General features: G+C 41.1%; 51 protein-coding genes and 1 tRNA gene (1 of these 52 cut by a window edge). 30 read left to right on the top strand and 22 right to left on the bottom strand.

The window, feature by feature from the left end; genetic code table 11:
- The 5 genes from B4G94_RS26320 to B4G94_RS26300 all read left to right on the top strand — a co-directional run.
- Positions 1–724, top strand: the 3' portion of a protein-coding gene (locus B4G94_RS26320) for an SDR family NAD(P)-dependent oxidoreductase (protein WP_286863082.1). The gene continues 47 nt to the left of window position 1, outside the view; 724 of the gene's 771 nt are visible here — the last part of the coding sequence; the start codon falls outside the window, past its left edge; the stop codon is at positions 722–724.
- A gap of 3 nt (positions 725–727) precedes the next feature.
- Positions 728–2,119, top strand: a complete 1,392-nt coding sequence (locus tag B4G94_RS26315; protein WP_286863080.1) for a hypothetical protein — start codon at positions 728–730, stop codon at positions 2,117–2,119.
- Entirely contained in the window at positions 2,100–3,665 is a 1,566-nt protein-coding gene (locus B4G94_RS26310) for an SLC5 family protein (protein ID WP_286863078.1), read from the top strand. The genes B4G94_RS26315 and B4G94_RS26310 overlap by 20 nt, the downstream gene beginning before the upstream one ends.
- A 65-nt stretch (positions 3,666–3,730) precedes the next feature.
- Positions 3,731–4,942, top strand: coding sequence for a M20 metallopeptidase family protein (locus B4G94_RS26305; protein WP_286863077.1), 1,212 nt, complete (start codon positions 3,731–3,733; stop codon positions 4,940–4,942).
- On the top strand, positions 4,935–5,927 hold the full coding sequence (locus B4G94_RS26300; protein WP_286863076.1) for a Gfo/Idh/MocA family protein: 993 nt from the start codon (positions 4,935–4,937) through the stop codon (positions 5,925–5,927). The genes B4G94_RS26305 and B4G94_RS26300 overlap by 8 nt, the downstream gene beginning before the upstream one ends.
- Before the next feature lie 28 nt (positions 5,928–5,955).
- Here the strand turns inward: B4G94_RS26300 and B4G94_RS26295 are convergent, their stop codons facing one another.
- From B4G94_RS26295 to B4G94_RS26285, 3 genes are all read right to left on the bottom strand, one after another.
- A complete protein-coding gene (locus tag B4G94_RS26295; protein WP_286863075.1) occupies positions 5,956–6,633 on the bottom strand; it encodes a YiiX family permuted papain-like enzyme in 678 nt (225 codons plus the stop codon).
- Positions 6,634–6,772: 139 nt separating this feature from the next.
- The gene (locus tag B4G94_RS26290) at positions 6,773–7,042 is read right to left on the bottom strand and encodes a hypothetical protein (protein WP_286863074.1); all 270 of its coding nucleotides are present in this window, start codon (positions 7,040–7,042) and stop codon (positions 6,773–6,775) included.
- Positions 7,029–7,523: a hypothetical protein gene (locus B4G94_RS26285; protein WP_286863073.1), complete on the bottom strand. Its 495-nt coding sequence runs from the start codon at positions 7,521–7,523 to the stop codon at positions 7,029–7,031. The genes B4G94_RS26290 and B4G94_RS26285 overlap by 14 nt, the downstream gene beginning before the upstream one ends.
- Before the next feature lie 386 nt (positions 7,524–7,909).
- Between B4G94_RS26285 and B4G94_RS26280 the strand changes: the two genes are divergently transcribed.
- The 5 genes from B4G94_RS26280 (at position 7,910) to B4G94_RS26260 (ending at position 12,717) form a co-directional block, all read left to right on the top strand.
- Positions 7,910–8,719, top strand: a complete 810-nt coding sequence (locus B4G94_RS26280) for a phosphoribosyltransferase family protein (protein ID WP_286863072.1) — start codon at positions 7,910–7,912, stop codon at positions 8,717–8,719.
- Entirely contained in the window at positions 8,712–10,220 is a 1,509-nt protein-coding gene (locus B4G94_RS26275) for a nicotinate phosphoribosyltransferase (protein WP_286863071.1), read from the top strand. Before B4G94_RS26280 ends, B4G94_RS26275 begins: the two co-directional genes overlap by 8 nt.
- A complete protein-coding gene (gene nadE, locus B4G94_RS26270) occupies positions 10,210–10,992 on the top strand; it encodes an NAD(+) synthase (protein WP_108633161.1) in 783 nt (260 codons plus the stop codon). The genes B4G94_RS26275 and nadE overlap by 11 nt, the downstream gene beginning before the upstream one ends.
- A 101-nt stretch (positions 10,993–11,093) precedes the next feature.
- Positions 11,094–12,008 (top strand): hypothetical protein, encoded by a 915-nt coding sequence (locus tag B4G94_RS26265; protein WP_286863070.1) that lies wholly within the window; start codon positions 11,094–11,096, stop codon positions 12,006–12,008.
- 4 nt (positions 12,009–12,012) lie between these two features.
- Positions 12,013–12,717 (top strand): NUDIX hydrolase, encoded by a 705-nt coding sequence (locus tag B4G94_RS26260; protein WP_286863069.1) that lies wholly within the window; start codon positions 12,013–12,015, stop codon positions 12,715–12,717.
- Positions 12,718–12,792: 75 nt separating this feature from the next.
- Here B4G94_RS26260 and B4G94_RS26255 read toward each other — a convergent pair whose 3' ends face one another.
- Positions 12,793–13,368: a hypothetical protein gene (locus tag B4G94_RS26255; RefSeq protein ID WP_286863068.1), complete on the bottom strand. Its 576-nt coding sequence runs from the start codon at positions 13,366–13,368 to the stop codon at positions 12,793–12,795.
- Between the two features lie 205 nt (positions 13,369–13,573).
- Here B4G94_RS26255 and B4G94_RS26250 point away from each other — a divergent pair, with 205 nt between their 5' ends.
- The 3 genes from B4G94_RS26250 (at position 13,574) to B4G94_RS26240 (ending at position 19,617) form a co-directional block, all read left to right on the top strand.
- Positions 13,574–14,353 (top strand): hypothetical protein, encoded by a 780-nt coding sequence (locus B4G94_RS26250; RefSeq protein WP_286863066.1) that lies wholly within the window; start codon positions 13,574–13,576, stop codon positions 14,351–14,353.
- Between the two features lie 203 nt (positions 14,354–14,556).
- Positions 14,557–17,034 carry an SEL1-like repeat protein gene (locus tag B4G94_RS26245; protein WP_286863065.1) on the top strand — a complete coding sequence of 826 codons (2,478 nt, stop codon included), beginning with the start codon at positions 14,557–14,559 and terminating at the stop codon, positions 17,032–17,034.
- A 9-nt stretch (positions 17,035–17,043) separates the two neighbouring features.
- Positions 17,044–19,617, top strand: coding sequence for an SEL1-like repeat protein (locus B4G94_RS26240; protein ID WP_286863064.1), 2,574 nt, complete (start codon positions 17,044–17,046; stop codon positions 19,615–19,617).
- A gap of 249 nt (positions 19,618–19,866) precedes the next feature.
- Here the strand turns inward: B4G94_RS26240 and B4G94_RS26235 are convergent, their stop codons facing one another.
- Positions 19,867–20,403 (bottom strand): YfiT family bacillithiol transferase, encoded by a 537-nt coding sequence (locus tag B4G94_RS26235; RefSeq protein ID WP_286863063.1) that lies wholly within the window; start codon positions 20,401–20,403, stop codon positions 19,867–19,869.
- A 223-nt stretch (positions 20,404–20,626) separates the two neighbouring features.
- Between B4G94_RS26235 and B4G94_RS26230 the strand changes: the two genes are divergently transcribed.
- Entirely contained in the window at positions 20,627–21,292 is a 666-nt protein-coding gene (locus B4G94_RS26230; RefSeq protein ID WP_286863062.1) for a DUF2625 domain-containing protein, read from the top strand.
- A 120-nt stretch (positions 21,293–21,412) separates the two neighbouring features.
- Here B4G94_RS26230 and B4G94_RS26225 read toward each other — a convergent pair whose 3' ends face one another.
- The 3 genes from B4G94_RS26225 to B4G94_RS26215 form a co-directional block, all read right to left on the bottom strand.
- The gene (locus B4G94_RS26225; RefSeq protein WP_286863061.1) at positions 21,413–21,775 is read right to left on the bottom strand and encodes a hypothetical protein; all 363 of its coding nucleotides are present in this window, start codon (positions 21,773–21,775) and stop codon (positions 21,413–21,415) included.
- A gap of 293 nt (positions 21,776–22,068) precedes the next feature.
- Positions 22,069–23,379, bottom strand: coding sequence for an NYN domain-containing protein (locus tag B4G94_RS26220; RefSeq protein WP_286863060.1), 1,311 nt, complete (start codon positions 23,377–23,379; stop codon positions 22,069–22,071).
- Between the two features lie 849 nt (positions 23,380–24,228).
- Entirely contained in the window at positions 24,229–25,008 is a 780-nt protein-coding gene (locus B4G94_RS26215) for a helix-turn-helix domain-containing protein (RefSeq protein ID WP_286863059.1), read from the bottom strand.
- Positions 25,009–25,161: 153 nt separating this feature from the next.
- On the opposite strand from B4G94_RS26215, the gene B4G94_RS26210 reads away from it, so the two are divergent.
- Positions 25,162–26,370, top strand: coding sequence for a CynX/NimT family MFS transporter (locus B4G94_RS26210; RefSeq protein WP_286863058.1), 1,209 nt, complete (start codon positions 25,162–25,164; stop codon positions 26,368–26,370).
- Positions 26,371–26,474: 104 nt separating this feature from the next.
- On the opposite strand, the gene B4G94_RS26205 is transcribed toward B4G94_RS26210, so the two are convergent.
- Entirely contained in the window at positions 26,475–28,334 is a 1,860-nt protein-coding gene (locus B4G94_RS26205; protein ID WP_286863057.1) for a CocE/NonD family hydrolase, read from the bottom strand.
- A gap of 557 nt (positions 28,335–28,891) precedes the next feature.
- Here B4G94_RS26205 and B4G94_RS26200 point away from each other — a divergent pair.
- From B4G94_RS26200 to B4G94_RS26175, 6 genes are all read left to right on the top strand, one after another.
- Complete coding sequence (locus tag B4G94_RS26200) at positions 28,892–30,220, top strand: inositol-3-phosphate synthase (protein ID WP_108633174.1); 1,329 nt, start codon at positions 28,892–28,894, stop codon at positions 30,218–30,220.
- A gap of 227 nt (positions 30,221–30,447) precedes the next feature.
- Complete coding sequence (locus B4G94_RS26195) at positions 30,448–31,158, top strand: nucleotidyltransferase family protein (RefSeq protein WP_108633708.1); 711 nt, start codon at positions 30,448–30,450, stop codon at positions 31,156–31,158.
- Positions 31,159–31,162: 4 nt separating this feature from the next.
- On the top strand, positions 31,163–32,056 hold the full coding sequence (locus B4G94_RS26190) for a hypothetical protein (protein WP_108633176.1): 894 nt from the start codon (positions 31,163–31,165) through the stop codon (positions 32,054–32,056).
- Complete coding sequence (locus B4G94_RS26185; protein WP_108633177.1) at positions 32,037–32,990, top strand: CDP-alcohol phosphatidyltransferase family protein; 954 nt, start codon at positions 32,037–32,039, stop codon at positions 32,988–32,990. The genes B4G94_RS26190 and B4G94_RS26185 overlap by 20 nt, the downstream gene beginning before the upstream one ends.
- Positions 32,980–33,969 carry a lysylphosphatidylglycerol synthase transmembrane domain-containing protein gene (locus B4G94_RS26180; protein WP_108633178.1) on the top strand — a complete coding sequence of 330 codons (990 nt, stop codon included), beginning with the start codon at positions 32,980–32,982 and terminating at the stop codon, positions 33,967–33,969. The genes B4G94_RS26185 and B4G94_RS26180 overlap by 11 nt, the downstream gene beginning before the upstream one ends.
- Positions 33,970–33,971: 2 nt before the next feature.
- Positions 33,972–34,679: an HAD family hydrolase gene (locus B4G94_RS26175; RefSeq protein WP_286863056.1), complete on the top strand. Its 708-nt coding sequence runs from the start codon at positions 33,972–33,974 to the stop codon at positions 34,677–34,679.
- Here the strand turns inward: B4G94_RS26175 and B4G94_RS26170 are convergent, their stop codons facing one another.
- The 7 genes from B4G94_RS26170 to B4G94_RS26140 all read right to left on the bottom strand — a co-directional run bounded on the left by B4G94_RS26170 (position 34,680) and on the right by B4G94_RS26140 (position 41,252).
- Complete coding sequence (locus tag B4G94_RS26170; protein WP_286863055.1) at positions 34,680–35,552, bottom strand: helix-turn-helix domain-containing protein; 873 nt, start codon at positions 35,550–35,552, stop codon at positions 34,680–34,682.
- Between the two features lies 1 nt (position 35,553).
- On the bottom strand, positions 35,554–36,231 hold the full coding sequence (locus B4G94_RS26165; RefSeq protein ID WP_206531781.1) for a M15 family metallopeptidase: 678 nt from the start codon (positions 36,229–36,231) through the stop codon (positions 35,554–35,556).
- Positions 36,232–36,365: 134 nt separating this feature from the next.
- Complete coding sequence (gene ppk1, locus B4G94_RS26160; RefSeq protein WP_286863054.1) at positions 36,366–38,435, bottom strand: polyphosphate kinase 1; 2,070 nt, start codon at positions 38,433–38,435, stop codon at positions 36,366–36,368.
- A gap of 167 nt (positions 38,436–38,602) precedes the next feature.
- Complete coding sequence (locus B4G94_RS26155; RefSeq protein ID WP_165308124.1) at positions 38,603–38,977, bottom strand: hypothetical protein; 375 nt, start codon at positions 38,975–38,977, stop codon at positions 38,603–38,605.
- Between the two features lie 10 nt (positions 38,978–38,987).
- Complete coding sequence (locus tag B4G94_RS26150) at positions 38,988–39,566, bottom strand: DJ-1/PfpI family protein (protein ID WP_286863053.1); 579 nt, start codon at positions 39,564–39,566, stop codon at positions 38,988–38,990.
- A gap of 77 nt (positions 39,567–39,643) precedes the next feature.
- On the bottom strand, positions 39,644–40,207 hold the full coding sequence (locus tag B4G94_RS26145) for an NADPH-dependent FMN reductase (RefSeq protein WP_108633184.1): 564 nt from the start codon (positions 40,205–40,207) through the stop codon (positions 39,644–39,646).
- A 109-nt stretch (positions 40,208–40,316) separates the two neighbouring features.
- Complete coding sequence (locus tag B4G94_RS26140; protein WP_286863052.1) at positions 40,317–41,252, bottom strand: 1-aminocyclopropane-1-carboxylate deaminase/D-cysteine desulfhydrase; 936 nt, start codon at positions 41,250–41,252, stop codon at positions 40,317–40,319.
- A gap of 18 nt (positions 41,253–41,270) precedes the next feature.
- Here B4G94_RS26140 and B4G94_RS26135 point away from each other — a divergent pair, with 18 nt between their 5' ends.
- Together B4G94_RS26135 and B4G94_RS26130 are read left to right on the top strand one after the other, a co-directional pair.
- Positions 41,271–42,317 (top strand): RluA family pseudouridine synthase, encoded by a 1,047-nt coding sequence (locus B4G94_RS26135; protein ID WP_108633185.1) that lies wholly within the window; start codon positions 41,271–41,273, stop codon positions 42,315–42,317.
- Positions 42,318–42,337: 20 nt separating this feature from the next.
- Positions 42,338–43,204 carry an aminotransferase class IV gene (locus B4G94_RS26130; protein ID WP_108633186.1) on the top strand — a complete coding sequence of 289 codons (867 nt, stop codon included), beginning with the start codon at positions 42,338–42,340 and terminating at the stop codon, positions 43,202–43,204.
- A 37-nt stretch (positions 43,205–43,241) separates the two neighbouring features.
- Here the strand turns inward: B4G94_RS26130 and B4G94_RS26125 are convergent, their stop codons facing one another.
- Positions 43,242–43,817, bottom strand: coding sequence for an NADPH-dependent FMN reductase (locus tag B4G94_RS26125; protein WP_286863050.1), 576 nt, complete (start codon positions 43,815–43,817; stop codon positions 43,242–43,244).
- A 216-nt stretch (positions 43,818–44,033) separates the two neighbouring features.
- On the opposite strand from B4G94_RS26125, the gene B4G94_RS26120 reads away from it, so the two are divergent.
- Together B4G94_RS26120 and B4G94_RS26115 are read left to right on the top strand one after the other, a co-directional pair.
- Positions 44,034–44,549, top strand: coding sequence for a hypothetical protein (locus B4G94_RS26120; RefSeq protein ID WP_286863049.1), 516 nt, complete (start codon positions 44,034–44,036; stop codon positions 44,547–44,549).
- 311 nt (positions 44,550–44,860) lie between these two features.
- Positions 44,861–45,787, top strand: a complete 927-nt coding sequence (locus tag B4G94_RS26115) for a polysaccharide deacetylase family protein (RefSeq protein ID WP_286863047.1) — start codon at positions 44,861–44,863, stop codon at positions 45,785–45,787.
- 93 nt (positions 45,788–45,880) lie between these two features.
- On the opposite strand, the gene B4G94_RS26110 is transcribed toward B4G94_RS26115, so the two are convergent.
- Entirely contained in the window at positions 45,881–46,462 is a 582-nt protein-coding gene (locus B4G94_RS26110; RefSeq protein ID WP_108633711.1) for a PhnA domain-containing protein, read from the bottom strand.
- A gap of 170 nt (positions 46,463–46,632) precedes the next feature.
- Between B4G94_RS26110 and ypfJ the strand changes: the two genes are divergently transcribed.
- Positions 46,633–47,502: a KPN_02809 family neutral zinc metallopeptidase gene (gene ypfJ, locus B4G94_RS26105; RefSeq protein WP_108633190.1), complete on the top strand. Its 870-nt coding sequence runs from the start codon at positions 46,633–46,635 to the stop codon at positions 47,500–47,502.
- A 94-nt stretch (positions 47,503–47,596) separates the two neighbouring features.
- On the opposite strand, the gene B4G94_RS26100 is transcribed toward ypfJ, so the two are convergent.
- Both B4G94_RS26100 and fabG read right to left on the bottom strand, forming a co-directional pair.
- Positions 47,597–48,577, bottom strand: coding sequence for an acyl transferase (locus B4G94_RS26100; protein ID WP_286863046.1), 981 nt, complete (start codon positions 48,575–48,577; stop codon positions 47,597–47,599).
- A gap of 132 nt (positions 48,578–48,709) precedes the next feature.
- Positions 48,710–49,453: a 3-oxoacyl-[acyl-carrier-protein] reductase gene (fabG, locus tag B4G94_RS26095; RefSeq protein WP_286863045.1), complete on the bottom strand. Its 744-nt coding sequence runs from the start codon at positions 49,451–49,453 to the stop codon at positions 48,710–48,712.
- A gap of 448 nt (positions 49,454–49,901) precedes the next feature.
- Between fabG and mqo the strand changes: the two genes are divergently transcribed.
- From mqo to B4G94_RS26080, 3 genes are all read left to right on the top strand, one after another.
- Complete coding sequence (gene mqo, locus B4G94_RS26090; RefSeq protein WP_422663715.1) at positions 49,902–51,269, top strand: malate dehydrogenase (quinone); 1,368 nt, start codon at positions 49,902–49,904, stop codon at positions 51,267–51,269.
- Positions 51,270–51,483: 214 nt separating this feature from the next.
- Complete coding sequence (gene pnuC, locus B4G94_RS26085; protein ID WP_286863044.1) at positions 51,484–52,104, top strand: nicotinamide riboside transporter PnuC; 621 nt, start codon at positions 51,484–51,486, stop codon at positions 52,102–52,104.
- Positions 52,079–53,173, top strand: a complete 1,095-nt coding sequence (locus tag B4G94_RS26080) for an acyl-CoA dehydrogenase (RefSeq protein ID WP_286863043.1) — start codon at positions 52,079–52,081, stop codon at positions 53,171–53,173. The genes pnuC and B4G94_RS26080 overlap by 26 nt, the downstream gene beginning before the upstream one ends.
- A gap of 127 nt (positions 53,174–53,300) precedes the next feature.
- On the opposite strand, the gene B4G94_RS26075 is transcribed toward B4G94_RS26080, so the two are convergent.
- Both B4G94_RS26075 and xerD read right to left on the bottom strand, forming a co-directional pair.
- Positions 53,301–53,372, bottom strand: a tRNA-Arg gene (locus B4G94_RS26075).
- A gap of 327 nt (positions 53,373–53,699) precedes the next feature.
- Complete coding sequence (gene xerD / locus B4G94_RS26070; RefSeq protein WP_108633218.1) at positions 53,700–54,602, bottom strand: site-specific tyrosine recombinase XerD; 903 nt, start codon at positions 54,600–54,602, stop codon at positions 53,700–53,702.
- A gap of 226 nt (positions 54,603–54,828) precedes the next feature.
- On the opposite strand from xerD, the gene B4G94_RS26065 reads away from it, so the two are divergent.
- A partial coding sequence (locus B4G94_RS26065) for a M16 family metallopeptidase (RefSeq protein WP_286863042.1) occupies positions 54,829–57,671 on the top strand: 2,843 nt, incomplete at its 3' end.

Raw genomic sequence — 57,671 nt, 5'->3', positions numbered from 1 at the left:
TGGTGATATTGGCAGGGCAATAGCCGGGGCTTTCCTGACGTCGGGGGCAATTGTCTGTATTGCGGATCGTTTTGTGCCAGCGCTCGCGAAAGAGCGCTGGCCCTTGCTCGATGAATCTCAGACCAACTTATTTTACGATCAGGTTGATGTCTCAGATGCTGATCAGGTAGAGGCTTGGGTTGATCGTATACAGCGGGAGCTCGGAACAATAGCGATCTGTATTGCCAATGCGGCCTGTGTCACGATTCAAAATTTTCGGGAGCTCAGCAATGCGGCATGGAAAAATGAAATGGCAGTCAATCTGGATGGTGCTTTTTTTCTGGCCAACGCCTGTGCGAAATCATTTGTTGCTACTGGTGTTCGCGGGAATATTGTCTTTTTGGGTAGTTGGGCAGGGCATGCCGTGCATCAGAACCTGCCCGCATACAGTGTTTCCAAAGCTGGCTTACGGATGCTTTGTCAAGCCATGGCGCTCGAATATGCTGTTGATGGAATCCGTGTCAACGAAATTGCACCCGGTTATGTCAACGCGGGGTTGAGTAAAATGGTTTGGTCCAAGGATGCCGCGCTTCAAAAAAAGGCTGCCGCGGTAGTGCCGCTGGGGGATATCCTCGAAGCGGAGGAAATCGCCAAACAGGTGCTTTGGATATGCTCCCACAATTGCAGACAGATGACGGGGACAAGTATCGTACTGGATGGGGGACTCTCATTAATTAGACCTTAGATCATGGAACAAAAGGATCCAAGAAAAGAAACAACAGGTGGTTTACAGGCCAAAATTGGACTTGCCCAATGCGATATTACACCTACCTTAGGGATCTACTCACGCAATTGGGGGGCTGCTACTGCTGATCGGGCTGTTGGTGTGCACCAGCCCTTGCTGATGCATTGTCTCTATATGGCGCCTATTGATTCTCCACCTGCCATTATATTGACAGCCGATCTGGGCTGGTGGAAAAATGCGGAAGACGAACGGACATTGCGTTTTGCATTGCTTGATCATTTCAATCTGACAGCATCACAGCTGGTCTTTACACTTTCACATACGCATGCTGGCCCCAGTATCTGTTCTACGGATATACATCAACCCGGAGGTGAGTTGATTCTACCGTATCTGGAATTCTTAAAAGCGCAGGCGATCAGCTGTATCCAGCAGGCAAAGGATGAATTGTTCGAAGGAAGTTTACATTGGAGTTATGGAGTATGTGATCTGGCCTGTAATCGGGATCTGGAACTTAATGGCAAATACCTCATTGGGTTTAATCCTGTAAAAGAATCTGATCATACCTTATTGCTCGGACGTGTATACGATAACACCGAAAAATTGAAAGCGTTGATCTGCAATTATGCCTGTCATCCGACGAGCTTTGCCTACGAAAATGAACTGCTTTCTCCGGATTTTGTTGGTGAAATGCGGCATACGGTGGAAGCGGTCGTGAAAGTTCCCTGTTTGTTCCTACAGGGCGCATCAGGTGATCTGGCTCCCAAGCGTCAATATGTCAAAGATCCTGCTTTGGTCGAAGCCAATGGTCGACAGTTGGGCTATGCGGTGCTTGCAACGTTGGCTCAGGAGGATCATGCAGCTCAGCGTTGGGCGTTTGACAAAGCGTTAATTTCGGGAGCACCTTTGGCTTGTTGGAGTTTTCAGAAACAGGTGCTATCGACTGAATTTAAGCAACTTGTGCATACGGTTCAAGTACCCTACAAAAACTTACCGAGCCTTGAGTCTATTTTCGAGGAGTACGAAAGCTGTTCGGATCGGGTTATAAAAGACCGCCTTTGGCGAAAATACAATACCCGCAAAACCATTGCCGATCAGCGCGAAGCAAACATTCCGGTATGGCTCTGGAAAATGGGGGACGCGATTTTGGTGGCTCAGGCCAATGAAGCATACTCTTGTTACCAGTCAATTATACGGGCCGAATTTCCCAATCATACCATTGTCTTTATCAATATCGCCAATGGTTATGTGGGCTACCTCGCGCCAGCGCAGCTCTATGATAAAGATATCTATGCCGTATGGCAGAGTCCTTACGAACGGGGTAGCCTAGAGATACTTATTGAACAAACGAAATTAGGAATTCAAACATTACTGACCGATGAAACTAGATTGGATTGATGTCATTATTTTTGCGGTATACATAGTCGGTATCGTCGTATTGGGATTATATGCTTCGAAAAAAAGTTCTTCGTCCAAACGGGACTATTTTTTGGCTGGTGATAAGTTGCCCTGGTGGATGATCGGAGGGAGTATTATTGCCGCAAATATCAGTAGCCATCATCTTGTCGGCGCCATGGGAGCGGCCTATAGCCGTGGGTTTGTGGCCATCACTTTGGAATGGGGGGCCATATTGATCGGTTTTAATGCGCTGCTTTGGATATTTCTGCCTTTCTACATCCGCAATGGTTTTTATACAATTCCAGAATATCTTGAAAAAAGATATGGAAATGCCACACGGGTACTCTATGCAATCTTGATTTTATTTACCTACGTATTTGTGGAGATCGGTGCGGTGCTCTATCTGGGCGGACTCTCCTTACATGCTTTATTTGGTATTCCCATTTTATATAGTATTTTCGGGATGGCGATTTTGACGGGCTTGTATACCGTATTAGGAGGGCTGAAAGCCGTTATCTGGACCGAAATGGTGCAGCTAGTTATCCTGGTGCTCGGCGGTATCGTCCTGACCTTCGCTACCATTAATGCGGCGGGCGGATTTCAGTCCGTCGTGGAATCATCCAAAGACTGGAAGATGTTCTATCCGGCGTCTGATCCCGATTTTCCCTGGACAATGTATCTGGGAGGTTTGCTTTGTATCAGCGTATTCTATTGTGCGACCAATCAATTTATTGTTCAGCGTGTATTGGCAGCAAAAAATGAATGGCATGGCCGTATGGGGGTTATTTTCGGTGATTACCTTAAATTTCTGGTGCCACTGATCATAACCATCCCCGCTTTGGTAGCACCCAAATTTTTACCGCATTTGGATCAGCCGGATCTGTTATTTGCGACGCTCGTAGAAACACTGTTGCCTAAAGGGCTGATCGGGCTGGTCATGGCTGGTCTCATCTCTGCGATTATGTCCCATATTTCAGGCGCTATAAATTCGTGTACTACCATACTCACGGTGGATATTTACAGTCAATACATCAATAAGAACGCCACTGATGATCAAGCGATTCGTTTTGGTAAACGTGCAGGAGTCGTCATCATTGTACTTGGTATTATGAGTGCTGTCGTATTGATTAGTTATTCCGACAAACCTGTATTTCTCTACCTGATGAATCTGTATGGTTTATTTACACCGGGTATCGCTACCATGTTTCTGATGGGGGTCTTTTGGAAGCGGACTACGGCACAGGGCGCATTAATGGCTGGCTTATTGACCATTCCACTTTCGTTGCTTTTGGAGTATTTACTTCCTGACATGCCATTTTTTAACAGAACCGGCATTGTGTTCTGGACCTGTATGATCGCCTGTGTACTGGTCAGTCTATGTACACCGGCCGTTCCGGAAGCGCGTTTGAAAAATCTGATATTGACACGCGATTCGTTTCAGATGCCCAAAGGGGATCGAGCTTCTTACCGTGGCTTTCGGAATCCAACCCTCTGGTGGATCATTATTACAGTGATGGTGCTGTATTTTTATGTGCGCTATTTTTAACTTAACTTGTTGGACGATTCCTTATGAAAGTATCGTAATTGAAATATCTTTTTACCAATACATCGATGAAGAATGCTATGTTGAAAGAATTAGACGCTGAAATTGAAGCTATTTTCCCGGAGATTGTTGCGATCCGTCGGCATATCCATCAGCACCCTGAACTGTCTTTTCAGGAATATGAGACCAGCGCATATATCCAAGAGAAGTTGACCGGGCTCGATATTCCGTTTAAAGTTGTTGCCAATACAGGTGTGGTTGCCGTGCTTGAGGGCGAAAAGTCCTTAAGTGAGGATATCGTGGTTTTGAGAGCTGATATTGATGCATTACCTATTCACGAGCAGAATGATGTGCTATACAAGTCCACAAATGAAGGTGTTATGCACGCTTGTGGTCACGATTTTCATACGGCAAATCTATTGGGTGTCGCTACTGTTTTAAAGGGATATAAAACCGAGTTTTCAGGAAAAATTGTGCTCTTGTTTCAGCCAGGGGAAGAAAAGATTCCCGGAGGTGCGATCCAGATCTTGCAGTCTGGTATCTTGGAGTCTTTCGGTGGAAAGATCAAAGCTGTTTTGGGTTTGCACGTCAGTCCACGTGTACCTTTAGGGAAAATAGGCTTACGCCCGGGGCGCTTTATGGCTTCAAGCGATGAGTTTTATTTTACCATTAAAGGACGTGGCGGTCATGCGGCCGAGCCACATCGTGCCGTTGACCCAATTATGATTGCCGCTCAGTTGCTGACCACTTTACAGCAGCTGGTTAGTCGTAAGGCAAACCCCGATATTCCATCTGTATTGACTTTTGGCCGTTTTATTGGTGATGGTGCAGCGAATGTCATTCCCGAAGAGGTCAAGTTGGCTGGTACCTTTCGTACCATGGATGAAACCTGGCGCAAGGAGGCGTTGGAGACTGTAGCGACAATTGCCCGGACATTGCCCGAGGCCTTGGGCGCGACAGCGGATGTGGAAGTGCGCCATGGGTATCCTGCATTGAACAATGATCCCCAATTGACTGGGCAAGTAAAAGATATCCTACAAAGAAGCATGGGAAATGAAGTCGTGCAAGATTTGGAAATCTGGATGGCAGCAGAAGATTTTGCTTATTACTCATACCGGTACCCCGCTTTATTTATGTTGGTGGGCACGAATAATGACAGCATCAATACCCAATATGGGCTTCATAATCCACAGTTCAATCTTGATGAAAAGGCGTTTAAGACGGCGATTTCAGCTTTGGTGAATAGTGCTGTTTCCTTATTGAATGAGTCCAATGGATAGAAAACATTTCTTACTTTCTTTATTGCCGTTGGGGCTTTCTTTTCAAACAAAGGCAGATTTTTCTAAAGAAGGATTCAACCTGATATTACCAAAGCCGAAGAAGAAAAAAATCGGCATTATCGGTTTGGACAGTACGCATTCCATTGCTTTTACAAAAGCGATCAATACGGCCAGTGCCGATAGTTTATATGGGCAATTTTCGGTTGTTGCGGCTTATCCTTATGGTAGTAAAACGATCGCGCTTAGCGCGGAGCGTATTCCCAAGATCACGGCCGAAATTCAGCAATATGGCGTCTCGATTGTTTCCAGTATTGCTCAGCTGCTCAAACAAGTGGATTATGTGTTTTTGGAGACGAACGATGGAAACCTGCATTTACAACAGGCTCTTGAGGTTCTCGGGGCTCGAAAACCCTTGTTTATCGATAAACCTATAGCCAATTCGTATACCGATGCCCTAAAAATATTTGAAGCTGCCCGAAAATACGGTTGCCCTGTTTTTTCCTCCAGTTCATTACGTTACATTGTAGGCCTGCAGGAGCTTGATAAAAGTAAAGTTGTTGGAGCTGATGTCTATAGTCCGGCTGTCACGGATCCGTCGCACAAGGATCTGTATTGGTATGGAATTCATGCAGTGGAAATGTTGTTTGCCTTAATGGGGCCGGGTTGTATAACGGTGCGAACGGTACAGGAAAGGGGGACTTCCATGTACATTGGTCAATGGGATGATGGCCGGATTGCCTCGGTTCGCGGTATCCGGGAAGGGAAGGATGATTTTGGTGGTACCGTCTTTCTGAGAGATCAGATTGTTCATCTGGGACAATTTATGGGTTATGGTCCCCTGCTCGATCGTATACTTCCTTTTTTTCAAACAGGGGAAAGTCCTGTGGATGAGTGGGAAACCTTAGCAATTTGTGCTTTTATTGATGCTGCGGAACAGAGTAAATTGAATGGTGGCGCGCCCGTTAAACTGCAAAAGGTAGGCTAATTCGAAGCCGATGTCGTGTAAGGCTTGTTTAGTTGCTTGCTACTGTTGTCAAAAGATCGCTATTAAAAATCGATGCCGGTGAAATTACTGTTTCCTCCAAAGGGATCTGATTGCCGTAACGTTCTTTGAGTTTGCTTTTGACCTCGGCGCTACTGAGATCAAAATCTTTGAGTTTTTCCAGTTTGCCTACTTCAATTCCGGCCCCCCGCTGGTATATTTTCCAGATCAGTTCCGAACAATAAATTCTGTTATCCGACCATTCGAATGTAGCATCATAATTTTTACCCAAAAATCCCTCACCGATCCCTTTCATTTTAGCTAAAACCTCCGCCGATAGTACTTTGTCTGCTTCTTTAAGTCGTTTGATGACATAATGTTCGTTTTTTCCTCGAGCGATCCAATCTGTCAAGCTGGTAACTGTTACGGGCTGAACAGCCTCTAGTACATATGGTTTTCCCTGTTCATGAAAAATTAACCCACAGTGGGAATAAGGCGAGTGAGTCGCTAGTTGTACAGCTTTACATTGGGGGGAGATCGAGGATTGAAAGATCATATCCCCATCTTTTAATTCCGGTAAAATTGAACGGTTTGAAACGTTTTTGCCAGTAGAAGCAGTTTCGGCTCTTGTTTCATTGATCCGGAGATAAGCACGCCCGATCAAGAGGCCGCAAATTAACAATAGGACAAATACAGCTTTTTTTTTCATGGTTATAATGCTTTAAGATAGCATGATTAAATCTCCAATAAGTGTTTATTCCAACAAGACGTAAAACGTACCGGCTTAATTGACGGATTTACTTGTCCGATAATAATTTGATAACGTTATTTAAGCGATTATTAGTATGTTATGACTCCACATTTGTGCGCAGGAACAGGTTGTGCCGATTCAGTGCCATAGCAAGATAGCTGCTATCGTTTACCGGTAGATTATAATGTAAATAAGCGTCGTCAGTGATGGAATAAGAACTGAACGGCTGCTGTCTCCGTTGATCAGGAGAAGTCGCCAAGGCCTCCAGTGGTATTAAAAGTGTACTTAGACTGACGTGTAAACAGGAAATGTACGCTGAGGTTCTCAAGAAAAATGCTCGAACGAAAGACAATTTATTCATCATCATATTGTGCGAAAATTGTGTTGATTTCATCTATAATTTTATAGGCATCTGATTCCAGTAGGTCTATTTCTGCTTGAATGGCAGGTGTAATCGGCAATTGCATCAATTTTTGATACACTTGTATATCCAGTTCAATAACGCTGAGTTTGAGCTGAAGTAAATATTGCCCTTGCTGGGTTTGTAAACTTAATTGGCTGAGTGCCTGTTTCGATCCTTCCAGTTCGGCAATTGTTCTGCTGTGGTCATTTTCTCCCGCGAGACCATAATTGGGATATTTTTCACCTAATTGATTGAACGCATCAAAATACTCCTGTTCCGATAAAGAATGTATATTCATATAAAGCAGGTTATAGGCATATAAAGCTTCCTGATTTTCCTCGCTGATCGGAACGTCCTGATAATCTTTGACCAGCTGCGTGATGTCCTGATATTCAATTTGTAAAATAGCTTCGATATCCTTATTGATTAAATCTGATGTGTTCATGCGAATATTTTATCCTTTTTGACAGTCAACGATTGTGATCAATTCGCTTGACTGTTTGTCTCAAGGACAAAGATCAGCTTTTCAATGAAAGATGCTATCCCCATATTCAGCCAATTTTTTGCGACTTTCTCCATCTTTTTGTTTTCTTACTTTCACGCCGTTCTACGATAATTGAACTATATTGTCATTTTAAGTATAGGATAACCTTATGTTTAAATGAATTAATAGTTTTAGGGTTTTAAATTATTTAGTTGAAAATCAAATAATTATGTTTTAGTGTGGGTTTGTTGAGTATTTTTTACTCAATAAACTTTGGTGAAATAAAAATAATGCGCATCTTTGTTGAGTAAAAAGTACTCAAATAGAGTGGTTGTAAAAAATGAAAAATGATTATATTAAATAAACATCAGCTTATCACCGAACAGTTTCCCAATGGGGAAACGAAGGTGAAGGATTTCGATCAGTTGATCAAAGCGGAAAACCTGCTTGAATTTACCTATCAGGAAGATGGCGATTTGATTCGTTTGTTTTTTGTCAGGAAGCGACTTGAAGAAGCAGGGGCAAGCTGTCAATTATGGATTCGTTATATGCCTTACAGTCGTATGGACCGTAAAATTGAGGGGGACCTATTTACGCTAAAATATGTCGCTGCATTTATCAATAGTTTACATTTTGATAAGGTTTATGTTGTTGAGCCACATTCCGAAACAACCCTCACATTATTGGAAAATAGCATAGCGATCTATCCTGCTTTGGATTGGCTGCCGAAACTGATGGAAAAACTGAAATTCTCGGACAATGACCGCATAGTATTTCCGGATAAAGGGGCGGCGGCACGCTATCTAAATAGCGGTTACGACGATGCCTGTGTCTTTGAAAAACAACGCAATCCGCAAACGGGGCGTATCGAAGCGATGGAATTGAAAATAGGAAACATTGAAAAGGGGGCGAAATGCATTATTGTCGATGACTTATGTTCTGCGGGAGGAACGTTTCTTTGGGCGGGAAAAATTCTAAAGGAGATGGGAGCAAGTGAAATCTATCTGTTGGTGACACACTGTGAGCCAAGGGTTTTCAAGGGGGCTTTACTGGATGAAGATTCACCAATCGACCTTGTTTTCACGACAGATTCGATGATGAACACCATGCATCCAAAATTAAATTATATCAACTTAACAACTGAAAGCTATGTTTAGATCGATGAGCAAAAATCCGATTCTCTGGACGGACGGTTACAAATTGTGTCACAAAGATCAGTATCCGGCACATACAGCGTGGGTTTACGAAACCTGGACTCCCCGGATGTCACGGATCCCAGGAGTAAGCCATGTTGTCTTCTTCGGCTTGCAGGGTGCCCTGGCCGAGATCAGCAATTCTTTCGATGAATATTTCTTCGCTCAGCCGGAGGATGCTGTTGTCGCACAATACGAAGAAGCCATCCGCGAAGTGTTCGCGATGACCAACCGTAATTTTGCGGACACACATCAGTCACAACATATACGCGATTTACACCGCTTGGGTTACCTTCCGATCAAGGTGAAAGCTTTGAAGGAAGGGAGTCTCGTGCCTATAGGGGTGCCTATGTTTACGATCGAGAATACCCACCCGGATTTCTTCTGGTTACCGGGTTACCTCGAAACGCAACTCTCTGCCTATATCTGGTCCCCGATGACTGCTGCAACTATTGCCGATCAATACAAAAGATTGTTGATGGGCTTTGCAGAAAAAACAGGCGATGTCAATAAGGTATTTACACAGGCCGGAGACTTCTCCATGCGCGGTATGGGATCACCGGAAACAGCTTATCGCACTGCGGGCGGCCATTTACTGAGTTTTGGTGTTTCGGCAACACTCTCGGTTCGGGAATACCTCAAAACCTATTATGGTGCAACAGACGACGTCATGATGTATACACCATCCACAGAACATAGTGTAATGTGTTCTTACGGTGAACACGAAGTAGAGGCCTTCCGCCATTTGATTACGGAGGTCTATCCGAGTGGTAACATTTCGATTGTGTCCGATACCTATGACCTATGGCATGTTGTGGATCATGTATTGCCACAATTGAAAGATTTGATCATGGGGCGGGAAGGTAAAGTTATCATTCGGCCGGATAGTGGCGACCCTGTTAAGATTATCTGTGGTGATCCGCTGGCAGACCATGAAACAGTTCAAAAGGGGATTGTCGAGCGATTATTTGAACTCTTTGGCGGGACAGTTAATGCGAAAGGTTTCAAAGAACTTGATCCGCATATCGGTGTTGTGTATGGCGATTCCATCACCGTGGAACGGGCAGCTAAGATCTGCGAAGGTTTGATGGCTAAAGGTTTTGCCTCGACCAATACGGCGCTTGGAATAGGATCTTATACCTATCAGTATTTGACAAGAGATACCTTTGGATTTGCCTTAAAGGGAACGGCCGAAATTGTTGACGGTCAGTTTAAAGCTATTCAGAAAAGACCGGCCACAGATACCGGAAATTTTAAGAAATCCCAAAAGGGCATCGTTGCTGTCGTATTCGAAGACAATGATTTTCGCTTGATAGATAATCTCAATCCAACGACCGTCGAACAATTGAACGATAGCAACTTGCTTAAAGAGTGCTTTTTGGACGGAGCATTTGTCAGGCCCGTTAGTTTTAAGGAAATAAGAAACAGATTACAAACAGAATCAATAAGAGTATATGGAAAATAACCTAAGAAAACCGTTTTTCATCAATGATGAAAACGTCGAACAGTATGCACAACAAATGGCATCATGGATTGCGGGACAGGTGAATGCGGCAAACCGTCAAGGTTTGGTGCTTGGCATGAGTGGCGGTATTGACTGTAGTGTGGTTGCTTGCCTATGTCATTTGGCCAACGTGGATGTCCATTTGATCATGATGCCCTATGGTAGTGACATGAATAATAGCAAGAGCCATGCACATGGCATGGAGCTTATCGAAAAATTTAATTTCCCTTACCATATCTTTGATATCAAGCCTGCGGTCGATGCGCTGACCATCAATAATGAAGCTTATATTGCAGCTTCTAGTGAATCCAACCGTGTCTTGAGTTTGGCCAATATCCGGCCGCGGGTCCGCATGACTTATCTCTATCAATTTGCACAATTGGGAAGCCGTTTTGTGATCGGTACCGGTAATATGGCCGAAGCGACTGTGGGTTACTTTACCAAATGGGGAGATGGTGCTTATGATCTTAACCCCCTGGCCATGGTGACCAAACAAGAAGTATATACACTAGCAAAATATCTGGGTGTCCCCGAATCCATTCAAGATAAGAGTCCTTCAGCAGGGCTATGGGAAGGACAGACGGATGAAGAGGAGCTGGGAATGAGCTATGCACAGATTGACGCATTTATTCTGACCGGAACATCCGGAGAACCAGCGATAGATGAACTGATCCATAGACGTCAACAACAGTCTGCCCATAAGTTTGCTGCAATTCCAACATTTAAGGGCTGATAAAAAAATTAAAGCTGGAAATCAGTTAGGTTTAAAATTTTATCACCTAAAAGAATGTGAAATTGAACACATACAATACATAAATATTGAATTACTGACAGATGAAAACAAGATACGAACAGATCGTTGATGTAAGACATATAGCATCCGAAAAAAGGGATCATATTCCGTCCATATTGTCATTGGTAGGGCAGGAGCAAATCCTGCCCGCTTCTACCGATAAAAAACGGACACTGCTTTTGGCTATTGACATACAAAACGATTTTATGGAATCCATTGGCAGTCTACCAGTAGCTGGTTCGCGTGCTGATGTACACCGGCTGACCCAATGGATGTACAACAATATGGCTTCTCTGACCCAGGTTATGTGCAGCCTCGACTGTCATTCGCTACTACAGATCTTTCATGCAGACTGGTGGGTGGATAAGAAAGGAAATCAGCCTAAACCATTTACAGTCATCCGTTATCGGGATCTTGTGGGTGGGACCTGGACTGTTTCCAATGCGGATACACTGGAACGTTCATTGGCTTATCTTAAAAATTTGGAAACCGAAGGGAAAAAAGAACTGTGCATCTGGCCATATCATTGCCTGGAGGGTAGCTACGGAGGGCAACTGGAAAGCCAGTTTGCCAATATGCTCTATTTTCACAGTGCCCTGCGCCAGTCCAAACCTCTCTTAGTCTATAAAGGACAGGATCCCTATACTGAAATGTATGGCATTATCAAGGCTGAATATGATAACAATAAATTTGTCAATCACGCTGTACTTGAAGCTATTCGGGCTTATGATGCAATTTATATTGCTGGGCAGGCATCAAGTCACTGTGTATTGGCCTCTGCAATGCAGATATTGGAATATTTTGCGAAGGACAAAGCGATTACCTCCCGCATTACCTTACTGATTGACTGTATGTCACCTATTGCGGGTTTCGAAGAGTCTACGCGACAAGCCTTTGAGTCACTACATGAAAAGTATGGTATACAAATTAAAAAGTCCACTGACATAATTTTATAAGACGATGGCTACCGCTCAAAAAAAATACACCTACGATTATCCAAGGCCTGCAGTTACAGTCGATTGTGTGATCTTTGGTTTTGAGAAAAATCAGCTTAAACTGTTATTGACCAAACGGGCGATAGAACCTTATTTAGGGAAATGGGCATTTCCCGGTGGTTTTATCCGGGAAGATGAAACTGCGGATGAATGTGCGCTGCGTAAACTGTCCGAAGAAGCCGGGCTAAGTAATATCTTTCTTGAGCAACTTTATACTTTCTCAGAGCTGAACCGCGACCCACGGGGACGGGTCATCAGTGTAGCTTATTTTGCCTTGGTCAAGCCGACCGAATATACGCTAGAGGCGGGACTTGACATCGATGCGGTGCAATGGTTTAGTTTAGAAGAGGTGGCTGACCTGGCATTTGATCATCAGCAGATCTTGTCTGTTGCGGTCGAACGGCTGAAAGGTAAAATCCGTTACCAACCGATCGGATTTGAACTGCTGCCAGCGCAATTTACGTTACCTGAGCTACACAACTTGTATGAAACAATCCTCCAGCGTTCAATAGATCGAGGCAATTTTCGTAAAAAGATGCTAAGCATGGGCTTGCTAATTGACCATAGCGACATGCAGAAGGATAGACATGCTAGAGCAGCAAAAATCTATAGTTTTGACAAAGTAAAATACGAGGAACTGAAGGAAAGCGGATTTTACTTTGAAATCTGATCGCAGTTAACGATCCACCATGCTCATATGCGTGTCAATATGATGCTTGGTGGATATATCCATTGAAGGGCACAGTTACCCTTGAAAGTCGCCACAGTCATGTACTTCAAATTGGCTAATTAATCCATCCTGTGTGTAGAATTTGGCGATTCTCTTGTTTTTCAGAAGAAATGGTTCGCCAATAATCTTTAGTTCAAAAATTGGCTCTTTTTCAACTTTCCTCAGGATAAACTCGGAACGCTCGGTTTTTATACGGAGTGTAGAGTCGTTGGCAGTATAGCTGAAATTCCTGAGTTGATAGATTTCATTCGAATCACAGACATTCACAAACTGGACCAGATCTTTTTCGACCTTGATCTCCGCTAGATCACAGGAATAGCAGATACCCGAAAATTCGATGCCATATTTTTTAAATGTATCTTTGCTTTCGGGCTTTAGCATGTCAATCGGATAGAGTTTGTGAAAAATTTTCAAAGGATCAGTAGCGGTCAATAAGGGTTTTTCTTTCGCCTTTACTGTTTCCTTTTGTACGAGCGTATCTTTGACTGCTGCGCTAGGCTTGCGGACAACGTTGTCTCCTCTTTTTTCCGGATGACAGCTGAATATAGAAAGCAAGACCAGCAAGGAGAGTATTGTCGGATATAATTTCATACCAATGATCGTCTATTAAATATCAATAGCCTAATATACATTTAACTATTTAATCTTTACAAGTCGAATATTGATTGTCACGGCCCGTAAATTGAGTTATCTTTAGTATTGTGTGGCTAAAATACGATATTAGACAAAATATCTTATGGGTAACTTAGTTATGAAGAAAGTACTTTATTGCGCTGCCATTATTTTAACGTTGTGTATGGCATGTCAAAGAAATCAGGTAAAAAATGCTGCGAACATTTCCACGAACATTTCCGCCGAAAAGCTTGCGCCAACGAAGAAAACACCTGTGGACTCGCTTGTCTTTCAGGATAAAATGATCAGAATTTATAAGATAGATTCCATCAGCTTTTTTAAGGAGCAACAACAGGCCGATTACCGGAGAGATACCATTGCTTCAGTCAGTGACATAAATGTCGTAAAGAAGATGTTGCAGGGACGTGTCAAATTTGGAGGTTATACGCCGGGTAAGGACATGGAAGTCGACACCCTTGTGGAGGGAAATTTAATTGCTCTGGTACGATTTAATGATGGTCGATTGCTATCGGCCGGAAAAACAGAAGGTGCCATTGATCTGTTGGAGAATATGTTTGTGAAATATTTTCCTTCAGAGGAGGTTATGCTGCTTGAAGGTGGTCATACGACAGATCAAGCACTTGATTTGCGTCAGGGAAAATGGGACGTCGAGGAGATCGGTAATTTGGATTATGTCTATTTTTCGAAACATAAGAAATATAGGTTGAACGGCATGTTTAACGGGCAGGAATGTTCCAGTTACTTTTTGCAAAAAAAGGAAAATGGAGGCTATCTGACTTACGCGCAGATTCCCCTGGACTGGAACGACAACTTTGAGCTATGTACATTAAAAGAGATCTTTTGGAAAGGCGATCAGCAGGTGTACTTTCGGAATTTTTTCTATGGAGCACCACATGACAAACGAGCTGGTTTTTATAGGCTAGATATTATTTCCGAAGATTGATAGCGTCACCATGAAGGTGTCTATCAATCGCTCGGGCTTCTGTAAAACCACCTTCCGTACCTATTTAAAAAATCCCTGTTTTCCGCTAAATGGAATATTTGATAATAGCTGTATTTTTACTGCTTTAGATGTGGTGTTTACCGTTTTCATCCTATTGAGATAAACAGTATACATCTATTTTAAGACTATTGCACAATCAGATTATGGCACATCGCATTTACATATATAACGTCAATTCCAAAACAAAAGAAACATTTGAAACATATCTGGCCGAATGGAATTATGAAATTCCAGCCCTGATGCTCCCGCTATTTTCTTCGGGTATCCATGCCAGGGGTACACAGCTCTATGCCAATAAGGAAGATGGTATTGCAAGACTGCGCTATTTTTATGCGCTGCTTGCCGATGTTTATCAATTGCATTACAAAAGGAAATATACGGAACCCGTCAATAAGATGTTTGAGTTTTTGGAAAGTTTACCGTTCGATACTTTTCGGATTGATGCACGGGATGTCTTCAACATGAATGTGGAAAAACATACGGAACAGGCGAGTGACTGGGTCGATGAGATCAGGACGACGGGAGCAGTATATACACAGGCGTTTGAGCAACAAAGTTTGGATCCTTTACAGAAGATCTTGCGATTGTCTGGCTACCATACTTTCCTGGAAATGTTCGAGACAGACTGGATTAACTATGGCTTGGGTCTTTGGGAAGAACATGCTTTTCAGCAGGCGGGGGCCGAAGTCTTTGATGAAAATGGAAAACAGGGATTGAAAGACAGACTTGGGAATATCCTGGCTGTTGCAAAATATAATGAAATATTTGAGTTCAACGAAGCCGGGATTGCTGTGGTTCAGCTGGATAACCTATTTGGTTATATCAATGAGCAAGGAGAGGAAATTATACCTTGTCAGTACGTTGAAGCATTTGACGCGCGTGTTATCGATGGTGTTAATTACGCGGAAGTTGAAATCGAAGGCAAGCGTGGTGTATTGCACATTGCAAGCAAACAACTTTCCCTACCTGCTGCTTATGACAAATTGGACTGGTTTGTCCACGGTTTTTTGAACGCAAAGCAAGACGCTGACTATTTTCTTTTTGCTGCTGATGGGGTACAGGTTATTGACGAATCAGCGGATGAACCTTTTGGATACGATTACAGTAAGCTTTTTTATAAGCGGCAAAAAGGTACAATGAAGCGGAAATACTTTCGTATGGATGGTCACTATTTGGGCAGTTTTCTGGAAGATAGCCTACAGGCTCTTCCCAACGCCTATTTTTGGATCAAACCCAACAAGTTACAGCGGAAGATTTCAGTCATCAAGCCCGATGGTAACGTGCTTGATGAAGAGATTGATCGGATCATCGTTCTGGATGATTATCGCAGTATCGCTTACCTGAAAAATAAACAATGGCAGATTTACGCACTTGCGCATGACCTATTCCGCCTAGGCGATCGGACCATTGACAAAGTCTTGGTCGATAGCATTAAAAACTTTCGAAAAGATGTCTTTGTTGTCGCCTGTGCTGAAGGGCAAGGAATATATGAAGCTCATCTTGATCAATGGTTGCTCGAACCTGATCGGGCTTATCAGAAAATCGAATATTGCTATATGGACTTTATGCGTATCCAGCAATCCGAAGGCATGCGCTATTTTGATACAAAAGTAAATTTCTGCAGCGAACTTTATGATTATGTCAGTGCGCCGATTCATGATCCTCATCCGGAACGAAGCGAAGGTGAATTCTTACTCTTATTTAAAGGAGAAAGGCTGTTTTATGTAGATCTAAAACGAAATGTTGTGGAATTTCCTGAAACAGCATTTGGCCGTTTGTATGCCGAAAAATATAATTTGCAGGGAGCTGACCAGAATTACTTTGTACAATTTTATCAAGCATGGACCAAACGAAAGGGGGCGGGCTACGAATCTTATCTCGATAATGAGACGCTATACGAAAAAGCACAGAAACTAAATTGGGCCGGTAAGAAAAACGAGGCGATACATTTGTTGACCATCGGTGCCTCCCGAGGTAGCGCTGACTGCCAATACCTTCTCGGCAATATCTATTGCGATACAGATCATGAAGATTTTCTGGATATTCCTAAAGCGATTCGCTTCTACGAACAGGCCATAGCGCAGGATCATGCGCAGGCTTGGACGAACTTAGGGTTCATATATGCTACGGGCCTCGGCCTTCCGCTTGATATTCCCAAAGCCTTAGAGGCCTACCAAAAAGCTGCGGCATTGGGGGAAACGCAGGCGATGAGCAATCTTGGCAATTGGTATTATGAAGGGGAATATCTGGAACAGGATTTTGTGCAGGCCTTACACTATTTTAAACAGGCTGAAAAAGAAGGTATCAATAACGATGCGCAGGTAGCCGAAATTTATTACCAACAGAAAGATTACGCCAATTTATTACGCTATCTTAAAAAGGATAAAGACGGACAATATGCTGCGATTTATTATGGTATTTTGTATGAAGAAGGCTGGGGCGTAAAACAGAGTATGGTGAAGGCACTGCGTTACTATGAACAGGCAAACGAAAATGCGACCTATGCTTATGCCGTCAATCGTCTCTTGTATTACTATAAAAATGGAGCGTTTGCAGATTCCGCTAAATACAACTTTTGGTTGGATTTTGCCAAAAACAATGCGGTTGATATTGAAGAATAAAAAAAGAATATGGCACATCGAATTTATATTTATAACACAGATAAAAAAGATCAGGAGTATTTTCATGCTTATTTGGGTGAATGGAACTATGTCATTCCAGATTTGTTGCTGCCTTTGTTTGCCGCAAATCCAAAAGCGCAAGGTACCTTGGTATATGCTGAAAAAGAAGCGGGTATTTTAAAATTAAGGAAATTCTACGATCTGCTTATGCAGGAGTATAACTTGATATCCAATGCTGCTGTCCTGTTGACCATCGAAAAAATGTTCGATTTTCTGCATGGACTTCCATTTGAATGCTTCCAGATCAATGCGCGTGATGTTTTTAATATGTCTGAGGTCAAACATAGCCAACAAACAAAGGATTTTGCATTTGAAATTCAGGAGAAGAACCTGTATTACGAAAAAGCAATAGAGAAGCAGTCGTTATCAGCGCTTTATCCTATTTTGAGCCGCTCAGGTTATGATTCCTTTTTAGCGATGTTAGAAGCTGAGTGGAGCAACTATGGATTGGGCTGGTGGAATAGGGAGGCGATTGATAGTCTTGATAACCAGTTTTTTGAAGAAAACGGATGTTGGGGGATCCGAAATGCGAAGGGTGAGGTGAAAGTCGAACCCTGTTATGACGAGATCGGAGACTTTGATTACAATGGCTTTGCAGTTGTTGAGAAAGAAGGCTTGTTTGGCTATATAAATAGAAAGGGCGAAGAGACCATCCCTTGTATGTACACCTCTGCAGAGCCTGTACAGAGCGGCCATGGTTATATTGTAGGAAAAATGAGTTTAGCGGGCAAATATGGCTTGGTAGACGTGGAGACTGGAGCTACAATTATTCCCTTGAACTATGCGGTTTTGGACGATTTTGCTTATGGATTCTACCAGGGACAGCTGGATGGAAAATATGACATTATCGATGCTGAAGGTAAGGGCTTGAATACGACGAGCTCCGATGAGCCTTTTGAAATAGACTACGAGGGCTTTATTTACCAACCGATAGCGAACAGCAAACTACGTAAATATTATTCCAATCAGGGTGCTCTATTGGGCGAGTATCCAGAAGGAGTTTTAAACGAATTGTTGTTTGATTTCTACGCGGTCAATTTAAACAATAAAAAAAAGAAATCAGTCCATGCGGCAGACGGTTCCCTTTTGGTAAAAGATGTGGCTGTGCTAAATGCCATGAATGGGCTCAGTGCATTGTATTACCTTACAGCGGACAAATATTTTCTGTATGACCTCGCCAGCCGGGATTTTCTTCTGCAAGATCTGACGATTAAATCTATACAGGGAGGTGCAGATTTTGGTAATGGTGCCTATAATTGTTATGTCATTGAAACCGAATCGGAAAGAGGAATCTATCACACAGAGACTAAAAGCTGGCTGCTTCCATTGTCAGGACATTATGCCACAATCAGCTACGCGCTGATGGACTATTTTATCCTGCAAGATCAGATGGGCGGATATTATTATTACGATACTGATAGCAAAGAACTGAGTGAATCCTTCGATTTTATCTGTGGTAGTGTAAGACATTATCAAGATCTAATGATGTTGCGCGACGGCAAACTGTTTAATAAGGGATATGAAGGATTGGAAGAGGTGCCCCAAGATCAGTATGGATATTATATCAAGGCATTGGACAAGCTGGAAGGAAAGGAACTTGAGGTTTTTGACCATTTTTTTACGCAGTGGAAATCGGATCGGGGCGTAGATTTTGAATCTGCCTATGATAGTTATACATTGTATCACATGGCCATGGATTACTGTAGAAATGGAGACGTCGAAAATGCTATCCGTTACTTTACATTTTCAGCTGATCAGGACAATGAAAGCAGTATGTATGAGCTCGGTAATATCTATACGGATATCGATAATGAAGATAAGCGTTTTCTGGACCTGAAAAAAGGAATTGCATACTATGAGCGGTCCGCCGGAAAGGGGTATGCAGCTTCTTGGAATAGCATCGGTTATCTTTACCAGCATGGAATAGGCTATCCGTCGGATCTAAAAAAAGCTTTTGAGGCTTATACCGAAGCGGCTGATCTTGGGGATGGCTATGCATTATCCAATCTGGGTTATTTCTATTTTAGTGGGACCTATGTGGAAGAAGATCTTGAAAAAGCATTGGATTACTACAAAAAAGCGGAATTGAAACTGGTTGAAAATAATGGCAATATCGCTTCGATTTATTATAGTTTAGATGACTATGACCGTCTGCTTGTTTATCTGAAGAAAGATAAAGCGGATAGCTATTCCAATATTTATTACGGTTTGATGTATGATGCGGGTTTAAAATTTAAAAAGGACAGCAAAAAAGCCATTCATTATTTTGAGCGGGCAAATCATTATAGTGTCTATGAGTCTGCTACAGAGAGCTTATTGGGTTATTATAAAAATGATCCCGACTTTATGGATCAGGAAAAACATGACTACTGGTCGAACTTTGCCCGACAACACGAATTGGATATTGAACCCGAATTGTTGATTTGGGCGAATGAGAAAAGTGGGAGAGTAGAAGCAAAGGACGAACCTAAAGGAAATAGTAGTTCATCCTTTTTTAGTAAACTGTTTAAAAAGAAAAAATAACTTGCTCGATGTTATCTTCTGCAAATTTAGATTTCACAGGTATGCTGATCGACCTAGCCTTTATGCTTTCAGAAAAAGACCCAAACGTTTGGCTACTATCTACGGACATTTTTGATTTCGGGGATTATAGGTCTTGCATTGGGCGCTTTAATCGTTATGATGTGGGCACGATCGTTGTAGTTTCCATATAACTTGTTTCAGGAGCAGGGGTATATCCAATACTCTGCTCCTGAAAATAGGACTTTATCGTTAGACTGATCTATTTTTTGCGTTGACAATATGCATCAAATGGTGATTACAATGCCAGGCATATAGACCAATATTTACTTTAAGTGAAATATATCGTTTGGTAACCGGATGAATAAAGGCTCGTTCAAGTTGCTCATCACTTAGACTTTTCAAAAGAATCTCCCAACGTTGATGCAAACCTTCCAATAGACGCAGCGAGCTTTCTATCGGATTGTGTTTTGCATCCGGAAGTTCGGCCCATAGGTTTTCTTCATAGAGTTTTATCGTAGGGTCATCTTCTGTCAGGGCCAATTTGAAACGGACAAAGCTATTCATATGGCTATCTGCGCAATGATGCACCACCTGTCTGATCGTCCAGCCATCTGGGCGATATCGTTTTTCCAATGCACTATCCGGTAGGTCACTGACTTCCGATTTTAGGCGGGTCGGGAAGTCTGCAATTGTTTTTATCCAATCGCTCAATAATTGCTTGTTAATCTGATCTGGTACGGCAAAGCGGCCTATGGGATACCGAAGTTTTTCTAATTCATGTTGCATGGTTTAAATTTAACGAAAATTGCTTGAAGGTTCGTATGTTTTATGTGTAAAGTAACGGTCAGATCATCTTTTGGACTTTAACAAACCTACCTATGTGATTTGGATGACAGGAAGAATTATAGTAATTTCGGCAATGCGAGATGCATCACTTTATTTTTTTTCTATAATCGATGAGTTAGGAAAATAGGTAAGGACGGTTTGTTTTGGATATAAAGCACAAGGAATGAAGAGTTTAAATGAGTTGATTAATCCGACAGATTCAGGATGGAGCCTGGTCGAAGAATGGATGAAGGGAGCTAGCAATCCTTATGAGGTACTGCCCAGAAATGCAAAACGTGCAGATGAGGAGCTGCTAAGAGCTCAGATCACTACAAAATCACCTATGGGCGCTATAATTCATCAAACCGGAGGAATACTGATTGACAATGGGTGGCTACGGATATTGGGTTCGGGTTCAGTTAAATTGAATCGGGGTATTATGGAGTGGAACAAAGGAAAGAGTTTTGACAAAGAAGGAGAGAAAGGTGGTTTTCTATTAATTGCCGATGATGTTTTGGGTGGCTATTTTGCGATTAATGCGGGGGCTTTGGGCGAGGGCATAGGACAGGTCTATTATTTTGCACAGGATACCTTGGAATGGGAAAGCTTAGAGTGCGGCTATTCTGATTTTATTTATTGGACACTGAAGGGGGATATCCGTCAATTTTATGAAACATTTAAATGGAAGGATTGGGCCGATGATGTGCAAAAATTGGATGGCAATCAAGTATTTTCATTTTATCCTTTTTTGTGGACGGAACAGGCCCGCGATTTTCGGAAGGTTGATAGAAAAGTTGTTCCGATCGATGAAAACTACCATTTTACAATGGAATTTGCTGGTGGAAGATAGCTTTTTAGCAGTTAGCAGGCTTGATGGTCACCGTTTTCCTAACGCTGGTTTAGTTGGAAATTTATCAGCGAATCAGCTTGTCCATGTGCGAGATAGACGATTTTATTGGACATAAACAGATTATTTTATCTGGATTACATGCTTTGAAAACATCTTTCGTTTAGATATTAAATATTGCTGAATAGATATCGGCGTTGTATAAGCTTGTTTTTGCTGTCTGTTTAGCATGACTATCGAATCAATTTGATCGACCAATAAGTATTTAATCGAGGTTCCATCCCATTTTCCAATTGAAAAATGCTGCCTGAATTGCGGATTCGTATGCAGCGATACATCAATGGGATTTGTTTTCGAAGAAATTCCGACGTGCTTGCTGTCAGTTGATTTCAGGTATACTAAAATATGTGTATCCTTTTTCTTTGCTTCAATCTGGATCGTTCGTACAGGATCACAGGCTAGCAACAGGAGAATAGATAAAAACATTGTTATTACAAAATATAGACTCATTTTCATCATCGAAGATTTACATTTCGGCAATCAGACCAACCATCTAGCACGTAAAGAATTCTTTTTAGACCGTAGATTATTTCCCCAAAAAATTGGAGCCTCTCGGATAGTTACAAATATAACTGGAAATAGGAAGGATATTCTAGCAGTTTTCAGGGAATTTTATAGCGAGCGAGAAGGGAAGGAGAATCTATATTGACTGCTGACCGAACGATTATCTTTTCCTTCGATCAGCAATCATGTCTTTTTTTACTCAATAAAAAGTCATCCTAGCTGGGTTGATTTTGGAGCGCATAGGTATGCTCGTTGAGTTTCGTTATTTCCAGTTGAATTCCTTCTGCAAGTCCAAGCTGTGTAGCTGCTTCTTTCCCTAGTTTAAGGACATGGAATCCACGACCACGGTAAGTGAAATTGCATTCATACTCATTGGAATCGATCACGATCCGGAGCTTTTGTGATTTTGCTGGAAATAAAGGCTTAAAATCTTTCGTAATTCTGATTTGCGATTTTTTTGCATCATCCGCTGTAATTTTATTTCCTGCTGCTGGAAATAACATACGATTGGGAGAATCATTTTGAGCTATGTTTTCTACTACTTGTTGTTCATCTTTCTGTTGAACTGCTGCAACCTCTTTCGGAGGATTTTCCGTTGTTACTGTATCTTGAGGCTTTTTATTTTGGCGGCCTTTTTTTCTTGCATTTTGATTGGCAGGTTTTGCCGAAACTTCCTGCGATTTTGCATCAGTAGTCGATACTGTTTTTTTGTCTTCAGCGGTTGGTGAAGGGGCGGCGGCAGATAAAGGTCTTTTGATAATATTTCGAATATAATAATGTTTTATACGCGATTTGTCCGTATTACGTTCTTCGATTTCAAAATCTTCTGTATAGGCTTTAAAAAGGTGGGACATTTTATCGTAACCATAGTTTCGCGCATCAAAATCTGGTTTTCTTTTATTGAAAAGGCTGCCAATTTCCCCTAAAAATGCCCAGCCATTTTCATCTGCGGTGTCATCAACAGTATCTTTTAATAATTCCAGCGTCTCTTCATCAAGCACAGCTATACTGGTTGGATTGTCTACAGGGACAGGTTTGGGCTGATTTTGCTGTTTTTTCTTTGTGTTAGGTTCTTTCTTTGGATTCTTTTCAAAGATCTCAACATAAATAAATTTGTCGCAAGAAGCGATGAAAGGCTTCGGCGTCTTTTTCTCTCCGATACCGATCACCAATTTGCCGGATTCTCTTAACCGTGTCGCCAGCCTAGTAAAGTCACTGTCACTTGATACAATACAGAACCCATCAACCCTGTCGGAATGCAGGATGTCCATCGCATCAATAATGAGTGCCGAGTCCGTGGAGTTTTTGCCCTGAGTGTAACTGTATTGTTGGATAGGGGTGATCGCATGGGTGAGGAGCTTATCCTTCCATTTTTCGACATAGGGATTTGTCCAGTCACCGTAGATCCGTTTGATAGTAGGAATACCGTAGCGTTTGACTTCGTTCAGAATTTCTTCGATCTTTCGATAAGAAACATTATCCGCATCGATTAATATTGCGATTTGTAAATCCCCATGTTCTGCCATATATGTTTAATTATATTTCGATGTATTATTATGTGTACGCCACCAATAGGATTTTCCTATTTTTTGAACATACGGTTAAAAATACGTTATTGTTGAAGAATTATTGAATTTTTTAAAAATTTAATTTGAGTGATGATTTTCTGAGGGACACTATTTTGAAAGATTTCCTATCCTCTTTTATGAATAATATGATAACAAGAGCATCGGAATAGGAACATCAAATAGCGCTTAATAGGAAGAAGCGTAGGAACAAAAAAAGGTTTTCAAACGGGGAGAATGAAAACCTTAAATAACCAATTATAAACCTAAATTATGATGATACAAAGATAGTGTGTTTTTCACACTTATGCAAGTATTGTTTAATTTTTTTTTATTGAGCAATTATTTTTGTGGCTAAAAAACTACAGACTCCGTTTGCTATCCTGATTTCAAAAATAGCGATCATCTGAGGTTCGCTATCCGTATTGCCGGTATATGATCTTAGGTAAAAATTGACCATCGTTCCAGATTTTAATTCGAAACCACATTTATAAACTTAATAATTACCGTGATCCAACTTTATATCAAGATAAGGCCAAAACCGTATTTAAAATCGAAATAACACTATATTTAAACCATATTAATAGGGGTATAAAAGGGATCTACCCCTGTTATACCCCTGTAAACCCCCTGTAAAACCCCAGTAATTACTAGGTTACTATAAAGGTTGGTATCAATCAGGTATTTTCCTTTACCAAATATGGTACGGAAGGTTTCGCAATGGAGCAGGTCATGGTCGCAGAAGTTTGAAAAAAAGCAGATGAAATTAAAATGATATAAGACGCGCTGCCGAGAGCGTGCAACCGGTGATCAACGCTGAATAAATGCAGATGGGCGATAGCCCATAACGGTATAAAAGCTATTGGTGAAAGCTTGTATGCTTTGATAGCCCACTTTATAAGCGATTTGAGATATGGTCAGTTCGCCCATACTTAAAAGCTCAAGGCTTTTAATGATCCGAAGCAATTGTTGGTACTTGACAAGTGTCATTCCTGTTTCTTTTTTAAACAATCGTTCGATGGTACGTAAGGAAAGGTTGGATAACAGGGCAATCTCTTCCATTTTGATGGGATGGGTATAGTGGTCATGCAAGTGACTTAAAACTGTCTGCAGTCTATTTTCATTGGGCAGCGTAATTTCCAAATGTAATAACCGCGCTCCGAATGCAGGAAGCTCATTGAGAAGCGCGCGCAGGAAGATTTTTTCGTTTTCATTTTCTTCCGTTAATTTTGACCACTTTTCAGCATAGCGGATCATTTCCCGTAATACTTTCGGGGCAGCGAATATCTGAACGTTTTCGAAAAATGGATCGTCTTGTTCGATATCGAAAAAAAGGATCATTAACTTGATGCTTTCCGAATGCGAATTGGTCTTATGTAACGCATTCGAGGGAACCCATGCAACATGATTTTGGGGGAGTAGGTACATTTTTCCTGCCACAGTAAGGTATTGGAAACCTTGCTCGACATAAATCAGCTGTGCCTTCCGATGGGTATGCAAGGCATTGTCGTGAATCCAATTTTCTTCAAACCAGACAAAATTAGATTTCTCGATCCCTTCAATAGTTTCAATATGATTCGAACAGCTCATGTCGTTATAAATTAAATCAATGGCAAATTTAATTAAATGACTGAACATATCTTTGCAGCAAATCATCATGGTAGGGAAATCCATAAAGATATATTGCCGCTTCACAGCGGAATGGATTCAGTGTGCATTATGCACAAGAAACAATTAATTTCTATGAATAGCAATTTACACAAATCAAATACTGTCACCTGGAGCTGGTTATCTGTATTTGTCATTATTTTGGTGTCCACGAACCTAAGGTCGCCGATTACAGCAGTGGGACCTGTTTTGGGACAGATCAGCGAGGTCCTCACATTGGACAGTTTTCAAAGCAGTCTATTGACCGCCATTCCTCTTTTTATGTTTGCGACTTGCTCGGTTGCTGTTAGTAAGTATTCTCATGTTCTGGGAATGCATCGCTTTTTGTTGTTTGGGCTGATCATTCTCGCTGTTGGGATCATTGTCAGGGTATGGGGTGATACAGGCTCTTTATTTGTAGGTTCTGTTATGATCGGATTAGGAATATGTGTGGGTAATGTGGTGGCACCGGGTTATATTAAAACCAGTTTCCCCCATCATATCGGACTGATGACGGGAATTTTTGCCGTAGCAATGAATCTGACCGCGGCATTTGCATCGGGCTTTAGCCTACGTATTGGGGAATGGACAGGATTGGGATGGCAAGGTTCTTTAGGGCTGTGGGGCATATTGGCCATATTCACAATTATCGCTGTCTTTTTTGATCAATTCGCTGGACCGAAAGATACTGCTCCCGGCCAAAAGCAACAATCTAAGAGCAGTATTGGCCATATTTTTAGATCCAGATTGGCTTGGTATATCAGTATATTTATGGGTATTCAATCATTGGTTTATTATAGCTTGATTTCTTGGTTACCTAAGGTATTGGTCGACTATGGAATGGCGGCTAAAGATACGGGATGGTTGTTATTTCTGATTCAGATTGCGATGATTCCCATTATGTTTTTCGGACCTATTATTGCACACCGGATGAAAGATCAGCGGTTAATGGCTGTTGCTGTTGCGGCTGGCATGTTGGGCAGTATACTGATTTTCTTTCTGTTTAAGCTTGAGGGGATTTATGTTGCGGCCGTATTGCTCGGACTTTCCAATGGATTGTCTTTTAGCCTTTCTATTCTCTTTTTTAGCTTAAGGGCAAAAACCACTGCAAATGCAATTAAAATTTCGGGAATGGCACAGTCGGTCGGTTATCTGATAGCTGCATTTGGTCCACCAATTTTTGGAAAACTGCACGAGGTTGATCCCTCTTGGAATTACTCTTTTTATTTTCTTGCCGGTAGCATTATCCTCCTGTTGCTTACAGGAATAAAAGCAGCGGAAAACAAATTCGTGGAAGAATCTTGAAACAGTAAAAACAGTGCTTCATAAAACAGATTCGGGGCGGNNGGCCCGAATCTGTTTTGCGACTGGTTGATTTTCGCTACCAGGTATCCAGTGATCAGTTAGCCTTAATCTTTTAAGATATCAAATTCGATATAGGTCGCATTGTTGACATCATGAAAAATGCGTTGTGTAGCCTTACGGAAATCGGCTTTGGTCGCTGTATAGGGTTCCATAAATACTTGCGGATTTCGTTCAGCCAATGGGAACCATGAGTTTTGCACCTGAACCATGATACGATGTCCTTTTTTAAAGGTATGGGCAACATCAGGCATAACGAAGTCTACTTTTTCCACCATGCCCGGTGTCAATGGTTGCGGTTTGTCAAAGCCATTTCGATATTTGCCCGCCATGATCTCTCCTCTGACCATCATCTGGTATCCCGCCATTGGTTTTCCATCAAAATTCGGCGCATCGTTGGGATAGACATCGATGAGTTTAACAATATAATCCGCATCGGTACCAGTTGATGCTACTTTTAGAAAATTCTTGATCGGTCCGACAATCGTGATGTCTTCCGTCAATGGTGCTGTCTGATAGACCATGACATCTGGACGGCTGGCTGCAAAACGCTGATCATCGACCATATACTCGCGGGTACGGTTCTGGATTAATCCGCCTTGGTGCGGAACCGGTTTGTTAGGATCAGTTACGTATTCATCCCATGAATCTGTGCGTTGAACTTTCTCAAAACCAAGTTTACCCTGTGGCTGAAAATAGAGCTTTTTTGTTTCGACATTCTTTGGTGGCCATTGTTCAAATTGCTTCCATTCATTGCTTCCGGAAATAAAGATATTGGCCTCGGCGGGAGAGAAGCTTCCTTCTTGTTTCAAATGATGACTGAAAAATGGTTGTTCAAATTTTTCCTGGTAGGTGACGCTTGTTTTTTTCTCAAATTGGATGTCACCTAAGTAATCTCCTGTTGCACGTACCCAGCCACCATGATACCAAGGGCCTGCAACCAGAATTGAATTGTTTTTTTTGCTCTTTTCTTCAATGGATTGATAGGTTTTAAATGTTCCGTAAGCATCCTCGGCATCGAAAAAGCCACCAACGACCATGACTGCCGGTTTCACGTCCTGTAGATAATTGGTGACGACACGGCTTTTCCAGAAGTCATCGTAATTCGGATGCTTAAAGAGGTTATTCCAGAATAGGACAGAATCGCCAAAATATTTTTCTTTGAGTTCTCTGGCGGTTCCGGCTTCAAGGAAAAAATTGTATTTATCCACTTCGTTGATCTGAATCTTACTGTTAAATTGATCCGGCGTAATTGGTTTAGGGCGCGGAACGCCAAAGGTCGACATAAATGTGAAAGCGTCCTGCAAGAATAGAACACCATTGTGATGGAAATCATCACCGATAAACCAATCTGTTACCGGAGCCTGTGGCGAAACAGCTTTGAGGCTCGGATGCGTTTTGATCAGTCCGACCGTAGAATAAAATCCCGGATAAGAGATACCATAAAGCCCCGCTTTGCCACTATAATTCTTCAGGTTTTTTTGTAACCATTCCAATGCGTCATAAGTGTCCGTGCTTTCATCAATCGCTTTTTTATCCTTACTGAGGTTTGTGGGACGAACGTCTTCAAAATCACCTTCACTCATCCATTTTCCACGCACATCCTGATAGACGAAGATATAACCGTCCCGCATCATTGCAGGGAAGTTGCCTAAACTCTTTTTGTATTCGTTTTGGCCATAAGGGCCTACCGTGTAGGGTGTTCGATTCAATAAAACAGGGTATTTCTTGGATTTGTCTTTGGGGCTGTAGATCACAGTAAACAATTTCTTACCATCTCTCATCGGAACCTTTACTTCGGTTTTTTCATAATGATCCCTGACATAAGCGGAATCTGTGGTCGTCTGTGCATGTAGCTGGCTTCCCGTAACAAGTGTTAAAGCCAGAAACGAAATTGTAGTTTTCATTTAAATAATGATTTAGGAATGTCGATTTATCATGTTTTACATGGATTCTTTACACTCGGTTTGTTTTCTTAATGGAAATGTAGCTATCATGAGCGAAATTATTTTCGGTTTTGTTAGCTGATTTGAGCTCACGATGGTTGCATTAATTTAAGCCTAAAGGTAATGCTCCCGAAATCATTTTCCAATTTTATTGTCATATTTATATGGATTACAAAAAGAAAAATTGACCAATTTTTTAGAAAGAATAACTTTTTTTGAATTGTATTTGGATTAGTTTTTTAATGTTAATATATTGAGTAAAATTAGTTATGATTATATTTTATTTTTCAAGGTATGTTCAAATGACTTAAATTTCAATGAGATGAGTGATGACGACTTCGGTCGGAATCGTATTTTATTGTAGTTCTTTTGTATTCGAATAGGCCTTGAAAAAGCAATTGTCACGATTTTATAAATAAAGTGACAATGGGTGTGAAATATGTTTTTTTAAGCTAATTTTAGGAATTATTTTATCATAAAACATCAATTAAATAACAAATTAAGTATATAGAATTAATATGGGACAACAAGTGAAAGATGCCAATGGCAAATTGGGTATTCTTATTCCGGGATTGGGTGCTGTGGCTACAACATTGATCGCTGGTGTGGCATCTATAAACAAGGGTTTTTCAAAACCGATAGGATCTGTTTCGCAGTTGAGCAGAATCCGTTTAGGTAAGCGCACGGAGAATAGAAATCCATTAATAAAGGATTTCGTCCCTTTGGCAAAGTTGGAAGATGTAGTTTTTGGTGGTTGGGATGTTTATGAAGATAACGTCTATGAAGCAGCTTCAAAAGCACAGGTATTGGAACAAGGTCAACTTGATGCCGTAAAAGCTGAACTGGAAGCTATTCAGCCGATGAAAGCTGTCTTTGATCGCAATTTTGTAAAGAATTTAGACGGTACGCACATTAAAACGGAAAAGACACGTCGTGAGTTGGCTGATGCCGTACAACGTGATATCCGTGAATTTAAAGAAAAAAACGGCTTAGACCGTGTCGTATTGGTATGGTGTGGTTCTACTGAACGCTATATTGAGACAAATGAAGCCTTCTCAACAATTGCAAAGTTAGAAGAGGCTTTGGATAATGATGATCAACGTATTCCACCGAGCATGATCTATTGTTATGCGGCTATAAAAGAGGGTGCTCCTTATGTTAACGGTGCGCCTAACTTAACGTGTGATGTTCCTGCTATTGTAGAATTAGCTCATGAACATGGCGTTGCAATTGCTGGAAAAGACTTCAAAACAGGTCAAACATTGATGAAAACAATTGTTGCTCCTGGTCTTCAGGCAAGAGCGCTAGGGGTAGAAGGATGGTTCTCTACAAATATCTTGGGTAACCGCGATGGCTTGGTATTGGATGATCCAGAAAACTTCAAAACAAAAGAAGTTTCTAAATTATCCGTATTGGAAGAAATTCTTGATGCGAAAAAGAACCCAGAATTATACGGTGATTTATACCACAAGGTACGGATCAATTACTACCCTCCACACGGAGACAACAAAGAGTCTTGGGATAACATCGATATCTTTGGCTGGTTGGGTTACAAAATGCAAATCAAGATCAACTTCTTGTGCCGAGATTCAATTTTGGCAGCCCCAGTTGCTTTGGATTTGGCATTGTTTATTGATCTGGCGCAACGTGCTGGTATGTCAGGTATCCAGGAATGGTTGTCTTTCTATTTGAAATCACCACAAACGGCACCGGGTTTACCTCCTGAACATGATATCTTCAAACAGTTGATGAAATTACAAAATACCTTGCGTCATATTATGGGCGAGGACTTGATTACTCACTTGGGACTGGATTATTACCAAGAATTAGTAGATAGTATTCAATAGATTACCTTTATAAAAAGGGGAACAATTACTTCGGGTGATTCTTCCCCTTTTTCTTCGGGATAATTATATCGTGCCCTCAAGATTTGCACTATTAAAAAATAGGATAGGGATGCTACCAAATAATTACCCACCAATAACCCGCTGTAAACTTTTGCGTTTGCAAACGCTAGCATGGTGACAGGGGTTTTACTTTTTTAATGAATGATTTTATTTTGCAATTAGAAGGAATGGAATTTGCTATTATTGCGGCGGGAGAAGGATCTCGATTGCGAAAAGAGGGGTTTAATTTACCTAAGCCCTTGCTACCCTTACATGGAGTTCCATTGATTGAACGATTGATTCGCGTTTTTGCTAAAGAAGGTGCGCAGCAAGTGCATGTTATTATCAATAGACAATCACCTGAATTGAAGACGTTTTTAACACATACAGCATTTGAACTACCTATCATCCTGATCGAGGAGGACACCCCCAGTTCTTTGCATAGTTTTGCTTTGTTGGTCAAAAACAATCCTGCTTGGACTTCCTGCTGTCTGACGACTACAGATACTGTTTTTAGACCCCACGAATTTCACGAATACCTCACCGCTTTCCATCAGAAGTCAGATGCAGACGCCTTTATGGCTGTGACACCATTTGTGGATGACGAGAGCCCACTTTATGTGAATACAGACGATGAATTACATGTGGAAGCATTTTTGGACAAGGCCACAGCCGGGACAAAATTTGTTTCAGGAGGGATTTATTGCTTTCGCAAGGCTGCGATGGACTGCGCACTCCGCTCTGTCGCCGCCGGAAATTCCAGGATGCGTAATTTTCAACGTGCGCTTTTAGAAAACGATTTGAACGTTGACGCTTTTGTATTCGAGAAGGTGGTGGATATCGATCACTTAAAGGATCGCATTGTAGCGGAACGGTTTTTGAGTGAGGAAGTTAGTTAATAAAATGAGCGAAATGATTTCTATTTTAGGCGTGACGCGTAAAAATCGCTTTTCACCCAATCACGTGGGGAATGATGCTGCAATATTTAACGAAGTTGTGCTAAAATTAACCGAAAAAGGTGCAGCCGTTGAAATTTGCAATGAGGATGAATTTTTAGCTTCTGATTCCGTCAAACAGGGAAATATCCTGACGATGGGAAGAACAAAAACCTTGGTTAAGAAGCTGCAATCACTTCAAAATAATGGTGTTCATGTATTGAATTCAGGTTTTGGTATTGAAAACTGCTTTCGAAAAAACATGACACTCAAATTGTTGGAAGGTGGGATTCCATACCCTAAAAGTATTGTTATCTCTACCGTCGCAGATATGCAGTCAATTTTTGAAAAGTTGAAGGGGAAAGGCGTCTGGATCAAACGCGGCGATTTCCATGCCATCCATAAAGAGGACGTTACCTTTGCTGCTAGCCTCAAAGAAGCACAGCATATCTTGAACGAATACGCCCTTCGGGGAATTAAAGAAGCGGTAATATCTGAACATTTGGCTGGGGATTTACTCAAGTTTTATGCAGTGAGGGACACCGATTTCTTTTTCTATTTTTATCCCTACGAGCACAATCATCATAAATATGATTTGTATGAGCAAATTAATGATGAAGTTGTGCATTTTCCGTTTGATTTGGCTGATTTAAAGCAAGTAGCCAACCGCGCAGCAGAAGTGTTGGATGTCCATATCTATGGCGGTGATGTAATAATCGATCCAAACGGAGATTTTCATATTATTGATCTAAATGATTGGCCAAGCTTTGCCCCTTGTCGAGCCGAAGCCGCTGAAGCCATTGCGCAAATGGTTTACCATAAATTTACTGAAAAGAACCAAAATGCAGAGAGAACAAGTTAATGTAGTCGAAGAACAGAATTTGAGTGCATTCGAACAATCTTTAAAATCCAACGATACCGAAGAAAAAATAGATATCTGGTTTTATAGGCCTATTGGATTTCGTATTGCACAGATATGCGCTAAAATCGGGATTACACCCAATGCAGTGACTATTATAAGTATTTTCTTTGGTGTTGCTGCGGGTATTCTATTTTATTATGGCGATTTATGGATAAATGTGATCGGGATGTTGCTGCTGATCTTCGCGAACTCCTTGGATAGCGCAGATGGACAATTGGCACGAATGACAGATAATAAGAGTCGTTTTGGTCGTATTTTGGATGGTTTTGCAGGTGATTTTTGGTTTGCATCCATTCATATCGCTATTTGTTTGCGCAGTATCAACGAAGGCTGGACGGATTGGCTATGGGTGTTCTGTATCCTTGCCGGAGTATCCCATATGATACAATCTGCAATGGCCGACTATTATCGTAATGTCCACCTATTTTTTATTAAGGGTAAAGCTGGTAGTGAGTTGGATAATACACGCGATTTGAAAGTTGATTACGATGCGCTTTCCTGGAAGAAAAACTTTTTCAGCAAATTTGTGTTGAACGGTTACATGGGGTATACCCGAAATCAGGAAAAATTATCGCCAAAATTGCAGAAATTGCTACATATCGTAAAATCGCGATATAAAGACGACTTGCCAAAACAATTGATGGTTGATTTCAGAATGAAAAATAAACCATTGATGAAGTACACCAATATTGTACAGTTCAATACCCGGGTAATCTTTCTCTTCGTTTGGTTGTTTATCGGGCAACCATGGATTTACTTTTTCTTTGACATGTTTGTATTAAATCCAATCTTAATCTATATGTGCAACAGACAGGAAAAGGTAAGTGGTTATTTTGTAGATAAGTTAACAAACGATCCAACCTATGGGGAGTAAAATCTATAAGGTCCTTTTTATGCTGATTGGTATAGGCACCTTGGCTTATATGATTCGTGCGATGGGAGTTGAGGAGATTTGGACTAATCTGGAGAAAATCGGTTGGTGGTTTTTGCCGGTACTGGGTAGCTGGGCTGTCCTCTACTGGATGAATGCCATCGCTTTTAAAGCGATTATTCAGGAACCGCAATTGCCGCAGACCGATGTTCCTTTTTGGAAAGTATTGCAATTGACCGTATCGGGGTATGCGATTAATTACATTACACCATTTGTCGCACTAGGGGGGGAGCCTTACCGAATTATTGAGCTTAAAAATTATGTTGGTGGTTCAAAAGCAGGTTCATCTGTTCTTTTATACGGTGTTATGCATATTCTATCCCATATTTTATTTTGGGTAGTGTCTGTTTTTCTGATTCTCTGGTTTGTACCGGCCAGTACATTAGTCGATGTCGCCTGCGCCGTAATTTTTGTGATGGCCATCGTATGTACCTGGTTGTTTACCAAATTCTATAAAAAGGGAATCACGGTTTCGTTATTGAGAGCTTTGTCAGGTTTGCCTTTGGTCGGAAAGAAAATCAATAATCTACTGGAGGCGAAGTTCGAGACACTGAATGATGTTGATCAACAAGTCAAGAATTTATTTCAAAACCGTAGGGGCCGATTTTATACGGCTCTTTTCTGGGAATTTGTTGCTCGGGTAGTCGGCTGTCTGGAGATTTATTTTATCGGTCTGGCTTTGGATATCAATATAGATTTTATTGATGCCATGATCATTAGTTCTGGATCTTCTTTATTCGCCAATTTGGTATTTTTCTTCCCGATGCAATTGGGGACACGTGAAGGTGGGTTGGCGATGGCAGTAATGAGCATCGGCCTACCGGCTTCTGTCGGTATTTTTATGGGAATTGTAACCAGAATCCGGGAAATCGTTTGGATCATTATCGGTTTGGGCTGGATGAGTTTAGTTAAAAAGAAATAACAATGGATAAGTTTATAATTAAGGGAATTATTTTTGATTACGGTGGTACGTTGGATACAAATGGGGGACACTGGGGGGCGGTAATATGGGCCGGCTACGAAAAGTATCAAGTTCCGGTCAACCTAAGTTCATTTCAAGAAGCATATGCTTATGCCGAAAGGCAGATGGCGATTCAGCCGATCATCAAACCGGAGTTTAACTTCTTGGAGGTACTTAAAGCAAAATTGAAAGTGCAGTTTGAGTACCTTATTGCTGCTGGCTATGACCTGGATAGGCAACTGGCCGATAAAATTGCATTTGATGGTTATTCTCTTGCCAAGGATACGGTAGCCCGGGTAAAGCCATTATTGGTTGCGCTAGGCGAAGAGTATCCTATTGTAATGGTTTCCAACTTCTATGGCAATCTAAAGGCTGTGCTGGCTGATTTTGGTATTTTATCTTATTTTAAAGCGGTTGTTGAGTCAGCTGTCGTGGGCGTACGTAAACCAGACCCCGCGATTTATGCGCTCGGTGTCGAAGCAATGGGTTTACCTGCTGCGGAGATTTTGGTCGTTGGTGATTCCTATAGTAAAGATATGGCTCCAGCTAAGGCTGTAGGTTGTCAGACACTATGGTTGAAAGGACAGACCTGGGGAGAAGATAAGTTGCAGGATACTTCTGCTGCGAATAGGCAATTTAATACAATTTTTGATCTCCGTGATTTCGTTTAATCAGGCTTTTTGACGAAATTCTTTAGGCGATATGCCTACATTTCGCTTAAAGAATTTCCCAAAAAAAGACTGATCTGAAAAATGCAGTTGCTTCGCGATTTCGCCTATCGAAAGCCCCTGGCGGAGTAAGCATTTAGCCTCTTCCACCAATACATTCTGTATTAATTCTATCGCTGATTTTCCAGTAAGTTCTTTTGTGATCACCGAGAGATGTTTTGGGGTGATACCAAGTTCTGAAGCATAAAACTGCACGGTATGGTCCTGACGAAAAGACTGTTTTAGCAGGAGGTAGAAATTGGCCAATATTTCTCTTTTTCGTGAGGGTACGATGGGGATATTTTTGAAATTTTGACTTGCCAGGCGCGCAATTTCACAGAACAGCACTTCGGCCAGAGATTTGATAATCTTTGGTTTGAAAATATAATCATGCCCCTGTTTCTCGTAATGGATAAACTGTTTAAATAGATTGGACAGGTTGGTGGCATCCTGCACCGAAAGAGCGAACACATGACTATTATCCAAGGCGAGTGATTTTTTTGTGAGATCAAAAAAATCCTTTCGAAAGTCCAATTTGAAGATAAAATCTATACTGAAGAAAATCAGATAAACTTCGCAGTCCCAAGATTTGGCAACAGATGCACCGTTAACTTTCGAGGATGGACTGGTCAATAGCAGGTGATGCTGCCCAACCTGTACCCGCTCATCATTAATCATGAAAGATGTTTCCCCCTTTTTTATTAAACAGAGTGAATAAAGATTCTTGTTCGCCAATATAAGCTGCTGCTGCGGACTGAATACTGGCTTGGATCTGTTTCCTTTGATATGAAAAGCAAAAAAATCTTTGTTGTTGAGATGTTGATCGATGACAGGCATATTATTTTACAATAAAATCAAAATAGGTTTTACGATAAGGTTCATCCTTTAGGGTGTAATGCCACCATTCTTTGTCGTAGGCTTTAAAGCCAAATTTAGCCATGGCTTCGCGAAGTATTTTACGATTTTCTTTTTGTTTTGTTGTTAGTTTTGAATAGTTGTGGTGGGAGATATCACCAAAGAAATCAAAAGGTGCTCCCATATCGAGTTCTTTATTATTAGTGAGATCGATTAGGGTTAAGTCGACAGTACTACCTCGACTATGGCCAGACTTGCCGGCAATAAAGCCCAGTTTAAATAAGTTTTTTTTATCTAACTGTGGATAGAACTCACGTTTAGCAATGGTATCTTTGGTGACCAGTGACCAAGCTTTGAAATGATCAACAGCCCGTTGTGGACGATAGGCGTCGAATATTTTTAATGCCAAACCTTGTTTGTTCAGATGTTTTTCAACTTGTTGTAGGGCCAATGCGGCACGCTTGGTCAGGATGGCAACTGGTTTTTCATAGCCGTTAACAGGGCGGCCCGTAAAGTTATGGCTTCCAAAGTAACGCATATCCAGGCTAATTGTTGGAATAAATTCTTTTACATAGGCGAAGTTTTGCGGCATTTCTTGCTGGGCTTTCAATTGGAAGGCAAAAAATACAAGACTAATGGATAGACAAAAATTGAGTTTCATGGGTTGAAGATACAACTTTAGATGCTCAATTCCAGCATCGAGATGTGAGCTACATAGCCCTTATAGCTGATAATAAGGATGGTAAATACGCAAAACCTCAGGCAATGAAGGCCTGAGGTTTGTCTGAACTTATCTTAATGATCCGTTATTTTCTTTTTTAAGTATTTGTAGATCTCAATCTGTGAGCGGCAGGGGTCTTTTTTATTTTCAACATAATGATTGCTTAAGGAATTGTTCAGCATACGCGCCTTGATGTTATCACTGAGCTGTATGTAAAGCATTTCCTTTAGGTCTTCCTTGATCTTCTTACTCGTGATTTTTACGGCGGCTTCAATACGGTGATCTAGATTTCGGGTCATCCAATCTGCTGAGGAGATATACATCAGCTCTTTACCGGCATTGTAAAAATACATGACCCTTGCATGTTCGAGATATTCATCCACGATTGAAATCGCATTCATGGGTAATTTAAATGTTTTCTGGTTCGTCGCACAATAAATTCCCCGAATAATCAGATCTATTTTAACTCCGGCGGTTGCCGCATCATAGAGCTTTTTAATCATATCTTTGTCGCTCAGCGAGTTTACTTTGATAATGATGGATGCTTTTCGGCCAGCTTTAGCCTCTGCTATTTCCAGATCGATAAAATGCAGCAGTTCCCTACGCATATCTATGGGACAGATCAATAAACTTTTACAGTTTTTGATCATGTCAGCTGGGTTGGATTTGGGCCGTCTGAGGTAATTGAATACTTTATTGATGTCGGCGATGACATCCCTATTACTGGTCAAGAGGCAATAATCTCCATATAATTTAGCGGTTTTCTCATTGATATTTCCTGTACTGACAAAACCATACTGAATGGTTTTTGCACCTGTCCGTTTTTTGATGACACATAATTTGGCGTGTACTTTTTTATTGGGAATACCTGTAAGTACCTTGATTCCTTCAAGTTCTAGCTTCTCTTTCCAGTCCAGGTTATTCTCTTCATCAAATCGTGCGCGCAGTTCAAGCATGACCGTTACTTCCTTTCCATTTCGTGCAGCATTGATCAATGCATTGGCGACCTTGGAATTTGAAGCCAAGCGGTAGGCGGTAATCTGTATTGTTTTTACATCCGGATCCATTGCTGCTTCGCGTAATAAATCGATGATTGGCCTAAACTCATGGTAGGGAAAAGACAGCAGCACATCCTTTTTTAATACGGTATCGGTGACCCGCTCATAATTTTGAAAATAGGGGTGTGGGAATGAAGTTCGTTCCTGTGGTTGATGATAGGACTTAAATACGTTCGGAAAGTCCATAAAATGTTTAAAATTATGGATCTTCTGTCCGGGTATGATACTGTCTTTTTTTGATAGGTTGAGCTTTTTGATCAGAAACTCCACGAGTTTTGGATTCATCTCCTGATCAAAAATAAAACGCGTCGGTTTACCTTTACGTCTATTCTTAACCCCTTTACTTATCTTTTCGACCAAGGTTGTATTGATGTCGTTGTCGATATCAAATTCAGCATCTTTTGTGACTTTAAACACATGTGCATGGAAAACATCAAAGCCAAAATAGGAGAATATCAATGGAAGATTGAACTTGATGACATCTTCGAGAAGGATAATATGTTTTTCATCCTTTGGTGCAGGCAACTGGACGAAGCGTCCATTTTGGCTCGTAGGGATTTCAATTAAAGCAAACTTAGTTTCATATTGCCATTCACTTTTACCCATGGCAATACCCAGATAGAGGCTCTTATCACGGATATAAGGCATTGGACGGACATCATCGAGGATCAGAGGGATGACATTTGATTCCACATCATCCTGATAATACTCGCTGACAAATTTTTGTTGTTCCGGACTTAGTTCTTCACTCGTTTTGATAAAGACATTTTGCTTGGCCATATCCTTTTGGATTCGGTTCCAGGTATTGTCAAATTTCTTTTGCTGTTTGATTACCCGGACATTAAGTTCTTCCAAAATCAACTGCGGATCTTCATAAAAAGATTGATTGGCACTTTTGTCTTTGAGGTCAATAGCACGTTTGAGTCCGGCAACCCGAACCCGGAAAAATTCATCGAGGTTATTGGAAAATATACCTAAAAATTTGATCCTTAAGGGTAAAGGAACAGACTCATCTGCAGCTTCTTGCAATACCCTGCCATTAAAGCTTAACCAACTGATATCTCTAGGAATAAATTTTTTCGCCATAGCTAAATATACATAAATTTAAGATGCAAAACTAGAGCTATGGGTGCGATAAACGAACTTTTTCGTGTTAAAGAATTATTAATTTATTTTTTCTTCATCTTGTCTAAAAAAAATACCCCAAAAAGTGCGAAACGTTTTGGGGTAAACAGCAATCTTGTACCTGACGATTACTTTTTTCCGTATTTTTTGGAGATCTGAATCGCTTTATATTTGCTGCTGTCAAAATGTGGGGCATCAATTGTCAGACTTGTTGGATAAGGAGCCGTACGATCGAAAAAATATACAGTTGTTGTACTACCATAATCATTTACCGGTAGCAGCTCCAGGCAGCCCGTGTAATCTGCATTCAACACATCACCTACTGTCACGGCATAGATGCGGATAATTCCACCTTTATTTTGTTCATTCCTGACAAAAGCAACTTCTTTAAACCCGCCGGGAAGATCTTCTATACTTTTCTGATTGAAAGTATCTTTTAAAATAAAACCCAACAACACTAAAATCGGAATGACCAAAAGCCATACCTTTTTATTCTTCTTCATTAAAATACGCTTAAATAGTAATGTTTATAGCCAATAATTTATAAAATTCTTTTAGGATAGCCTGATGTCCCGGCCAAGCAGGAGAGGTCACCAGATTTCCATCCACAATCGCTTGGTCAGCTGGAATATTTTTCCAAGTTCCGCCAGCCAATTCAATATCTGGTCCTACCGCTACATAGGCAGTCAACGTACGTCCTGTCAAAACCTTTGCCGCTGTCAATACCTGAATTCCATGACAGATTGCAGCGACAGGCTTATTCTTTTCAAAGAAATGTCTAGTAATCTCCAATACGCGTTGATTAAGGCGGATATATTCCGCCGAACGGCCACCGGCGATATAGAGTCCATCATATTCTTCGGGATTAACCTGGTCAAAATCCTTATTGATCACAAAATTATGTCCCCGTAGTTCCTTATACGTTTGGTCGCCAGTAAAATCATGTACAGCAGTGGGTACGACATCACCCTTTTTTCGATCGGGGGCGATGGCATCAACTGTTATTCCTATTGATCCCATTGCTTGAAATGGAACCATTGCTTCGTAGTCTTCTACAAAGTCTCCAACCAGTAATAATATTTTTTTTGCCATATCAAAAACCTCTTTTAATAGGTTTTGAATTTACGTATTAAAAGAGGTTTTCACAATGATTATTTGTTAATCTTTTGTTAACCTTGGACAGCCAATTTCTCTGCAAGCACACGTTTAGTCTTACGTACTTTCGCTTCGAGCTGGCTTCTTAAAGTTGGATTGATAATACCTTTTCCTTCTTCAAAGTTTTTATGGAATTCAGGAAGGGAGAATGAATCCAGGATTTCAGCACCGTCCCACGTGATTCTATTGACTGCAGCATTTAATACAGTAGATCCACCCATTGGTCCGGGAGCGGTTGCCAATAAGAAAACTGGTTTGCCATTGAACGTTTTGCGATTTGGGATGCGGGAAACCCAGTCTACAATATTTTTGTAAGCTGAAGTGTAGGATCCGTTGTGTTCTGCCAATGAAATGAGTAGGAAATCTGCAGCATCCATCTTTGCGGCAAAATCATGGGCCAACTGTGGAATACCCAATTCTACTTCCTTATCATAAGAATAAATAGGCATTTCGAAATGATTGAGATCAAGGAGCTCTATGCTGTCATCCGCTTCTTTATAATATTTCGAGGTACTCGTTACAAAGATTTTGTTGATGGAGTTTTTATTACTTGTTCCTGCAAATGCTAATATTTTCATCTGTGTATAAGTTTTTAATTTTTAAACTGGCCAAACTTACAACATAATCATAAAAAAAATGTCAGTCGAATGTCTGCTGAGGGCATAATACCACATTTATTGATCTAGGTCAATTAAAAACAAACCGTTGGTACATTCCGAGCAGCCCGGTGAGTCCGCCTGTGTGTACTACCAGCAGTTGATCCGCGGGTGTGAAATAATCCTTTCTGATCAGATCATCCACGGCGTAGAGCAATTTTCCGGTATAGGTGGGTTCGATCATAATTCCCGTGCTGCTCATAAAATGCTGGGTGAATGCGAGGAGATCCGCTGTTGTTTTGGCATAACCGCCAAAATGATAGTCCAGATGCAAAATAGGGGGTGGAAGTTGAGGGTAAAGCTGAGCGACCTCGTCATTGATAAAACCGCCATTCTTTAATACAGGTACACCATGTATCTGTGTGAAAAGATCTTTTTTATCAATTGCGTTGGCAATTCCGGCCAGAGTGGTTCCGGTACCACAGGCGGTAAAGATATGTTGGTAATCCTGTTGGAGTTCATCGACAAGTTCGGCACATCCTTTGGCGCCTAGGAGTCCGTAGCCACCTTCGTGGATATAGAAAGTTGTTGGATCCTGATCGAAATGCATACGATAGAGCTGCTCTTTGTCTCGATAGGAATCGCGGTCCACATAAATAAGTCGCATGCCAAATAATTGACACATGGTTAGAACAGGGTTGTTCGCCTGTTCATCACCTCTGACAAAAGCTGTTGTTTTGAACCGGAAAGTAGCTCCTGCGCAAGCAGTCGCCAGTAGATGGTTGCTCCATGCACCTCCAAAAGTAACGAGATGATTTTTCTGAAGCTGTAAAGCTTCCTGAAGATTGTATTTCAATTTTCTCCATTTATTGCCTGAAATGAAGGGATGGATCAGATCATCCCGCTTCAGCGTCACCTTAATGTGCTTTTTTTCCCATAGAGGTAACGTGATTTCTGTTTCGGGGCTATGGATTTTGAATGGCAACATAACATTAAATGAAAACAAAGTTAACGAAAATTGTTTCATTTGGTTTATTTTTGTAGCATGACCGAACAAATGGGATCGCAAGATCAAGAAGAACAGGAGTTATTTGAACATCTACGAATTGAAGTGGATAAGGGACAAGCTTTACTCCGTATTGATAAATATCTGATGAATAGGGTGGAAAATGCGACAAGAAGTAAAATTCAGCATGCCATTGAAGCGGGTTCTGTCATGGTCAATGGTAAAGAGATCAAGGCGAGTTATAAAGTCAGACCGGATGATGTCATTACTTTGGTATTGCCCGATCCACCACGTGACAATGAAGTTTATCCCGAAGATATTCCCCTGGACATAAAATATGAAGATGATGATGTATTAATTGTCAATAAAGAAGCCGGTATGGTTGTGCATCCGGGCTATAATAATTATACGGGTACTTTGGTCAATGCATTGACTTACCATATACAGCAGCTGCCGCAATTGCCTGGAAATTCAGACCGTCCGGGGCTGGTACACCGTATAGACAAAGATACTTCAGGATTATTGGTGATTGCCAAGAATGAAAAATCGATGGCATTTTTGGCCAAACAGTTTTTTGACCATAGTATCACCCGCAAATACATTGCGCTGGTATGGGGAGATCTGAAGGAAGACGGAACGATTACGGGATATATTGGTCGTCATTTGAAAGATAGACGTATTATGGCTATGTACGATAGCGAAGATAAGGGAAGGTGGTCTGTGACGCATTACAAAGTGCTGGAACGATTGGGTTATGTGACCTTGATCGAATGTCAGCTGGAGACAGGCCGTACGCATCAAATCCGGACCCACATGCAGTCTATTGGCCATCCATTGTTTAATGACGCAATGTATGGTGGCGATAAGATATTAAAAGGTACTGTATTCTCAAAGTATAAGCAATTTGTGGACAATTGCTTCGCCCTGCTTCCACGTCAGGCGCTCCATGCGCAGGTATTGGGATTTATTCATCCAACTACAAAAGAAAATATGTATTTTGAGGTACCATATCCCGAAGATTTTCGTTTAGCATTAGAAAAGTGGCGCGGTTACGCCGCAAATTCCATGGCTGTAGAAAATGATTAAAATTTAGAAAATAAACAAAGATGCCGACAAACTATATCAATTTTAATGGCAATGTAGTGCCGGAAGAACAGGAAATATTTAGCATTGAAAATAGAGGCTTTCGCTATGGTGATGGATTGTTTGAAACCATGTTGTATAAGGATGGTGATATCCGTTTTCTGAATTTTCATGTAGTGCGCTTACAGCAGGGAATGGAATTGATACATCTTGATGATGCAAATCTTTTCGATGAATTTTTTATTCGTTCAAGATCAGAGGAGCTGATTCGCAAGAATAATATGTTGGGACAGCAGGTTCGCATTCGGCTGATTGTATTCCGAATGGGTGGGGGGCTCTATAGCCCAACGACAAACAAACCTGGATTTGTTTTGCAAGTACAACGTATTGAGCCCAATCTGAGGGATAAGAAAGTCGGTCTGATTGTGGGCTTATATAATGAGTTCAAAAAACCTTATAGTGACTTGTCAAGATTAAAATCACTCAATTCGCAAATTTATGTGCTGGCGGGTATATACAAGAAAAAAATGGCCTTTGATGATGTATTGATTTTAAATCAGGAGGGCTACCTTTGTGAGTCTCTGACCTCCAATATCTTTGTGTATTATGAGAAAATACTTTATACGCCTGCGCTTTCTGAAGGTTGTATTGAAGGGGTCATGCGTCGTGTTGTGATGGATATGGCGAGAGCTGAAGGGATTGAAGTAGTGGAGGCGCAGATTAGCCCCGAGATCATGAAAAGGGCAGATGAAATTTTTTGTACAAACGCGGTACAAGGGGTGCAATGGGTCATGGGATATAAACAAAAACGCTATTTCAATAAGATCTCACGTATATTGCAGGACAAACTGTTAAGTTGGAATTACGATGCAAACGAGGAGCAAAATTAAGCTTGCACAAATAAATAACAAAGACAAAAGGCCAAGATTAATCTTGGCCTTTTGTGTGTACGATCCGGATGATCCAATGTTCAAAAGCTTTTTTAAAGCTGAGTAGAAAATCTTTTGTTCTCTGGAGTTCGATTTTTCCATTTTCACCGATACAGTCTTTTATATTTCCGAGATAGGCTTCCGGCTGCTGCATGGGATAAATATTAACAAATACCAATGACTGCCGGATATGATGATTTGCTCCGAACGCCCCGTAAGCTCCCGTCGAAGAGGAGATAATAGCGCCGGGTTTGCCGTCCCATTTATTTTTACCATAAGGTCGGGATCCCACATCTATGGCGTTTTTTAAGACGGCGGGGACGGAGCGATTATATTCAGGTGTTATGAAAAGAACCGCATCGAGTGTAGCGATTTCTTTTCGAAAGCGGACATAACTTTCAGGTGGGTTGCCTTCATCATCAAAATCCTGATTATATAAGGGGAGATCCCCAATTTCGATCACGCGATAGTTAAACTTATTGGCCGGTTGTTCACAGATAAACGCTGCTATTTTTTTATTATAGGATTGTTTCCTTAAGCTGCCGACGATGATTCCAATGTTGTAAGTATTCATTCCAAAGTCCAGTTAATGTATGAAAAGTATTATTGGTTGAACAATTCGTATCCCAAAAAGTTTCCCTGTAAAGTAAGATGAAGTTAAAACTAAGCTGTTTATGCTGAATAGGTTAAGTTTTTGTTAACAAAAATTAACATTTATCTTTTAATCTTTTGCATACAGTTTGTGTCGTAATGTAAAGAAGAAATTACAAAACTAAGGGAGGAGCTACTTATGAAAAAATTGTTGTACACCGCTGTTATTGTTGCAGGACTTTTCGTGACAGGGGAGGCCGATGCACAGGTCAGCATTAGCGTAAATATCGGAAGTCAGCCAAGCTGGGGACCGGTAGGTTATGATTATGCCCGTTATTATTATATTCCTGAATATAATATGTATTATGATGTGCCTGCAAGATGTTACGTTTATTACGATAATGGTGGCTGGATACGAAGAGCAAGCTTGCCGAGAAGATATCGACATTATGATTTTTACAGAGCACATAAAGTTGTGATCAATGATCGTAATCCTTGGCGTCATCATGACCGTTATAGAAGTAGATACGGTCACTCACGTGGTAGACAGGTGTCTATCCGTGATAGTCATCATAGACACGGCAGCTATTCTTTTGCAAGCGAGCGTAGGGTCAGCCGTAATCATTCTTGGAAAGAAAATCGAAGAGATCATGATAGAGGTAGAGGGCATGGACGTGGACACGATCACGGGCATGGAGGAAGGCACAGAGATTAGTTGGATGAAGAAAGTGCCCATTTTAAGTATCTTAATCGTTTAATAAGAAAGAGCCTACCTTGTGGTAGGTTCTTTTTTTGTTATTATTTTGATAAAACATGGCATTCGCTCAGCTCCGCATGCCTTCGCCTATGCTAAAATTTTATAATATTATGTTCAATAAAATATAATGTGGAGAATAAATTGAAAGATATAACACGTTGATTCATGAAAATAATCTTAATTTTGCGACACGAACATGCTAAGCAACTTTTAAAAGGGCGGATTTTGCATGTTTGAGGTAGCATGTGACCTGTAAGTTAATTTTTGTGATGGGAAAAATATTTAAATCAAGCCTCGTATGGATGAGCTTGGGAATGACCGCTTTGGGACTAGTGTCTTGTAATCAAAATAGCGGTAAAAAAGAAGAGAAAAGTGTTTCTGTTGATTCTGTACAACAAAAGAAAGATAGTCTGGTTGTCGTGCAGGATTCCATTACGAAAGTGGATTCATTACGTAAAGATTCTATTACCAAAATGGAGGAAAATACCTCTTATACTGGCGTTAAGGATACTACGGTTCTACTCACGGACTCGATTTCACCGCGTTACGTTTACCTTACTTTTGATGACGGTCCCCTTAATGGTAGCCAATATTTGGATTCTATCGCTACAGCTAAGGGCATTAAAATCAATGCGTTTTTGATTGGAGCTCATGACAAGATGAGTAAAAAACTGCATGGTTTTACGGAGCGTTATAAAAATAATCCGTTGGTCGATTGCTATAATCATAGTTACTGGCATGCACATGATAAGTATACTACATTTTACTCAAATCCACAGACGGCATTTGAAGATTTCGAATTGGCAGAACAGTCTCTGGGTTTGCAACATAAAATCGTTAGACTTCCGGGGCGAAATATCTGGTATGTGGGTGACCGTAAAAAGGTTGATCTAAAAAGCGGTGCTTCTACTGCCGAGCTTTTACATCAAAATGGTTATAAAGTTATGGGCTGGGACTGTGAATGGAAAATTAATGGGGTGACCGGTAAACCAGATTTAACGGTCAATCAGCTGTATACGCAGATGAAAAACTTACTTCGGAAAGGTACGTCTTATACAAAAAATAATGTGGTACTTTTGACGCACGATAATATGTACCAAACAAAAAAGGGACAAAAATTATTGTCAGATTTGATTGACAGCTTAAAACAGCATCCAAACTATCGTTTTGAGTTTATGCGTAATTATCCAAAATAGGGCATTTGTGCTATTTAATATTATTTAGCCCCAAACTAATTGTCTTTCGAAACTAGTTTGGGGCTAAATTTATAAATGGAAGGCTGTTTTTTCTTAATTTTGTTTGCGCAGGTATTTTGTCAATATGACGATGGTCTGGCCTTCTATTTTTCCTTCGATCTGCTCAATATTATCAGCTACTAGACGGATATTTTTAACCACGGTACCTAAGGTTGCCTTGAGTGAAGAACCTTTTACATCCAGTGTTTTTGTCAATACAACGGTATCGCCTTCCAATAGTCTTTGACCAATACTATCTTCATGAAAGGAAACATAACCATCGTTTTCATGATCACCGGTTTTCTTTGCTTCCGTTAACGTTTCATCATCAAGATAAAGGATATCGAGTGCTTCGGAAGCCCAGCCTTCATTTTTCAGACGGCTTAACATACGCCAGCAGACAATTTGTATGGCAGGTATTTCTGACCACATGGCGTTAGGCAAGAATTTCCAGTCTTCTGGATTTAATTGCTCCGTTTTGTTGAGCTGATTGGCCAAGGTTGCTGAAATCAGTAGGGTGTTATCCAAAGTAGAACTGGTTTCCGGTGGTAAGATATAGGTTACTACATCCGTTTCAGCGCCTGTTAGCTCACATTTCCCTCCAGCCCGCGCGAGTAATTGTTCTTCTAATTTCATATCTGTTTCTATAAAAGCCCAAAAATAAGAATATAAATTGTAGTAAGTTCTAACTGTTAAAATAAAGCTGGTTTTTTGCAAAAAAAATAAGGACATACCGCTATATTGGTATTGAATTTGTACACTAACGAGATTGGAAAAGATTATTAACTGAAATAAGAATATAGCATATGAAATGGCAAGGAGGTAAACAAAGTGGCAATTTTGAGGATCGTAGGGGGATGTCGGGGGGTGGAAAGATTGCATTGGGAGGTATTGGGGGGATCATCGTATTGGTCATTGGTTTTCTGATGGGGGGAGATCCCATGCAGTTGTTGCAGCAGGCGCAAAATATGGGTACACAGACGGAGCAGTCCGGACAGCCGCGCGAACTAAATCCTGAAGAAAAGAGACTGACAGAGTTTTCCCTGACCGTACTTCAGAGTACAGAGGATGTCTGGGCCAAATTATTTAAGGAACAAATGCAGCAAAATTATACGCCCACTACCTTGGTTTTTTACGATGGTGGTACACAAACAGATGGTTGTGGAATGGGACAGGCTTCATATGGGCCGTTTTATTGCCCCGGAGATCAGAAAATCTATCTGGACCTGACTTTTAACCGTGAACTTTCTGATAAGTTCGGGGCGAAGGGCGAATTTGCCATGGCTTATGTGATTGCGCATGAAGTAGGGCATCATATTCAGCAACTGGTGGGATTGTTACCTAAAACGAATCAAGCCCGGGGTAAACTCAGTGAGAGTGAAAATAACAAGATATCGGTTATGACAGAACTTCAAGCCGATTTCTATGCCGGCGTGTGGGCACATTATCTCAATGAATATACGGATATAAAAATAGATTATAACGATATTATGGATGGGATGAAAGCGGCAGAGGCAGTAGGTGATGATAAGTTGCAGACAGCCGCACAGGGGTATGCCGTGCCAGAGTCATTTACCCATGGAACCTCAGCACAACGTATGGCCTGGTTTAAGAAAGGATATGACTCTGGCGATATGCGTGCTGGAAATACATTTGAAGATCCAAGCCTGAGATAATAAAGAACAGGTTGCCGGATAGTCGTATCTATAAATAAGAGAAGCATTATATTGAACTGCACCCTACAAGTTGGACAAAACTTGTAGGGTGTTTTTATTGAACTAATAAATTGCAGCCCCGAATATCGCTTTGGTCAAAGCGGCCCAATATCTCAAATGAGCCATCTTGATACACTTTTCCTAAATCCTGCGTTGCAATAAATGAGCAGGAATACCGATTGGCCAGGTCGATGACATTAATGCCGCCTGTGCTATCGGAGGAGATTAAACTCAGTGGATCATTTGTATCACGTATTAGTACTTTCATCCATTTAGGTAAGTGGAAAATTCCCTGACCCGAAGAGTAGCCCTGTGACAGCAATTCGGTCATGCCATATTCTGAGTGGATGCCACTGACCTTGAAGGCATCTTCGAGGAGCTGATGGATCTCCTGTTTGACCATCTCTTTACGTTTACCTTTCATTCCGCCAGTTTCCATGATAATGAGCTCCGGAAAGTCAAAGGCATATTGCTCAATAAAATCAAGCAGGGCATAGGTAACGCCGAAAAGGATGGTTTTGGTTCCGTTATCTTTTAATTGGACAAGTGTATCATATAGTTCCTGATGATTGTAGAGGAAATAATTGCTCTGCACTTGTTTACTTTGTTTCATCAAGTCATCGATCATATAGATCAAGGAGGAACCACTTCTTTCCAGATAGGACGGCAGCAGGGCTAAAATAGCGATGTCTGTAGTTGGTCCGTAAAAATCTTCAAATATACGGCGAAAAGTACGCTCATAGATGGATACATCAGCAACAAGATGCTTAGAAGTGACCATGCCCGTTGTTCCTGAACTTGAAAATACAATTTGAGGAATCATTCCGGCAGCCAGTACTTTTTGTGTTTTAAAAAATTCGATTGGGAGGAAGGGGATGTCCTTATAATGCTGGACTTGATTTTTTTCTTTGCCTATTAGCGAAACATAGTCGCGGTAAACTTGACAATGCTGCAGCTGGAAGTGATAAGTTTCTAAACAATGTTGATTAAAATCGTCTTCCGTTTGAATTTCAAGAAAATCCGTCCAATTCGTCATAGCATTTAAATTTGTTGGACAAAATTAGCTAAAATTTAGAAATATTGAGTAGCGAAGCCGGAGCCGGCAGTAGGAATAACATAANNGCTGCTGAATTTCAGCAGCAGGCGCTTTTATGTTGAAAGCTATATGTTACAGCATACCACCGTCAACAGGAAGAACCTGTCCAGTGACATATGCGGATAAATCAGATGCAAGGTATAGGCATGCATTGGCAACATCTTCTGGCGATCCGGCGCGTTTCAATGGAATTCCGGCTTCCCATGTTGCGATCACTTTAGGGTCTAATATATCTGTCATTTCCGTACGGATAAATCCTGGAGCAACCACGTTCGCGCGAATATTGCGAGAACCTAATTCTTTCGCAATGGATTTGGTGAATCCTATAATACCTGCTTTGGAAGCCGCATAATTTGCTTGACCGGCATTTCCTTGAACGCCAACAACGGAAGACATATTGATGAAAGAGCCTTTACGGTTTTTCATCATTATTTTTGAGGCCGCTTTTGTTACATTAAATACGGATTTCAAGTTAACGTTCAATACATCGTCCCAGTTTTCTTCTGTCATACGCATCAGCAGACCATCCTTTGTGATGCCGGCATTATTGACTACGATATCCAGGCTTCCGAAATCTGCAACGATCGCATTGACCAGTTGTTCTGCTTCTTCAAATTTTGAAGCATCAGAACGGTAGCCGATTACTTTTGTTCCGTAGGCTTGAAGCTCTTTTTCCAGCGCTTGTCCCTTTTCTACAGACGAAAGGTAAGTGAAAGCGACATTGGCACCGTGTTGTGCAAACACTTCGGCAATTTTTCTTCCAATTCCTTTTGATGCTCCAGTTACCAAAGCAATTTTTCCTTCAAGTAGTTTCATATAAGAGTGTAATGTTATTCGTTGATGTTTTTGCAAAAATGTTAAAACTATATTATAACACAAAATCTTTCGATAAATAAGGATTTAAAACGCGCCAAGTATTGGTGTGATTTGCGGCTATTCATGGCCGGCAGAATAGGCGATATCATGTGTATGGTGTGCGGAAACCAGAAAAGTGGAATTTTGCCAACACTTAGGATTATTTTAATAAATCAATGGTATTTTTGAATAAGTGTTCCTAAAAAGTACAGTTTTTTGACAAAAGACTTGGGCGTTTACCAAAAACTATATTAAATTTGCATCAATCACAAAAACATGAGCAAAAAATCAAATAAAGAAGTTGACGTTGTTCTAATCGGCGCCGGTATTATGAGTGCTACTTTGGGTACNNCTAATCAATGAATTAAGCCCAGACGTTAATATTGAAATTCTTGAGCGTTTGGATGTTGTGGCGGCTGAGAGCTCTGACGCTTGGAATAATGCTGGCACAGGCCACTCGGCCTTGTGCGAATTGAATTATACACCGGAACAAAAAGATGGTTCGGTAAAAGTTGATAAAGCTGTTAAAATTGCGGAGCAATTTGAAGTATCGAAGCAGTTTTGGTCGTACCTGGTTGATAAAGGCATTATTGCCCAACCGGAGAATTTTATCCGCAGCATTCCACACATGAGTGCGGTTTTTGGTGAAAAAGATGTGAAATTCCTGAAGACAAGATGGGAGACGATGAATACCCAAACTTTGTTCAAGGGCATGGAATATACCGAAGATGCAGAACTCTTGAAATCATGGATTCCTTTGATGATGGAAGGACGGGATGCAAGCGAGAAAATTGCTGCTACCAAGATGGATTTAGGTACCGACGTGAATTTCGGTTCATTAACACGTGATTTGATTAACAACCTGGCAAACAAAGAGAATATCTCAATTTCCTTAAACCATGAAGTTGTGGACATCGATCGTGAGGATGATGGCCGTTGGGAAATCGAAGTGAAAGATCTAAAAACAGGGGTGAAGAGAGAGCTAAAAGCGAAGTTTGTTTTTATAGGCGCTGGAGGTCACTCATTGTTATTGCTTGAAAAATCCGGTATTCCAGAAGCAAAAGGTTATGGTGGATTCCCTGTAGGGGGCCAATGGTTGAGATGCGTAAACGAGGAAATTATCAATACGCATCACGCTAAAGTCTATGGTAAAGCATCTGTTGGCGCGCCACCGATGTCTGTACCACACTTGGATACCCGTTATATCGATGGTAAACAAGCCTTACTTTTCGGTCCTTACGCTGGTTTCTCAACCAAATTTTTGAAACAGGGTTCTTATTTTGATTTGCCGGCATCAATCAAATTATCCAATATCCGTCCGATGTTATCCGCAGGACTTGATAATTTGCCATTGACCAAGTATCTCATTACAGAGGTTATGAAATCTCCTAAAGATAAATTGGAGTCGCTGAAACAATTTATGCCAACCGCTAAATTAGAAGATTGGGTTATTGAAAAAGCTGGCCAGCGTGTACAGGTGATTAAAAAGGATGAGAAAAAAGGAGGGATTTTAGAGTTTGGTACTGAAGTGGTATCGAGTGCAGATGGTTCTATCGCTGCCTTATTGGGCGCGTCGCCGGGTGCATCTACTTCGGTGGCGATCATGATCAGTCTCTTGAAGAAATGTTTCCCTGAGCGTGCTAAATCAGATGAATACCGCAAAAAACTGCGCGAGATGATTCCTTCACACGGTAAGTCATTAAATGATGATGCTGAGCTTTGTCGTGAAACTCGTATCCGTACGCATAAAGCATTGAAATTAATTGCTATAGATTAATTTCAATAAACAATATACTTATGGGGTGCTCGGAAATGACAATGTTATCCGGGCTGAGATTATACCCAATAAAAGCGATTGTACGGCCTTGTACAATCGCTTTTATATACCTGATCCGGATAATGCTGGCGTAGGGATTTTAATTTCAATAAAAACATTCGTTTTTTCCGCTCATAAGTTTATTATGTAATTACACAGAATAATAAACAATTGAATGACTTCTGAGACAATTTTCGAAGCTTTTATTAAACAAATACAACAAGCCTCCATAGCCGAATGGCTGGGGGTCTGTTTTGGTATCTTGCAGGTTTGGTTTTCACGACAGAATAAATCGGTTAATTACCTCTTTGGGATTATTGGTATCATCATCTCGGTATATGTCTTATTCCATGCAAAATTATATGCCGAAATACTGTTGCACCTGTATTATCTTGTCATGAGCGTTTATGGCTGGATCTACTGGAAATATAGCAGTGATATTATTGTGCCGATCAGTCGTAGTACAACCCGAGATTGGCAGATTGTTGGTTTTATCTGTGTGGCAGGTTTTCTATCGTTCTATTTTGGTCTGGTGCATTTAACTGATTCGGATGTTCCGCTATGGGACTCCTTTGTTTCCTGCACAGCCTGGGCGGGGATGTGGCTGCTGGCGAAACGTAAACTTGAAAATTGGATTTTATTGAACATCAGTAACCTGATGGCAATTCCTTTGCTTATGCACAAGGGTTTATTTCTGTATGCTGCTTTAACCTTATTTTTATTTGTGATGGCTTTTAGTGGCTATTTTAATTGGCGGAGAATATTAAGTGATGAAAAGAAATATGCAACTGACTGATGCAGCTATCGCTGTTCTAAAAGATCAGCAACGTAAAGGAATTCAGCAAAAGAGTTTGTCTGATGAACAGCTTGAGCTAATATACCGGAACAAGTGGTTTAAAATCTGGGTACCACAATCTTTGGATGGCTTGGGGCTGGATTTGGTCAGCGGGCTTTCTTTGTTGAAGGAGCTGGCCTACCAGGATGGCGGATTGGCGTGGACAGTAACTTTATGTGCCGGCGCGAATCTTTTTGTTGGCTTTATTGATCCAGCGGTCGGGCAGGATATTTTCAACTCAAAAACGGTATGTTTTGGCGGCAGTGGGCAGGTTGCTGGTGTCGCTGAACGTGAGGGTGAATCTTATCGTCTGAAAGGGCTTTGGAAATATGCTACCGGAGCTCCCCACTTGACACACTTTACGTTGAACGCCTATATTCAGGAGGATGGCAGGCCGCTATTGGATGCGGGTGGAAATCCACTTGTAAAATCTTTCTTTGTGGCGCGTGAATTTGTATTGATTCATTATGATTGGGATACATTTGGCCTGGAGGCGACAGCATCGCATTCCTTTTCGCTGGACAGTATACGGGTGGATGAGAATCAGTCATTTTTTATCGATGCGTCAAAAAGTACACGGACTGAGCTGCTCTATCAATACCCTTTTGTGCCGTTTGCCGAGTTGACCTTACTGGTAAACTTTATGGGGATGTATCATCGGTTTTTAGATTTGATCGAGAAGTTATTTGTATTGAGGTCCAATCAGGGGAAATGGGAGCAAATGGAAAGTAAAGCTGCTTTTCGGAAATTGGATGAAATGCAGCAGGACTATACAGCTAGGGAAAATAGTATCATGGAGCTTGCTGTTCGATCTTGGGATAATCTCAAGGACGAAGCTGATAATACCGCGTTATATGAGCGTATAGCGATAGAAAGTAGAGACTTTGTGGAAACTATTCTGTCCAATGTCATTAAACTCTATCCCCATACGGGGATTTCGGGCGCAGCCACTGACAATGAAATCAATATTTTGTTTCGGAATATATTTACGGCATCTCAGCATAAATTGCTGCAAAAAGGGTTTTTGTAGGCTTGATAGGGGGGGAGGTAGCAACTACGATCTGATAAAAAATGAAGATTGTTGCGTACATTTTTCATTTATGTTAACACTAAAAAAGACGATCAATAGATCGTCTTTTTTAGTGTTAAATAGGATGTGTTCCCGGCGGGGGTCGAACCCACATCGTCAGAACCGGAATCTGAAATTCTATCCATTGAACTACGGGAACGTGTCGCAAAGATATACTATTTTCCAGATCTTACAAATAATCTTTGCGATAAAATTTAAACTTTTGAACGGGGGATTTCAGGAGCATGGCCATCCTTGTTTTAGTCGCCCAGCTTTTATAATTTATGCCATTCCGGTTTTCTGGTCTAACTTTTTGTCTATTAGTAACATGTATTCAAGGTTGTGTTTAAGCTGTGCTGCACTGTTTACTCGGATGCTTTACACAGACTGCAAATTCCAATGGGTTTAGGTCAGCAAAAAAAAATCATTGCATGTGGCTCAACAAACATTTTAAACTTACCTATTGATTTGCCCAACCGATAACAAATTAAGATCTGGGATGGTATTGTGTGATGATGGAATGGAGGTAATCCCGATCAATATGTGTATATATTTCAGTTGTTGTAATACTTTCATGCCCCAGCATATCTTGTACAGCCCTTAGATCAGCACCGCCTTCAACGAGGTGAGAGGCAAAGCTATGTCTAAATGTATGGGGGCTAATCGTCTTTTGCAATCCAATTTTTTGAGCAAGCTCCTTAATGATCAGAAAGATCATCACCCTGGATAAAGCCGAACCTCTTCTGTTCAGAAATACAATGTCCTCATTCCCATCTTTGATTTTAATATGTGGTCTAACGGAATCCAAATAGAGCCTTAAATGTTTGATCGCCTGCTGACCGATGGGAATCAGCCGTTCTTTACTGCCCTTGCCTTCCACTTTGATAAATTCTACATCGAGAAACAAATTGGAAATCTTGAGGTTGACGAGTTCGGATACCCGCAGTCCACAGCCATATAATACTTCAATAATTGTTTTGTTGCGCTCACCCTCAGGGCTAGATAGATCTATGGCTGCAATTAATTGGTCAATCTCATGAATGCTCAATACACTCGGCAGTTTTCTGCTCAGCCGTGGTGCCTGCAGCAGTTCTGTCGGGTTGTTGTCCAGTTCATGTTCGATAATCAAAAAACTAAAAAATGTTTTTAGTCCGGATATCAGGCGTGATTGCGTGAACGGCGAGATGTTAAATTCCTGCAACCACTGTAGGAAATGCTGAATATCTTTGCGGGCAACCTGATTTAAACCGAGGTTATTGTCCTCACAATAGATCTGGAATTTAGAAACATCGTTCAGGTAAGCGTCAATCGAGTTGATGCTTAAACCCCGCTCGAACTTTAGAAATTGTTCGAATTCTTTTTTAATGACCTGCCAGTTGCTAAAATCCATTTGCAACAAAATTACAATTAACTATTGTTCTTTTCGAAAGATATTCTGTATTTTTAAGCGTATTTTTTACAAAACATGAGCAATAGCAATGAGAAGCTCCATCCCATAAGGGATATTAAAAGTATTTTATCCGTATTTTACTATCTATCGGGAGAATTGGTCTCCAATCCCGTTTACCTTAATACAAACAATTAGCAAAAAATAACTAAAAAAGAGATTTTTTTGTATGAAATTCATTAAACCACTCGCATTAGCCTTTTTACTACCCGCGACTTTCTATGGAGTAGAAGCAAAAATGCCAACCACCTTGAGGGCGGAAGCCAGAGCTATTCTGTCACAGGATAGTTTGGCCTTAAATCAAAAATTACCTTTCGACAATGAAGTTGTTACCGGTAAACTAAAAAATGGATTTACATATTTTATCCGTAAAAATACAGAGCCCAAGGGCCGTGTTACCATGTATTTGGGCATGAAAGCCGGTTCGATCCTGGAAAATGAAAAGCAGCTCGGTTTGGCGCATTTTTTGGAACACATGAACTTTAATGGTCTGAAGCATTTTCCAAAAAATGAACTTGTCAATTACCTCCAAAAAGCAGGTGTCCGGTTTGGCTCAGATCTGAATGCTTATACCAGTTTTGATCAGACGGTCTATCAATTACCTATACCGTCGGATGATCCGGAATTGTTAAAAAATGGAATGCAGGTCATGCGCGACTGGGCGCAGGATGCTCTATTGGATGGTGAGGAAATTGATAAAGAACGTGGGGTAATTTTGGAAGAGAAACGCGGGGGAAGAGGCGTGCAACAACGTCTACAAGACCAGTATTTTCCGATGGTACTCAACGGATCTCTTTACTCAAAACGTTTGCCGATTGGTACGGAAGAAATTTTAAAGACCTTTCCATATACCGAAATACGTAAGTTTCACCAGGACTGGTATCGCCCAGATCTGCAGGCGCTCATTATCGTCGGTGATATTGATCCTAAAGCAATCGAAGAAAAAGTGAAGGTGTTATTTTCGGATATGACGATGCCGAAGAAGGTTCTTCCACGTAAAGAGTTTCGGGTCGATCTATTGAATAAAAATCAATTTTTGACGATCTCGGACCCAGAACTTCCTTATACCGTGGCTCAGATCCTGATCAAGAACGAAAAGGAAAAGGTGGTTACCGTTGGAGATTACCGCAATGAATTGCTCAAAAGCATTTTCAATCAGATGATTGCTGGCCGTTTTTCTGAGCTGATGCAGCAACCTAATCCACCTTTTATGCAAGCAGGAGGTAGTATCGGCGATTTAGTGGCTAACCTAAATACGTTCTCCCTAGTGGTGGTACCTAAACCGGGAGAACTGGAATCAGGGTTTAAAGCGATGTTGACCGAATTTGAGCGTATCCAAAAATACGGCTTTACACAGACTGAGCTTGATCGGGCACTTGCTGATATGAAGAAGGGCAATGAAATGGCCTATATCGAGCGGGATAAGAAAAAATCCGATAGCTATGTCAACCGTTACCTGAACTACTTTATCGACAACGAGCCTGCCTTGAGTAACGAGGCTTCCTATAACTTAACAAAACAATTATTGCCCACTTTAAAACTGGAAGAGGTAAATGCCCTGGTCAAAAAATATTATACCGATTTAAATCGTGATATATTAATTATGGGGCCAGAAAAGGAAAATGCGAACCTGCCTACAGAACAAGCTGTTTTGGGATGGGTGAAGGCGGTCGAAGATGCTCCGGTTTCTGCTTATGAGGATAAGGTCTCCAATCTTCCCTTGCTTTCCAAAGAACCTACTAAGGGTTCAATCGTGTCCTCAAAGGATGTCACAGCGGTCCAAGCTAAAGAATTGGTTTTGAGCAATGGCGTGAAGGTGATTTTAAAACCTACAGATTTTAAAAATGACGAAATCCAGATTATGGCCTATAGTCCTGGAGGAACGTCGTTGTATGCTGATGCTGATTACTTCTCCGCTTCAAATGCCTCTTCATTAGTCGATGCGAGCGGTGTCGGACAAATGAGTAATGTCGAATTAACGAAATACCTTGCCGGGAAGGAGGTATCGATTTCTCCGTATATTTCCGAGCGCTATGAGGGTATCTCTGGTCGCACAGATAAGGAAGGCCTGAAAAATGCCTTTGAGTTGATCTATGGTTATTTTACGGAACCACGGCTGGATAGTGATGTCTTTCAGAGCACCATGACCAGAGCAAAAGGCGCATTGGAGAACAGGCTGAGCGACCCCAATAATGTCTTTTCAGATAAAGTAAAAGAGGTGCTCTATGGTAATAATGTACGGAGACAAAACCCGACAGTCGAAACGCTTACAAAGATTGATCCTAATCGTGCATTGGCAATTTATAAAGAGCGATTTGCAGATGCTTCGGATTTCGTCTTTACTATTGTGGGATCATTTGATGAAAACCAGATTAAGCCATATATTGAGACTTATCTTGCCGCTCTGCCTGCGGTCAAACGGGGAGAGAACTATAAAGATTTAAATATTCTGGAGCCAGCTAAAGGGGAGCGTGTTGTCGTGCACAAAGGCAAGGAGCAGAAGGCAAGTACACAATTGGCTTATTATGGCGACTATAGCTATAATGAAAATGAAAATGTCAATATGGAAGCTTTAGAAAGTGTATTGACGATCAAATTACTTGAACGATTGCGGGAGAAAGAAGGCGGTGTGTATGGCGTCGGTGCCCGTGCCGGTTTCAATAAACTTCCTAAAGCACGTTACGCCTTTTCAATTGGTTTTGGTTCAGCAGTGGATAAGGCGGACCCATTGATCAGCTCTGCTTTGGACGAGGTGAAAAAGATTCAGGACGAAGGGCCGGAGAAGGTGGATATTGAGAAATTTGTGGCTGAACAAAGAAGACAGAACGAATTAAACCTGCGGGAGAACGGCTATTGGCTGAATTATATCTCCAGTTCTTACCAAAATGATCTGGATATCAGTAGATATACACGTCGCACGGAAAACCTGAATAAAGTCACGCCGAAATCTGTACAGGATGTCGCGGGGAAATATTTGAAAAAAGATCGACTTTTTGAATTTATTTTGATGCC

Source organism: Sphingobacterium sp. UBA7625 (assembly GCF_002484085.1).
Lineage (GTDB): Bacteria > Bacteroidota > Bacteroidia > Sphingobacteriales > Sphingobacteriaceae > Sphingobacterium > Sphingobacterium athyrii.
This window is presented reverse-complemented; position numbering and strand designations above follow the sequence as displayed.

Bases quoted from the DNA above. Each gene is read 5' to 3' on its own strand.
- B4G94_RS26315 (WP_286863080.1), top strand. From the start codon at position 728: ATGGAACAAAAGGATCCAAGAAAAGAAACAACAGGTGGTTTACAGGCC.
- B4G94_RS26310 (WP_286863078.1), top strand. From the start codon at position 2,100: ATGAAACTAGATTGGATTGATGTCATTATTTTTGCGGTATACATAGTC.
- B4G94_RS26305 (WP_286863077.1), top strand. From the start codon at position 3,731: ATGAAGAATGCTATGTTGAAAGAATTAGACGCTGAAATTGAAGCTATT.
- B4G94_RS26300 (WP_286863076.1), top strand. From the start codon at position 4,935: ATGGATAGAAAACATTTCTTACTTTCTTTATTGCCGTTGGGGCTTTCT.
- B4G94_RS26295 (WP_286863075.1), bottom strand. From the start codon at position 6,633: ATGAAAAAAAAAGCTGTATTTGTCCTATTGTTAATTTGCGGCCTCTTG.
- B4G94_RS26290 (WP_286863074.1), bottom strand. From the start codon at position 7,042: ATGATGATGAATAAATTGTCTTTCGTTCGAGCATTTTTCTTGAGAACC.
- B4G94_RS26285 (WP_286863073.1), bottom strand. From the start codon at position 7,523: ATGAACACATCAGATTTAATCAATAAGGATATCGAAGCTATTTTACAA.
- B4G94_RS26280 (WP_286863072.1), top strand. From the start codon at position 7,910: ATGATTATATTAAATAAACATCAGCTTATCACCGAACAGTTTCCCAAT.
- B4G94_RS26275 (WP_286863071.1), top strand. From the start codon at position 8,712: ATGTTTAGATCGATGAGCAAAAATCCGATTCTCTGGACGGACGGTTAC.
- nadE (WP_108633161.1), top strand. From the start codon at position 10,210: ATGGAAAATAACCTAAGAAAACCGTTTTTCATCAATGATGAAAACGTC.
- B4G94_RS26265 (WP_286863070.1), top strand. From the start codon at position 11,094: ATGAAAACAAGATACGAACAGATCGTTGATGTAAGACATATAGCATCC.
- B4G94_RS26260 (WP_286863069.1), top strand. From the start codon at position 12,013: ATGGCTACCGCTCAAAAAAAATACACCTACGATTATCCAAGGCCTGCA.
- B4G94_RS26255 (WP_286863068.1), bottom strand. From the start codon at position 13,368: ATGAAATTATATCCGACAATACTCTCCTTGCTGGTCTTGCTTTCTATA.
- B4G94_RS26250 (WP_286863066.1), top strand. From the start codon at position 13,574: ATGGCATGTCAAAGAAATCAGGTAAAAAATGCTGCGAACATTTCCACG.
- B4G94_RS26245 (WP_286863065.1), top strand. From the start codon at position 14,557: ATGGCACATCGCATTTACATATATAACGTCAATTCCAAAACAAAAGAA.
- B4G94_RS26240 (WP_286863064.1), top strand. From the start codon at position 17,044: ATGGCACATCGAATTTATATTTATAACACAGATAAAAAAGATCAGGAG.
- B4G94_RS26235 (WP_286863063.1), bottom strand. From the start codon at position 20,403: ATGCAACATGAATTAGAAAAACTTCGGTATCCCATAGGCCGCTTTGCC.
- B4G94_RS26230 (WP_286863062.1), top strand. From the start codon at position 20,627: ATGAAGAGTTTAAATGAGTTGATTAATCCGACAGATTCAGGATGGAGC.
- B4G94_RS26225 (WP_286863061.1), bottom strand. From the start codon at position 21,775: ATGTTTTTATCTATTCTCCTGTTGCTAGCCTGTGATCCTGTACGAACG.
- B4G94_RS26220 (WP_286863060.1), bottom strand. From the start codon at position 23,379: ATGGCAGAACATGGGGATTTACAAATCGCAATATTAATCGATGCGGAT.
- B4G94_RS26215 (WP_286863059.1), bottom strand. From the start codon at position 25,008: ATGAGCTGTTCGAATCATATTGAAACTATTGAAGGGATCGAGAAATCT.
- B4G94_RS26210 (WP_286863058.1), top strand. From the start codon at position 25,162: ATGAATAGCAATTTACACAAATCAAATACTGTCACCTGGAGCTGGTTA.
- B4G94_RS26205 (WP_286863057.1), bottom strand. From the start codon at position 28,334: ATGAAAACTACAATTTCGTTTCTGGCTTTAACACTTGTTACGGGAAGC.
- B4G94_RS26200 (WP_108633174.1), top strand. From the start codon at position 28,892: ATGGGACAACAAGTGAAAGATGCCAATGGCAAATTGGGTATTCTTATT.
- B4G94_RS26195 (WP_108633708.1), top strand. From the start codon at position 30,448: ATGGAATTTGCTATTATTGCGGCGGGAGAAGGATCTCGATTGCGAAAA.
- B4G94_RS26190 (WP_108633176.1), top strand. From the start codon at position 31,163: ATGAGCGAAATGATTTCTATTTTAGGCGTGACGCGTAAAAATCGCTTT.
- B4G94_RS26185 (WP_108633177.1), top strand. From the start codon at position 32,037: ATGCAGAGAGAACAAGTTAATGTAGTCGAAGAACAGAATTTGAGTGCA.
- B4G94_RS26180 (WP_108633178.1), top strand. From the start codon at position 32,980: ATGGGGAGTAAAATCTATAAGGTCCTTTTTATGCTGATTGGTATAGGC.
- B4G94_RS26175 (WP_286863056.1), top strand. From the start codon at position 33,972: ATGGATAAGTTTATAATTAAGGGAATTATTTTTGATTACGGTGGTACG.
- B4G94_RS26170 (WP_286863055.1), bottom strand. From the start codon at position 35,552: ATGCCTGTCATCGATCAACATCTCAACAACAAAGATTTTTTTGCTTTT.
- B4G94_RS26165 (WP_206531781.1), bottom strand. From the start codon at position 36,231: ATGAAACTCAATTTTTGTCTATCCATTAGTCTTGTATTTTTTGCCTTC.
- ppk1 (WP_286863054.1), bottom strand. From the start codon at position 38,435: ATGGCGAAAAAATTTATTCCTAGAGATATCAGTTGGTTAAGCTTTAAT.
- B4G94_RS26155 (WP_165308124.1), bottom strand. From the start codon at position 38,977: ATGAAGAAGAATAAAAAGGTATGGCTTTTGGTCATTCCGATTTTAGTG.
- B4G94_RS26150 (WP_286863053.1), bottom strand. From the start codon at position 39,566: ATGGCAAAAAAAATATTATTACTGGTTGGAGACTTTGTAGAAGACTAC.
- B4G94_RS26145 (WP_108633184.1), bottom strand. From the start codon at position 40,207: ATGAAAATATTAGCATTTGCAGGAACAAGTAATAAAAACTCCATCAAC.
- B4G94_RS26140 (WP_286863052.1), bottom strand. From the start codon at position 41,252: ATGAAACAATTTTCGTTAACTTTGTTTTCATTTAATGTTATGTTGCCA.
- B4G94_RS26135 (WP_108633185.1), top strand. From the start codon at position 41,271: ATGACCGAACAAATGGGATCGCAAGATCAAGAAGAACAGGAGTTATTT.
- B4G94_RS26130 (WP_108633186.1), top strand. From the start codon at position 42,338: ATGCCGACAAACTATATCAATTTTAATGGCAATGTAGTGCCGGAAGAA.
- B4G94_RS26125 (WP_286863050.1), bottom strand. From the start codon at position 43,817: ATGAATACTTACAACATTGGAATCATCGTCGGCAGCTTAAGGAAACAA.
- B4G94_RS26120 (WP_286863049.1), top strand. From the start codon at position 44,034: ATGAAAAAATTGTTGTACACCGCTGTTATTGTTGCAGGACTTTTCGTG.
- B4G94_RS26115 (WP_286863047.1), top strand. From the start codon at position 44,861: ATGGGAAAAATATTTAAATCAAGCCTCGTATGGATGAGCTTGGGAATG.
- B4G94_RS26110 (WP_108633711.1), bottom strand. From the start codon at position 46,462: ATGAAATTAGAAGAACAATTACTCGCGCGGGCTGGAGGGAAATGTGAG.
- ypfJ (WP_108633190.1), top strand. From the start codon at position 46,633: ATGAAATGGCAAGGAGGTAAACAAAGTGGCAATTTTGAGGATCGTAGG.
- B4G94_RS26100 (WP_286863046.1), bottom strand. From the start codon at position 48,577: ATGACGAATTGGACGGATTTTCTTGAAATTCAAACGGAAGACGATTTT.
- fabG (WP_286863045.1), bottom strand. From the start codon at position 49,453: ATGAAACTACTTGAAGGAAAAATTGCTTTGGTAACTGGAGCATCAAAA.
- pnuC (WP_286863044.1), top strand. From the start codon at position 51,484: ATGACTTCTGAGACAATTTTCGAAGCTTTTATTAAACAAATACAACAA.
- B4G94_RS26080 (WP_286863043.1), top strand. From the start codon at position 52,079: ATGAAAAGAAATATGCAACTGACTGATGCAGCTATCGCTGTTCTAAAA.
- xerD (WP_108633218.1), bottom strand. From the start codon at position 54,602: ATGGATTTTAGCAACTGGCAGGTCATTAAAAAAGAATTCGAACAATTT.